This window comes from Streptomyces sp. NPDC054961, assembly GCF_053609145.1.
Genome location: NZ_JBSGWY010000001.1, coordinates 285,296 through 342,966, shown reverse-complemented (window position 1 = coordinate 342,966; position 57,671 = coordinate 285,296). Strand labels below are relative to the sequence as shown.

General features: G+C 73.5%; 42 protein-coding genes and 1 pseudogene (1 of these 43 cut by a window edge). 21 read left to right on the top strand and 22 right to left on the bottom strand.

Annotated features, from left to right (window positions below):
* Positions 1–623 carry the 3' portion of a hypothetical protein gene (locus ACWF9Z_RS01460; protein WP_453596249.1) on the top strand. 484 nt of this gene lie to the left of the window's left edge, so 623 of the gene's 1,107 nt are visible here — the last part of the coding sequence; the start codon falls outside the window, past its left edge; it ends in the stop codon at positions 621–623.
* 89 nt (positions 624–712) lie between these two features.
* Positions 713–1,522, top strand: coding sequence for a glycosyltransferase family 2 protein (locus tag ACWF9Z_RS01455; protein ID WP_453596247.1), 810 nt, complete (start codon positions 713–715; stop codon positions 1,520–1,522).
* Positions 1,523–1,634: 112 nt separating this feature from the next.
* On the opposite strand, the pseudogene ACWF9Z_RS01450 reads toward ACWF9Z_RS01455, so the two are convergent.
* From ACWF9Z_RS01450 to ACWF9Z_RS01440, 3 genes and pseudogenes are all read right to left on the bottom strand, one after another.
* Positions 1,635–2,472 (bottom strand): annotated as a pseudogene (locus ACWF9Z_RS01450) (MerR family transcriptional regulator); the annotation flags it as partial.
* A gap of 63 nt (positions 2,473–2,535) precedes the next feature.
* Positions 2,536–3,453, bottom strand: coding sequence for a glycosyltransferase (locus tag ACWF9Z_RS01445; RefSeq protein WP_453596245.1), 918 nt, complete (start codon positions 3,451–3,453; stop codon positions 2,536–2,538).
* A gap of 8 nt (positions 3,454–3,461) precedes the next feature.
* Positions 3,462–5,534, bottom strand: a complete 2,073-nt coding sequence (locus ACWF9Z_RS01440; RefSeq protein WP_453596243.1) for an O-antigen ligase family protein — start codon at positions 5,532–5,534, stop codon at positions 3,462–3,464.
* A gap of 44 nt (positions 5,535–5,578) precedes the next feature.
* On the opposite strand from ACWF9Z_RS01440, the gene ACWF9Z_RS01435 reads away from it, so the two are divergent.
* Entirely contained in the window at positions 5,579–6,463 is an 885-nt protein-coding gene (locus ACWF9Z_RS01435; protein ID WP_453596241.1) for a hypothetical protein, read from the top strand.
* 2 nt (positions 6,464–6,465) lie between these two features.
* Here ACWF9Z_RS01435 and ACWF9Z_RS01430 read toward each other — a convergent pair whose 3' ends face one another.
* The 7 genes from ACWF9Z_RS01430 to ACWF9Z_RS01400 form a co-directional block, all read right to left on the bottom strand.
* Positions 6,466–7,512 (bottom strand): glycosyltransferase family 2 protein, encoded by a 1,047-nt coding sequence (locus ACWF9Z_RS01430; protein WP_453596239.1) that lies wholly within the window; start codon positions 7,510–7,512, stop codon positions 6,466–6,468.
* The gene (locus tag ACWF9Z_RS01425) at positions 7,509–10,808 is read right to left on the bottom strand and encodes a DUF4082 domain-containing protein (protein WP_453596237.1); all 3,300 of its coding nucleotides are present in this window, start codon (positions 10,806–10,808) and stop codon (positions 7,509–7,511) included. Before ACWF9Z_RS01425 ends, ACWF9Z_RS01430 begins: the two co-directional genes overlap by 4 nt.
* Before the next feature lie 26 nt (positions 10,809–10,834).
* The gene (locus tag ACWF9Z_RS01420) at positions 10,835–11,950 is read right to left on the bottom strand and encodes a DegT/DnrJ/EryC1/StrS family aminotransferase (RefSeq protein ID WP_453596235.1); all 1,116 of its coding nucleotides are present in this window, start codon (positions 11,948–11,950) and stop codon (positions 10,835–10,837) included.
* Positions 11,947–12,720, bottom strand: coding sequence for an acetyltransferase (locus ACWF9Z_RS01415; protein ID WP_453596233.1), 774 nt, complete (start codon positions 12,718–12,720; stop codon positions 11,947–11,949). Before ACWF9Z_RS01415 ends, ACWF9Z_RS01420 begins: the two co-directional genes overlap by 4 nt.
* Positions 12,717–13,907 (bottom strand): DegT/DnrJ/EryC1/StrS family aminotransferase, encoded by a 1,191-nt coding sequence (locus tag ACWF9Z_RS01410; protein ID WP_453596231.1) that lies wholly within the window; start codon positions 13,905–13,907, stop codon positions 12,717–12,719. The genes ACWF9Z_RS01415 and ACWF9Z_RS01410 overlap by 4 nt, the downstream gene beginning before the upstream one ends.
* Entirely contained in the window at positions 13,904–14,935 is a 1,032-nt protein-coding gene (locus tag ACWF9Z_RS01405) for an NAD-dependent epimerase/dehydratase family protein (protein ID WP_453596229.1), read from the bottom strand. Before ACWF9Z_RS01405 ends, ACWF9Z_RS01410 begins: the two co-directional genes overlap by 4 nt.
* Before the next feature lie 91 nt (positions 14,936–15,026).
* A complete protein-coding gene (locus tag ACWF9Z_RS01400) occupies positions 15,027–16,127 on the bottom strand; it encodes a Gfo/Idh/MocA family protein (protein WP_453596227.1) in 1,101 nt (366 codons plus the stop codon).
* 407 nt (positions 16,128–16,534) lie between these two features.
* Between ACWF9Z_RS01400 and ACWF9Z_RS01395 the strand changes: the two genes are divergently transcribed.
* From ACWF9Z_RS01395 to ACWF9Z_RS01375, 5 genes are all read left to right on the top strand, one after another.
* A complete protein-coding gene (locus ACWF9Z_RS01395) occupies positions 16,535–17,494 on the top strand; it encodes a glycosyltransferase (RefSeq protein WP_453596225.1) in 960 nt (319 codons plus the stop codon).
* Between the two features lie 175 nt (positions 17,495–17,669).
* Positions 17,670–19,157: an MFS transporter gene (locus tag ACWF9Z_RS01390; protein ID WP_453596533.1), complete on the top strand. Its 1,488-nt coding sequence runs from the start codon at positions 17,670–17,672 to the stop codon at positions 19,155–19,157.
* On the top strand, positions 19,154–20,167 hold the full coding sequence (locus ACWF9Z_RS01385) for a TolB-like translocation protein (protein ID WP_453596223.1): 1,014 nt from the start codon (positions 19,154–19,156) through the stop codon (positions 20,165–20,167). Before ACWF9Z_RS01390 ends, ACWF9Z_RS01385 begins: the two co-directional genes overlap by 4 nt.
* Positions 20,168–20,301: 134 nt before the next feature.
* Positions 20,302–20,640, top strand: coding sequence for a hypothetical protein (locus tag ACWF9Z_RS01380; RefSeq protein WP_453596222.1), 339 nt, complete (start codon positions 20,302–20,304; stop codon positions 20,638–20,640).
* An 823-nt stretch (positions 20,641–21,463) separates the two neighbouring features.
* Entirely contained in the window at positions 21,464–22,300 is an 837-nt protein-coding gene (locus ACWF9Z_RS01375) for a class I SAM-dependent methyltransferase (RefSeq protein WP_453596220.1), read from the top strand.
* 69 nt (positions 22,301–22,369) lie between these two features.
* Here the strand turns inward: ACWF9Z_RS01375 and ACWF9Z_RS01370 are convergent, their stop codons facing one another.
* On the bottom strand, positions 22,370–23,860 hold the full coding sequence (locus ACWF9Z_RS01370; protein WP_453596218.1) for an MFS transporter: 1,491 nt from the start codon (positions 23,858–23,860) through the stop codon (positions 22,370–22,372).
* Between the two features lie 167 nt (positions 23,861–24,027).
* Between ACWF9Z_RS01370 and ACWF9Z_RS01365 the strand changes: the two genes are divergently transcribed.
* Together ACWF9Z_RS01365 and ACWF9Z_RS01360 are read left to right on the top strand one after the other, a co-directional pair.
* Positions 24,028–24,933 (top strand): helix-turn-helix domain-containing protein, encoded by a 906-nt coding sequence (locus ACWF9Z_RS01365; protein ID WP_453596217.1) that lies wholly within the window; start codon positions 24,028–24,030, stop codon positions 24,931–24,933.
* A 108-nt stretch (positions 24,934–25,041) separates the two neighbouring features.
* Positions 25,042–27,384 (top strand): family 20 glycosylhydrolase, encoded by a 2,343-nt coding sequence (locus ACWF9Z_RS01360; RefSeq protein WP_453596215.1) that lies wholly within the window; start codon positions 25,042–25,044, stop codon positions 27,382–27,384.
* 230 nt (positions 27,385–27,614) lie between these two features.
* On the opposite strand, the gene ACWF9Z_RS01355 is transcribed toward ACWF9Z_RS01360, so the two are convergent.
* Positions 27,615–28,352 (bottom strand): ribonuclease H family protein, encoded by a 738-nt coding sequence (locus tag ACWF9Z_RS01355; protein WP_453596213.1) that lies wholly within the window; start codon positions 28,350–28,352, stop codon positions 27,615–27,617.
* 14 nt (positions 28,353–28,366) lie between these two features.
* Positions 28,367–30,637 carry an MMPL family transporter gene (locus ACWF9Z_RS01350; protein WP_453596211.1) on the bottom strand — a complete coding sequence of 757 codons (2,271 nt, stop codon included), beginning with the start codon at positions 30,635–30,637 and terminating at the stop codon, positions 28,367–28,369.
* A 130-nt stretch (positions 30,638–30,767) separates the two neighbouring features.
* Here ACWF9Z_RS01350 and ACWF9Z_RS01345 point away from each other — a divergent pair, with 130 nt between their 5' ends.
* The 3 genes from ACWF9Z_RS01345 to ACWF9Z_RS01335 all read left to right on the top strand — a co-directional run bounded on the left by ACWF9Z_RS01345 (position 30,768) and on the right by ACWF9Z_RS01335 (position 33,224).
* Positions 30,768–31,448: a TetR/AcrR family transcriptional regulator gene (locus ACWF9Z_RS01345; protein ID WP_453596209.1), complete on the top strand. Its 681-nt coding sequence runs from the start codon at positions 30,768–30,770 to the stop codon at positions 31,446–31,448.
* Positions 31,445–32,197, top strand: coding sequence for an LmeA family phospholipid-binding protein (locus ACWF9Z_RS01340; RefSeq protein WP_453596207.1), 753 nt, complete (start codon positions 31,445–31,447; stop codon positions 32,195–32,197). The genes ACWF9Z_RS01345 and ACWF9Z_RS01340 overlap by 4 nt, the downstream gene beginning before the upstream one ends.
* A 97-nt stretch (positions 32,198–32,294) precedes the next feature.
* Positions 32,295–33,224, top strand: coding sequence for an ADP-ribosylglycohydrolase family protein (locus tag ACWF9Z_RS01335; RefSeq protein ID WP_453596206.1), 930 nt, complete (start codon positions 32,295–32,297; stop codon positions 33,222–33,224).
* 45 nt (positions 33,225–33,269) lie between these two features.
* Here the strand turns inward: ACWF9Z_RS01335 and ACWF9Z_RS01330 are convergent, their stop codons facing one another.
* On the bottom strand, positions 33,270–35,159 hold the full coding sequence (locus ACWF9Z_RS01330) for a D-alanyl-D-alanine carboxypeptidase (RefSeq protein WP_453596205.1): 1,890 nt from the start codon (positions 35,157–35,159) through the stop codon (positions 33,270–33,272).
* Positions 35,160–35,356: 197 nt separating this feature from the next.
* Between ACWF9Z_RS01330 and ACWF9Z_RS01325 the strand changes: the two genes are divergently transcribed.
* Positions 35,357–36,046: a peptidoglycan recognition protein family protein gene (locus tag ACWF9Z_RS01325; protein WP_453596203.1), complete on the top strand. Its 690-nt coding sequence runs from the start codon at positions 35,357–35,359 to the stop codon at positions 36,044–36,046.
* Between the two features lie 518 nt (positions 36,047–36,564).
* Here ACWF9Z_RS01325 and ACWF9Z_RS01320 read toward each other — a convergent pair.
* The 3 genes from ACWF9Z_RS01320 to ACWF9Z_RS01310 all read right to left on the bottom strand — a co-directional run bounded on the left by ACWF9Z_RS01320 (position 36,565) and on the right by ACWF9Z_RS01310 (position 42,167).
* The gene (locus ACWF9Z_RS01320; protein ID WP_453596201.1) at positions 36,565–38,292 is read right to left on the bottom strand and encodes a chloride channel protein; all 1,728 of its coding nucleotides are present in this window, start codon (positions 38,290–38,292) and stop codon (positions 36,565–36,567) included.
* 159 nt (positions 38,293–38,451) lie between these two features.
* Positions 38,452–39,561 carry an alpha/beta hydrolase gene (locus tag ACWF9Z_RS01315; RefSeq protein WP_453596199.1) on the bottom strand — a complete coding sequence of 370 codons (1,110 nt, stop codon included), beginning with the start codon at positions 39,559–39,561 and terminating at the stop codon, positions 38,452–38,454.
* Between the two features lie 125 nt (positions 39,562–39,686).
* Entirely contained in the window at positions 39,687–42,167 is a 2,481-nt protein-coding gene (locus ACWF9Z_RS01310; RefSeq protein ID WP_453596197.1) for a YfhO family protein, read from the bottom strand.
* A gap of 376 nt (positions 42,168–42,543) precedes the next feature.
* Here ACWF9Z_RS01310 and ACWF9Z_RS01305 point away from each other — a divergent pair, with 376 nt between their 5' ends.
* Positions 42,544–43,164 (top strand): L-threonylcarbamoyladenylate synthase, encoded by a 621-nt coding sequence (locus ACWF9Z_RS01305; RefSeq protein ID WP_453596195.1) that lies wholly within the window; start codon positions 42,544–42,546, stop codon positions 43,162–43,164.
* Between the two features lie 124 nt (positions 43,165–43,288).
* On the opposite strand, the gene ACWF9Z_RS01300 is transcribed toward ACWF9Z_RS01305, so the two are convergent.
* The 4 genes from ACWF9Z_RS01300 to ACWF9Z_RS01285 all read right to left on the bottom strand — a co-directional run bounded on the left by ACWF9Z_RS01300 (position 43,289) and on the right by ACWF9Z_RS01285 (position 46,984).
* Positions 43,289–43,555, bottom strand: coding sequence for a hypothetical protein (locus tag ACWF9Z_RS01300; RefSeq protein ID WP_453596193.1), 267 nt, complete (start codon positions 43,553–43,555; stop codon positions 43,289–43,291).
* A complete protein-coding gene (locus tag ACWF9Z_RS01295) occupies positions 43,552–44,256 on the bottom strand; it encodes a TetR/AcrR family transcriptional regulator (RefSeq protein ID WP_453596191.1) in 705 nt (234 codons plus the stop codon). The genes ACWF9Z_RS01300 and ACWF9Z_RS01295 overlap by 4 nt, the downstream gene beginning before the upstream one ends.
* Entirely contained in the window at positions 44,253–45,761 is a 1,509-nt protein-coding gene (locus ACWF9Z_RS01290) for an MFS transporter (protein WP_453596190.1), read from the bottom strand. The genes ACWF9Z_RS01295 and ACWF9Z_RS01290 overlap by 4 nt, the downstream gene beginning before the upstream one ends.
* Positions 45,762–46,099: 338 nt before the next feature.
* A complete protein-coding gene (locus ACWF9Z_RS01285; RefSeq protein ID WP_453596188.1) occupies positions 46,100–46,984 on the bottom strand; it encodes a hypothetical protein in 885 nt (294 codons plus the stop codon).
* A gap of 143 nt (positions 46,985–47,127) precedes the next feature.
* Between ACWF9Z_RS01285 and ACWF9Z_RS01280 the strand changes: the two genes are divergently transcribed.
* On the top strand, positions 47,128–48,030 hold the full coding sequence (locus ACWF9Z_RS01280) for an ATP-grasp domain-containing protein (protein ID WP_453596186.1): 903 nt from the start codon (positions 47,128–47,130) through the stop codon (positions 48,028–48,030).
* Positions 48,031–48,190: 160 nt separating this feature from the next.
* Here ACWF9Z_RS01280 and ACWF9Z_RS01275 read toward each other — a convergent pair whose 3' ends face one another.
* The gene (locus ACWF9Z_RS01275; protein WP_453596184.1) at positions 48,191–49,342 is read right to left on the bottom strand and encodes an AI-2E family transporter; all 1,152 of its coding nucleotides are present in this window, start codon (positions 49,340–49,342) and stop codon (positions 48,191–48,193) included.
* A 281-nt stretch (positions 49,343–49,623) separates the two neighbouring features.
* Between ACWF9Z_RS01275 and ACWF9Z_RS01270 the strand changes: the two genes are divergently transcribed.
* The 5 genes from ACWF9Z_RS01270 (at position 49,624) to ACWF9Z_RS01250 (ending at position 57,548) form a co-directional block, all read left to right on the top strand.
* A complete protein-coding gene (locus tag ACWF9Z_RS01270; RefSeq protein WP_453596182.1) occupies positions 49,624–49,986 on the top strand; it encodes a hypothetical protein in 363 nt (120 codons plus the stop codon).
* 187 nt (positions 49,987–50,173) lie between these two features.
* Positions 50,174–54,211: an nSTAND1 domain-containing NTPase gene (locus ACWF9Z_RS01265; protein ID WP_453596180.1), complete on the top strand. Its 4,038-nt coding sequence runs from the start codon at positions 50,174–50,176 to the stop codon at positions 54,209–54,211.
* Between the two features lie 235 nt (positions 54,212–54,446).
* The gene (locus ACWF9Z_RS01260) at positions 54,447–55,301 is read left to right on the top strand and encodes an NlpC/P60 family protein (protein WP_453596178.1); all 855 of its coding nucleotides are present in this window, start codon (positions 54,447–54,449) and stop codon (positions 55,299–55,301) included.
* A gap of 70 nt (positions 55,302–55,371) precedes the next feature.
* Positions 55,372–56,631: a serine hydrolase domain-containing protein gene (locus ACWF9Z_RS01255; RefSeq protein WP_453596176.1), complete on the top strand. Its 1,260-nt coding sequence runs from the start codon at positions 55,372–55,374 to the stop codon at positions 56,629–56,631.
* 116 nt (positions 56,632–56,747) lie between these two features.
* On the top strand, positions 56,748–57,548 hold the full coding sequence (locus ACWF9Z_RS01250) for an NPP1 family protein (RefSeq protein WP_453596174.1): 801 nt from the start codon (positions 56,748–56,750) through the stop codon (positions 57,546–57,548).
* Positions 57,549–57,671 lie beyond the last annotated feature (123 nt).

Below are 57,671 nucleotides of genomic sequence, written 5' to 3'. Positions count from 1 at the left end.
GGTGGGGGATCAACCTGCGCCCCGGCTTCAAGGGCCTGCGGGTGCTGCACACCACCATCACCGCCCTGCCGGGCAAGGGCCCCGACAACGGAGGCGTCGACTACGCGGTCTCCAACATGGGCGAGAGCTCGGTCGAGGTCGGGTGGTGCGACGTCTCGGTGTTCGGCAACGCCCTGTCCATGGGCCAGGGCAATCTGCACGACAACTACGTGCACGACATCGCCGCCTTCCGCAATCAGGGCGGCGAGTGGCAGCACACCGACGCCGTCATCAGCGGGGGCGGCAACAAGGGCCGGCTGACCGTCCGCCACAACACGCTGCTGAACGCCGTCCCCGTGGACCGGGGCGCCTCCGCGGCCCTCGGGCTCTTCGCCGACACCGGCGTGGTCTCCTCCGTGACCGTCGACTCCAACTGGCTGGCCGGCGGGGCGTACGCGTTCTACGGCGGCGGCCCCGGCGCCACGGGCATCGAGGTCACGGACAACGTGTTCTCCACCCAGTACCACCCGGGCAGCGGGGTCTACGGTCCGGTCGCCGCCTGGAACTCGGGCGGCGCCGGGAACGTGTGGCGGGGCAACCGCATGAGCGACGGCCGGCCCGTGGTGCCCGAGCCCTCTCCCTGAGAGCCGAAGACCCGGGACGGGTCCGGAGAACCGTCCCGGGACCCGCCCCGTAGAACCGTCCGCGGAACCCGTCCGAGGACCGAGAGGACATGATGCACCGCATCGCCCGCGCCCCCTGGGAGCTGCTCAAGCGGTCCTTCGGCTGGCTGGTGCTCTTCGAAGCCAGGAACAAGGTGCTGCTCGCCCCCTCCGCCGTGCGGCTGCGCCGCTTCGAGCGCGCCGAGACCACCCGGCTCGGCGCCCTGCCCGGCCGGCCGCCGGCCGCCCTGGTCGCCACCGTGATCGCCACCCACCGGCGCCCCGAGGCCCTGCGCGCGGCGGTCCGCTCGGCCTTGTCGCAGACCGTGACGGATCAGGTGGTGATCGTCGTGGACGACGGCGCCGGGCTGCCCGAACTGCCCGCGGACCCACGGCTGTTCGCGGTGTCCCTGATCCGGAACACGGCCACCGCCGGGGTCGTGCGCAACGTCGGGATCCGGCTGACCCGCTCGCGTTACGTGGCCTTCCTGGACGACGACAACCTGTGGGAGCCGGACCACCTGGAGCAGGCCCTGGCGGTACTGGAAGCGCCGGGCGGACCGGACGCCGTGTACACCGCGCTGCGCAGGATGCTCCCCGACGGCACCGAGCGGGACGTGCTGTCGGTGCCCTTCGACCGCCGCCGCTCCGCCCACGAGGCCTTCCTCGACACCAACGCCTTCGTCGCCCGCCGCACCCGGTCCCTGTACTTCAGCCGGCTGCGGCGGACCCCCGAGGTGCTGCCCCGCGAGGACTGGGAGCTCGTGCGCCGCTACAGCCGCCGCCACGAGGTCCGCCACCTGCCCCGCCCGACCGTCCGCTACCTGGTCAATCCGGAGAGCTTCTACACCGCGTGGGACGGGCGGACGCCCTCCGGATGACCAACACCGTGCGCCCGTTCCCGTTCCCGTTCCCGTCCCCGTCCCCGCCCGCGGACGGTACCGACACCGCACGGCGGACGTGCTCCTCCAGATACGCCTCCGGGCGGCGTCAGTACGCCTCGAACAGGCCGTCGGCGCAGTCCCACGGGACGGGCACCGGCTCGGCGCGGGCGCCGATCGCGTCGGCCGTCCCCGCGAGTGAGGGAAATCCCGCGAGGACGGTGGCGAACTCGGGCAGGTAGTCGCGGGTGAGCCAGAACCGGTCCTGCCATCCGGGCTCGTCGGTGTCGAACGTGAGCACCACCGTGCGGCGGGCCACGCGCCGCATCTCGCGCAGCCCCGCGATCGGGTCACCCCAGTGGTGAACGGTGGAGACGGCCATCGCGACGTCGAAGGAGTGGTCCTCGAACGGCAGGCGTTCCGCGGCGGCGGCCACGCACGGCGCCGAGCCGGCGGGCCGCTGGCGCCGCATGACCTCCGACGGCTCCACCGCGGTCACCTCGCGATCGGCCGGCTCGTAGGAGCCGGTGCCGGCTCCGACGTTCAACACCGTCCGCGCGTCCCCGAGCGCGTCCAGGATCTGCGCCGCGATCCGCGGCTCGGTACGCCGCGTCGCCGTGTAAGCGCCGCCGATCGCGTCGTACAGCCGTGCACCGAGCATCTCCAGTTGCTCCTCCGGTGTCACTTCAGTCCCTTCGCCCGTGCCTCGAGTTCCCTGTCGATGGACGCCACCATGGCGTCGGCGCGATCACGCCGCTCCAGCAGCAGGCCACGCAGTCGGCGCATGTGCGCGACCGCGTCGGTGGACGAGTCGCCCACCCATTCCGCGACTTCCCGCAACCCGAAGCCCAGCCGCCGGTAGGCCAGCACTTCCCTCACCGCTCGACGTCACCCGCCGAGGAGGCCCGGTACCCACCCGCGGTCCGTGCCGACGGACGCACGAGCCCGATCTCGTCCTAGTGATGCAGCGTGCGGACGCTCACGCCGGCAAGCCCGGCCGCCGACATCCCGGTTCAGGGCCCCGGCGTGGCGCGCAGTGCGGACGGGCTGGCCAGGGCCAGAGCCGCCGCCCGGCTCGCGGGCCGGCCGAGTGCGGCCCGCAGGGTCTCCCGCAGCAGGACGGCCGCGCGGAAGGCGGCCGTCGAGGCCGCCCCGTTCCGGCGTCCGTAGAGCCGTACGCGGTTGAGGGTGAGCAGGGTCCACAGGCGCGGGGACACCTGCGATTCCCCGCCGAGGTGGACGGCCGAGGCCGCGGGTTCGAGGCGGGTGGCGAAGCCCCGGTCGCCGGCCCGCAGGCAGTACTCGGTCTCCTCCGAATACAGGAAGAACGATTCGTCCCAGGTCCCGCAGGTATCCAGGCACTCCCGGGACAGGGCCATCAGGGCGCCCGTCGCCCAGTCCGCGACCGTCGCCCGCGCGTACGCGGACGGGTCGGTGACCAGCTCGCTCCACAGCGGGAAGCGGCCCGCCCGCCGGTTGCCGATCACCGCTTCGCCCAGGGCCCGCGTCACGCGCGACTCGCGGCGCAGCGAGTACTGCAGCGCCCCGTCCTCCTCGTACAGCAGCGGGACGCTGATCCCGACCCGGCCACCGCCCTCCAGGGGCGAGCCGAGGGCGTCGACGAGGAGTTCTGCGCAGCCCCGACGCATCCGGATGTCCGGGTTGCACACCAGGGCGGCGCGGAAGCCCCCCTCCCAGCCGGCGGCGGCCTCCAGGGCGGCGTTGACCCCGGCCGCGTACCCGGCGTTGCGGCCGGTCTGGACGACGGTCGTGTCCGGGGCGAGCGACCGGATCAGGTCCACGGTGTCGTCGGCGGAATCGTTGTCGGCGACGACGAGGCGCCAGTCGAGCCCCGCCATGCCCTCGGGCAGGGCGGCGAGGAACTCGGGTATCACCCGGGCGCTGTTCCAGGTGACGACGACCACGGCCACGGGACCGGTTACGGGACCGGCTGGGTCCGGCCGGTCCTGCGCGGCCGGCTGACGGGGGACGGATCCATCGAAGGGCAAGGTGACTCCACGGTTCGGGGCTTCGGCGCGGCGCGCCGGATGAAGCCGAGGTAACTGCCTCCGGCGGCGATCGTCAGGAAGAACATCCCGGCGAACATCGGGAAGCTGAGGGCGTCGAAGGTGGCGGCGCTGACCAGGGCGACGAGGGCGGACGCGAAGAACGCCTGCCCGAGCTCCCGGTCGGACTCGTCCGCGGCGAGGCGGCGGATGGCTCCGCCCTGGTGGATCCCCGTCAGGAACAGCGCGAAGAGTGCGACCAGGCCCAGCAGGCCCATCTCGGCCAGGGTCAGCATGTACTGGTTGTCGGTGAAGAAGTAGAGGTCCGGCGTGAAGGTCCCCAGGCCCCGCCCGAACAGCGGACGCTCCTCCACGTAGGGCACGATCGCGCTGTACTTGACGGTACGGGCCTGGGTGCTGCTGTCGGAGTTCGACAGGAAGGACCCGAAGAGGGTCGTGATGGTGCCGATCAGCCCGGGTACGAGGACCTTGAAGACGGCCACCGAGCCCATCAGCAGGCCGAAGGTCGTCCAGCGGCGCTGCGGCTTCCAGCGCGGCACCATCACGAGGACCACGATGAGCGCCCCGATGATGGAGGTCCGCGACACCGTCAGCGGCAGGGCGCCGCCCATCAGGGCCACCGGCGCCCAGCGGCGCCAGCGGCTCAGGTGCGCGCGTACGGGGTCGAAGGCCTGCTGCACGGCGAAGGGCAGCAGCAGGGCGAGCATGCCGCCGAACTCCAGCGGCTGCGCGGTGGTGGAACGCGGCCTGGTGAACGCCCCGCGGTCCAGGGTGGTGATCTGCGCGACGCTGGACTGGAGCCCCGGGATGCTGATCTTCTCGGCGATGTTCGTCGCCGTGAAGAAGTCGTAGTAGCCGATGGCGGCCACCACGGCTCCCATCACCACCGTCCGCCGCAGCAGTACGTCGAGGCGGGCCCGGTCCTGGACGCCGGCCGAGACCAGCACGACCAGCGACACCCAGACGAGCAGCCCGATCAGGCCCCGGTCCGCGCCCAGCACCTCCTTGTGGGTGCTGCCCCGGGAGGCGTTCGCGAGGTAGGAGGCCAGCACGGAGACGGCCAGCAGCCACATCACGAGCCGGGGCAGCCGGGTGCGCGGGGCCGCCCGGATCCGGCCGCTCAGCCAGGTGGCCAGGTACCAGAACAGGGCCAGGAGCGCGAACACGTTGGCGGGGGTGCCCACCCCGCCCAGACCCGGCAGGGTCAGGTTCGAGGGGATGAAGAAGGCCAGCCCCAGATAGCCGGTGAGCAGGGCCGTGGCGTCCAGTTCGCGGGCCCGTGTCCGTCTGCGGACGCGGGGCCCCGTCCGGGCTCCCCCGGCGGCGGCCTCCCGCCTGCGACGGCGGGCCGCCAGCAGGCTCTCCGCCATGAAGGAGGCGGTGAAGCCCGCGACCACGGCGGCGATGACCACGGCCAGCACCTGCTGGTAGCGGGTCTTGAGCTGGGGTTTCGGGGTCTGCGGCAGGACGACGGGAGCCGTCTGGACGAAGTAGGCGGGCTGTACCTTGGCCGCCGTCTGGAGCGCGTTGAGCTGTTCCCCGGCGAAGGCGGTGAGCGTGCTGGTCTCCTTCAGCACCTTCTCCCGGTCGGTGCCCGTGACGGTCAGCGTGAGCATCGGGCCCGAGGTGTTCGCGGCGAAGCCGACCGTATAGGGATCGGTCACCCCGAGCACGTGCAGGTCCCGGGCCGCGTCGGCCCCCGACATGGTCCTGATCAGCACGTCGGCGGTCACGACCAGCGAACCCCCCGCGTTCGCGATGGGGTTGCCGAAGGCGGGGGCCAGTTCGGCCACCGCCGTGGAGTCGAGCAGGGCCACCGAGCTCTGCGACTGGTAGGCCACCGGCACCGACTCGTACAGGTGCAGACCCGAGAGGAGGCCGAGCATCGTCAAGGGTGCCATCACGTACCAGCGGCGCCGCAGCACCGCGCCTATCTCACCGAGGTTCACGAGCGCCCCCCGCGAGCTGCCGGAACCGATGGCCATCCGACCGGCGTCCTGGGAAGATCGATGAATACGGAAGGAATCCTGTGTCGCCTGGTGAGTTGTTCCGCACGCTGCGCCGCCGCTGGTACGTCCTGGTCCTGGCGGCGGGGCTCGCGGCCGCCGGCGCCCTGCAGGTGCTGCGACCCGAGCAGACCTACGTGAGCTCGGCGATCGTGGTGCTCAAGCCTCCGGTGACGGGCAACCAGCCCAACCAGCTCGCCAATCTGCAGCCGCCGCTCGCCGCCGTCTCCTACGCGGCCGTCCAGCAGCTCGAATCCACGGCCGGCCAGGACGAGTTGCGCACCGCCGGGGTGTCGGGCACCTACCGCCTGACCCCCCGCAACAGCGGTACCAGCGTCACCCCCCGCTACCTGATCCCCTCGCTCCAGATCCAGGCGGAGCACACGGATCCCGCCGCGGCCGACCGGTCCGTGCTGAGCATCGTCGAGGCCTACCGCAAACACCTCTCGGACCTGCAGGCCGAGCAGCAGATACCGGCCGCGGCCCGGATGAGCGTGACCCTGCTCGTCCCTCCGGCGGCCGCCCCGCAGATCCCGTCCAAGAGCCGCGGCCTGGCCGGGACGGCGCTGCTGGCCGGGGTCGCCGGAGTGGCCTGCGCGCTGTGGTCGGACCAGCTCCTGGCACGCCTGAACCGGCGCCGGCGCGAGAGCGCCCGCGCGGGGGGCGAGGACCCCGCCGGGGGCCGGGGGGCGATTGGCGGCGGGGGGGGCCGGGCCAACCCGCGCCCGCCGGCGGCCGGCGCCCCCCCCCCCCCCGCGGGCCGGCGGCCGCGCCGCGGGCGGGGGGCGCGCGCCCGCGGGGGCGGCGGGGGGCCCCGGCCCCGCGGCCCCCCCCCCCCCGGGGGGCCCCCCGGGCCGAGGGCGCCCCGCAAACGGGGCGATGGTGCTGGTGGTTCATCGAATCCCTAGCACTAGATTCCCCGGCGCTTCCACGACCGCCACCAGAGCCACTCGCGGCCCCGGTCGGCGACCGCCGAGAGCACCAGCGGCTGGAGGTACGGCATGGCCCGGGACCCGATCCGCCGGCGCCTGCGCAGCGCCCCGTACTCGGCGAGCGAGGTGTAGTCCGGCAGGCACTCGGCGGCGAACGCCTCCAGTTCCTCGACCGGTACCACCCCGGTGCGGCCGCGGTCGTAGGCGCGGTAGGCGCGCCGGAGCGCGTACCGGGCCAGCCGGGTCCGCGCCGCCAGCGACAGCCGTCCGGCTTCCGGGAGGAGACCGGAGCATTTCTCCAGGACCGAGTCGAAGGCCACGAGGCGCTGGCGCAGGTCGTCCAGCTGCCCGCCGAAGTCCGTGGTGGACATGTTGTTGCCGTGCACCCGGTAGAAGGCCTGGTCGGCCCCGCGGACGTAGCCCACGTCGGCATGGGCCGCGAGCCGCATCCACATCTCGATGTCCCCGGCGTGCGGGAGCTCCGGATCGTAGCCCCCGACCTTGCGCTGCAGGCTGGTGCGGACGACCACCTCGGGCGAGGTGATGCACCCGGTGCCCTCCCGGAAGCGCCGCTCCAGCCACCACCGCCCGGGATAGACCACCGATCCGGTGCTGCGGGTACGGGCGGTGGGCAGCGGACCGCCGTGCTGGAACCGCAGCGGCCTGCCGTAGGCGAAGCCGGCCTCCGGGTGGGCGTCGAGCAGGGCCGCGGCGCGCACCAGGGCCCCCGGGACGAGCCGGTCGTCGGCGGACAGCAGGGCCACGTAGTCCCCGTCGGCCCATTCCAGCAGGCCTTCGTTGTAGGTGGCGATGTGGCCCCGGTTGCGTTCGTGGACCCGTACCTCGATGCGTGGATCAGCGGCCGCGAGGGCGCGCGCGACCTCCGCCGAGTCGTCGGGCGAGGCGTCGTCGATGATCAGTACGCGTACGTCGACGCCCTCCTGCTCGTCCAGCACGCTCTTGACGCAGTCGGCCAGGAAGTGGCCGTACTTGTAGCAGGGGATCACCACGCTGACGGTGCTCACTGGCCGGACACCTCCGTCGATCCCTCCGGCGCGAGGCCGGAGGGCACCGTGGTGGTGAACACCGGGCCGACCCAGTAGTTCACGGAGCCGAAGGTGTTGGTGGGGAAGACCGAGGACGCCCCGTACCGGTAGAGGCCGTTGGCGCCGCCGCTGCCGTCGGCCGGGGCGACCAGCGGATAGGAGCGGTGCGCGGCCGTGAAGTAGCCGCCGTCCACCGCGTACTTGCCGTTCGGCGCGTGGTACGAGGCCACGTACGCGGTGTTCGCCGTGATGGCCACCGGGGTGGTGAAGTGCAGCTGCTGCCAGCCGGACAGGGTCTCGCTGCCGAAGGTGCCGGTGGCCAGGAGCGTGCCGTCGGCGGACCACAGGCTGCCGGTGTGGGTGCCGGTGTTCCCGGGGCCCTTGTAGAAGGTGACGCCGGTGATGTAGCCGGCGACCGTGGACTGGAAGCGGGTGCCCAGTTCGACGGAGTTGGTGTCGTCCGCGACGTTGGCGGTGGTCGGCTCGGCGGTGGGGCCCCACAGGGTGCAGGGGCAGTTCACCGCGGGCGGGCTCGCGCTGGTGGTGAAGGTCCAGGTGACGGGCGCCGCCATGGTGTTGCCCCACAGGTCGGCCGTCTGCACCGACGCCGTGTAGGTGGTGTTCAGGGCGAGTTCGGTGGACGGGGTGAAGGTGGCGCTGTTGGCGGAGTCGAGGACCTTGCTGCCCGGGACGGTGGCTCCGCCCGGGTCCTTCACGGTGAACACCAGGGTGTCCGCGTCCACGGCCTCGCTGAAGGTGGCCTTGGCCGTAGCCGTGATGGCGGTGCCGGTCGCCGCGGACTGCGGCGTGGTCGAGGTGACGGTGGGGGGCACGGTGCTCGCGGTGGCGGTGTCCAGGACCGCGTCCACCCAGTAGTTGCTGCCCGAGGACGCGGTGGCCGGGAACCCGCCGGTGGCGCTGTAGCGGTAGACGCCGTTGCCGCCGTCGGTGCCGCTGCGCAGCGCCGTCAGCGGGGCCAGTCCCGCGTCGGAGGCGGCGAAGGTGTTGTCGAAGGAGTACCCGCCGTTGGGGGCGAAGTAGGAGGCGACGTAGGTGGTGTTGGCCTTGACCGGGACCGGTGAGGGGAAGTTCAGCTGCTGCCAGCCGGACGCCGTCTCGTTGGTGAAGGTGCCGGTGGCCAGGCGCTGGCCCGTGCTGCTCCACAAGCTGCCCGTGTGGGTGCCGGTGTTGGCGGGGGACTTGTAGAAGCGGATCCCGGTGATCGATCCGGGAGCCGAGGAGCGGATCTTGACGCCGAGCTCGACGGCGCTGCCGTCACCGGCGTTGACGGTGCCCGGCACGGCCGCGGCGGGCCAGACGGTGCAGGGGCACTGCTGCGGCCCCACGGTGAGCGGCACGGTGGTGGTCGCGCCGATGTTGACGCTGTCGTCGACCGCCCGGACCTTGATCTGTGCGGCGCCGGGGGTGGTCGGGGTCCACTTGTAGCTCCAGGACCCGATGCCCGTGGTGGCCTTCCAGGTGGTGCCGCCGTCGGTGGAGACCTCCACCCGGGCCACCACTCCGCCACCGCTGTCGGCCGAGGTGCCGGTGATGGTCACCGGCCGCAGCGCGGGCACGGTGGCGTTGGCCGCGGGGCTGGTCACGGTGATGGCCGGGCCCGTGGTGTCCGTGGACTGCGCCGCCGCGACCAGGTCGCTCTGCAGGGACTTGGGCTGGACGCCCATGTCGGCGAACACGTTGACCGTCGCCTGCTGCATCCGCTTGTCGGCGGTGACCACCGTGTTGTCGGGGTCGCCCGTGGGCATGTTGGTCAGGCCCCAGGACCACTGGACGGTGCCCGCGCCGAAGACCAGGGCGTGGGAGGTCTGGTCCCGGAAGGCGACCAGGCTGTGGGTGGCCGTTCCGTTCCCGTAGGTGTTCCCGTAGTCGAGCCGGAGCTTGCCGTCGTTGATGTCCACCGTGGTGGACGACAGCTGGATCTGGCCCGGGGGCCGCGCCGCGTCCTCCACGTCGCTGTCCCACTCGTAGCCGAGGGTGCCGACCGGGAAGGTGGCCGTCTGGGAGGGGGTCAGGCTCGCGACGGTCGTGTTGCGCCACATCCGCATCTTGGCGAACGCGCCGGGCACGGTGATCGCGTCGCTGCGGTAGCCGTTGACGCTGAAGAGGGAACCGGTCACCTGGTTCTGCGGCTGGAAGGGCCGCCCGTTCGTGGCGCTGGCCGGGTCCATGAAGGTTCCCGTCCAGGTCCCGCTCGGGTCCGGGACGCCGTTGGGCTGGGGGAAGGAGAGCTTGGTCTCCTTGTAGCAGACCAGCGTCCGGTTGGCCGTGTTGGCGCCGTCGATACTGGGGGCGAGGCGGGTCTTCCAGAAGACCTCGTTCCCGCTGAAGTAGGTCTGGTTGACGCCGGCGCGGCGGGCGTTCAGGGCGTTGGTGAACTGGTCCTGGGTCCAGTACTCGTCGTGCCCGGAGGACATGAAGACCTTGTGGTTCTGCAGCTGGGTCGCGCCTCGGGTCGACATGTCGATTCCGGACATGTAGCTCACGTCGTACCCGTTGCGCTCCAGCCAGGAGATCATCTGGAACTCGGACCCGTAGATCCCGTTCTCGCCGCCGATGTCCATCGGGCGGTTGTAGCTGACCTCGTAGGCCCGGCCGTCCGGCGCGGGCCCCGCGCCGTCGTACAGGTCCTGGCCGCCGTAGTTGTTGTACGCCTGCCAGGTCTGGTCGCTGGTCTGCACGACGATGTCGGAGTGGCTGGAGTCGTTGCGCACGACGAAGGGGTAGGGCATCACCCCGTTGCCGTCCGCCTGGTCGAAGTTGGCGATGTACAGGCCCGATACGGCGTCGAACGGGACCGTCCACGTCGCGGTGACGGGCCAGTTGCCGCAGTCGACCAGCCCGGTGGCGGGTTTGGTGGCGCAGCTCTGCGGGTTGCCGCCCGGCGCGACGTTCGCCGGGCGGACCTGGGCCGCCTGGGCCGCGGTCGACATCAGCCGGGCCCCGTCACCCCCGTAGTGGCCGAGCCGGTAGACCGACACCTTGTACGGGGTCGGCGACTGGATCTTGAACTGCACGGTGTCGCCCGACTGGACGCTCGTCTGGGCGCTGAAGCCCTTGATGTCCCCGTAGGCGCTGGGCGCGAACCACTCGGACATCGGCGTGCCCGTCTTGGAGTTCTCGCACACGATCGCGTTCGTGCCGGAACCGCAGGGGTCCACCGCGACCGCCACCGCCGACGGCGGTAAGACCGAGGCCATCAGAGCGGCGACGGCCGTGAAGAGTCCGTACCGGAGCAGCCTTGTCCGTCTGTTCATCCGTTCCTCCTTGTGCCGCTTCTGCGTCAGAGCAGGGCGTCGGTGAGCGCGTCCACGACCCGCTGCTGTTGGGCGGCGGTGATCTGTGGGAAGAGCGGGAGGGAGAGCATCCGGTCGGCGGCCTGTTCGGCGTGCGGGAACTCCCCTCGTCCGTGGCCGAGGTGGCCGAAGGCAGGGGTGAGGTGCACCGGGGCCGGGTAGTGGACGCCGGCGCCGATGCCCTCCGCGTTGAGCTTGCCCACGAGCGCGTCGCGGTCGGCGTCGCGGACCCGGACGACGTACAGGTGCCAGACGTGGACGTTGCCCCCGGCCGTGGCCGGCGGGGTCAGGCGTCCGGCGGCCACCAGGCCGGCGAGCAGTTCGTCGTAGCGGGCGGCGGCGGCGCGGCGGGCCGCGTTCCCCTCCGCCAGCCGGGCCAGCTTCGCCCGCAGCACCACGGCCTGCAGCCCGTCCAGGCGGCTGTTGAACCCGGCGACGTCGTGCCGGTACTTGGCGACGCCCCCGTGGTTGGCCAGCGCCCGCACCAGGTCGGCGGTCTCCTCGTCATCGGTGACCACCGCGCCCGCGTCACCGTACGCGCCCAGGTTCTTGCCCGGGTAGAAGCTGGTCGCGGCGATGCCGCCGCTGCCGGGGCTGCGCCCGGCGCGGCTGGCGCCCTGGCTCTGCGCGGCGTCCTCGACGACCCTGACGTGCGACGGCAGCCGCGCGGCCAGTTCTCCGGCGTCGGCGCACTGCCCGTACAGGTGTACGGGGACCACCGCGCGCGTGGCCGTGCCGACGGCCTTCAGCGCGGCCTCGGGGTCCATCAGCAGGGTGTCCGGGAGGCAGTCCACCAGCACCGGCCGGGCGCCGATCCGGGCGACGGCCCCGGCGGTGGCGATGAACGTGTTGGCGGGCAGCACCACCTCGTCGCCGACGCCCACCCCGCTGGCCCGCAGGGCCAGTTCCAGGGCGTCGGTGCCGTTGGCCACGCCGACGCAGTGCGCGGTGCCCGCGAAGGCGGCGTACTCCCGCTCGAAGGCGCGGACCTCCTCGCCGCCGATGAAGGCGGTGTCCGCCAGCACGCGGTCGAATCCCGCGCGTATCTCCTCGGCGACCTCGGCGTGGGCCGCCTTCAGGTCGACCAGCGGTATCTGGTTCATCGGGTTGTGCTCCCCATCCGTGTCTCCGGCCTTCGGCCGGTCTCCAGGACCTCGGCCCGCAGCTCCTCGAGCGCCGGGCCCCCCGCCTCGCGCAGCCGGCGGGCCGGGCTTCCGGCCCAGACCTCTCCGGGCGGCACATCGGCCAGGACCGTGCTTCCCATGCCGGTCAGCGACCAGGCGCCGACCGTGGTGTACTCGCGGACCAGTGCTCCCGCGCCCACGTAGGCCCCCCGGCCCAGCCGCACCCCGCCGCCGAGGCGGACCCCGGAGGCGAGGGTCGCGAAGTCCCCGACCCGGTCGTCGTGGGTGAGGACCGCGTGGGGCATGACCGCCACGTGGGACCCCAGCCGGACGGCCGCCGTCAGCACGCAGTGCGCGAGGAGCACCGAGCCCGCGCCGAGCACCGAGGAGCGGGAGACCACCGCCGTGGGATGGACCACGGTGGCGTACCGGCTCTCGGGCAGGCCCAGGCGCCGCACCAGACGGGCCCGTACCGCGTAGTCGCGCGGACTGCCGACGCAGACCACCACGCGGGTGCCGGGACGGCTGTGCACCAGGTCGCAGCCGCCCAGCACCTCCACCCCGTCCAGGTCGCGGCCCTGCAGCGCCGGATCGTCGTCCAGGTGCCCGGCGAGCCGCCACCGCGGGGTGCGGCCGGCCGCCAGGTCGGCGGCGACCGTGTCCCGTACGGCCTGGGCCGCCTCCCGGGCGAATCCGCCGGCGCCCACGATCAGCAGGTCCTCGGTGGCCGGCCCGCTCGTGCGCGTCATCCGCCGACCCGTCCGTCCTGTCCTCCCGCGGCCCGTTCCCGCAGGACGGCCACCACCCGGTCCTGCTGCTCGTGCGTCATCGCGTGGTAGAGCGGAAGGATCAGCGAGTCGCGGCTGATCCGCTCGGTCGCCGGCAGCGCCGCCGCCCCGTGCCCCGCGTACGCCGGCTCCAGGTGCGAGGCCATGATCCCGCGCCGAGCCGAGATCCCGGCCTCGGACAGCACGTCGAGCAGCTCGTCCCGGCCGACCGGGAACTCCTCGGTCAGCAGCACCCAGTACGACTGGAAGTTGCCCTCGCCGTAGGCGGGATCGGCGACCGGCCGCAGGCCCGGGATCCCGGCGAGCCGCCGCGCGTACCGGGCCGCCAGCTCCCGCCGGCGGCTCACGATCTCGTCCAGCTTGCCGAGCTGCACCAGGCCGACCGCGGCCTGGATGTCGGTCATCCGGTAGTTGTAGCCCACTTCGAGGTAGCTCTCCGCGATCGGTTTGCTGCTCGCGTGACGCTGCGCGGCGGACACGTTCATGCCGTGTTCGCGCAACCGGCGCAGCCGCTCGGCCCACTGGGCGTCGTCCGTGGTCACCATGCCGCCCTCGCCGGTGGTGATCACCTTGCGGGGGTGGAAGGACCAGGCGGCCAGCAGCGCGCCCTGGCCGACCGACTTGCCGCCCACGGTGGCCCCGATGCCGCAGGCGGCGTCCTCCACCAGCGGGACGTCCCAGGCGGCGCAGGCCGCGCGCAGGGCGTGCACGTCGGCCGGCACCCCGCCCTGGTGAACGGCGAGCACCGCCCGCGTGCGCGGGGTGCGCACCGCGTCCACCGTGGCCGGCGTCAGGTTCCCGGTGGCTTCCTCCACGTCCGCGAACACGGGGTGCGCCCCCACGTAGCGGACGGCGTTGGCCGTGGCGATGAACGACAGCGAGGGGACGATCACCTCGTCGCCCGGACCGAGCTCCAGCGCGATCAGCGCCAGGTGCAGGGCGGTGGTGCACGAGCTCACGGCGATGCCGTGCTCGGCGCCCACCCGCGCGGCGAAGGCCCGCTCGAACTCCGCGACGCGGGGGCCCTGGGCGACCCAGCCGGAGAGGACCGCGTCGGCGGCGGCCCGCGCCTCCTCCTCGCCGAGCCACGGGACCATGACCGGGATGCGGGCCGGTGCGGCCTGGGCGGGCGCCGCCGGGGTGCTCATCGGCCCGCCCCGGCGCTCTCGCCGCCGGCGGCGGAGGCGGGGGCCGGGGCGGCGGTCCCGTCCGCCGCACGCTCGGCGCGCCACCAGTCCACCAGGTCCCGCAGCCCCGTGGCCAGGTCGATCTCGGCCGTGAAGCCGAGCCGCCCCGTGGCGCCGGAGGTGTCCGCGAGACGCCGGGTCACCCCGTTCACGGCGCGGGCCGGCCCGTGCTCCGGCACCATCCCCCGCGCGTCCATGGCCTCCAGCAGGCCGTTCGCGAGGTCGAGCAAGCTGGTCTCGGAGCCGCTCGCGACGTTGAACACCTCGTCGGTCAGGTCCGATTCGGCGGCCAGCAGGTTGGCCCGCGCGATGTCCCTGACGTGGACGAAGTCCATCGTCTGGGTGCCGTCGCCGAGGATCAGCGGCGGCTCGCCCGCGGCGATCCGCTCCATCCAGCGGATGAGCACCTCGGTGTACAGCCCGTGGATGTCCATCCGGGGGCCGTACACGTTGAAGTAGCGCAGCGCGACGTAGTCCAGCCCGTACATGGAGTGGAAGCTGCGCAGGACGCCCTCGTTGAAGGCCTTCGCGGCTCCGTAGAAGGTGTCGTTGTGGTACGGGTGGTGGCGCTCGGTGGTCGGGAAGGACTCCGCCATTCCGTAGACGGAGGCCGAGGAAGAGGCGATGACCTTGCCCACCCCGGCCGCGGCGGCGGCCTCCAGCACGTTGAAGGTGCCGTCGACCATCACCTCGTTCGCGAGCCGCGGCTCCTCGGCGCACTGGGTGATGCGGATCGCCGCCAGGTGGAAGACCAGGTCGGCGCCCTCGGTCGCCTTGCGCACGGCGGTGACGTCGCGGATGTCGCCCTCGACCAGGTCCACCACGCCGCTCGGCAGCGCGCGGGCCAGATTGGCCGTCCGTCCGCGGACGAAGTTGTCGAGCACCACGATCTCGCGCGCCCCGTTGTCCACCAGCAGGTCCACCAGGTGCGAGCCGATCGTGCCCGCTCCGCCGGTGACCAGAATCCTCTTGCCTCGTACGCTGCTCAACGCCCTGCCCCTACTGAGTCGGTCGTGGTGTTCCCTGCTGCGCCCGTGAACGCGGTGTGCCCGGCCCGGGGCGCGAGGGCCGGCTGAACGGTCAACGCCCGGTGCGCAGTCCGACGACCGCGCCCTTGAACTCCAGGCTCCGGGAAGCCGCTTCGAGGATGTCGAGCACCTGCAGGCCGGCCCGGCCGTCGGTGAGCGCCGGCCGCCGCGTCCGGATCGCCGCGGCGAATTCCTCGACCATGCTGCGCAGGGCCTCCTTCTCGCCGAGCGCGGGCGCGACCATGTCGCCGGTCCGGTAGGAGACGAGCATGTCGCGGCGCTCGTCCGCGCCGATCTCCTGGGGGGCCGTCAGGTCCACCCCCCGGTCGAAGACCGCGACCCGCTGGGTGGGGTTGAGGTCGTCCCAGACCAGGGTCCGCTTGGAACCGCCGACCATGGTGGTGCGGACCTTCACCGGGGACAGCCAGTTGACGTGCACGTGGGCGATGGCGCCGGTGTTGAGCTGGAGCGTCAGATAGGCCACGCAGGACTGGCCGGCGCCGATCGGGTCGGCCCCGTGCGCGGCGACGGCGACCGGCCGGACGTTCTCGGGGAGGATGAAGTCGAGCACGGACAGGTCGTGGGGGGCCAGGTCCCACAGGACGTCGATGTCCTTCTGGACCAGCCCGAGGTTGATCCTGACCGAGTCCACGAACTGGATCTCGCCGAGTTCCCCGGAGCGGACCATGTCACGGATGCGGGCGACCGCCGGGGTGTAGCAGTAGGTGTGGTCGCACATGAGGGTGAGGCCGCGTTCCTCGGCCTCGTTCACCAGCCGCAGGCCGTCCTCGTACGTGGCGGCGAGGGGCTTCTCGACGAGGACGTGCTTGCCGGCGCGCAGGGCGGCCAGGGCCACGTCGAGGTGGGTGCCGGCCGGGGTGGCCACGGCGACCGCTTCGACGGCCGGGTCGGCGAGGACCGCCGCGTAGTCCGAGGTCGCCTGGACGGTGGAGTAGCCGCCGAGCACCTGGCGGGCCCGGTCTACGTTCAGGTCGCAGAGCCAGCGGAGCCGGAACTCCGGGCTGGACTGGAAATTGCGGACGAGATTGGGGCCCCAGTACCCGGCTCCGACGACGGCGACGCCTAATGGCCCCCCCGGGCCCGCACTTGCGGCTCCGGCGTCCCGGCCGGCGTCCTTCGCGGTGTCCTTCACAGCGTTCCCTTCCTTACCGCGCACGCCCGTGGGCGTGTCGCGACCCAGGGCCGGGGCGCGTGCGAAGGAAGGGGGTGCCGTCGGAGGCGGGCCGGGCGCCTGCGCGACCCGTGCGTGACCCGCCCGACGGTGATGGCCCCCACGACCGATGCCGTACGTGTTCCACGTACTTTCCGCCCCCCGGCCGTCCGGCACCCCTCGCGCCGGTCCAGCCCATGGGCGGGCGGCCCGTTCCCCCAGGCCATCCCACCCGTACCTGCCGCAACTTCCGTACTCCGGACGGAATATGGCGTCGCCGAAGCGCGCCGGATCCGGTCGGCTGGGTTCAATCTAGACCACCGTGCCCACCCCCGGGGAGAGTTGGAGGAAACGGTCGGTACGGGCGTTCGGGCGTGCATACTTCCGGGGTGACCAGCATCGTGATCCCGGCCCACAACGAGGGCCGGGTCATCGGCCGGCTCCTCGACGCGCTCCTCGCCGGCGCCCCGGAATCCGGACAGCCCGACATCGTCGTGGTCTGCAACGGGTGCACCGACGACACCGCCGCCGTGGCGGGCGCGCGCGGCTCCCGCGTACGCGTGGTGGAGATCGCCACTCCCTCCAAGCACACGGCGCTCCGCGTCGGCGACGAGCACGCGCGGGGCTTCCCCCGGCTGTACGTGGACGCCGACGTGGTGGTCGGAGCGGCCGACGTACGAGCCCTGACGGGCGCCCTCGCGGACGGTCCGGGGCTCCTCGCGGCGGCCCCCGGCCGCGACATCCCGCTGGCCGGATGCGTCTGGCCGGTCAGGGCGTACTACCGGGTCTGGCAGCTGCTGCCGGCCGTCCGCGAAGGACTGTTCGGGCGGGGGGTCATCGCGGTGACCGAACCGGGGCACGCCCGGATCGCCGCGCTGCCCCCGCTGATGGCCGACGACCTCGCCGCGTCCCTGGCCTTCGCCCCCGGGGAACGGCGCGTGGTCGAGGCGGCCCGGGTGGTGGTGCATCCGCCGCGCACCTGGGGCGACTTGATCAGGCGGCGCGTACGCGCGGCGACCTCCTCCGCCGAACTGGAGCGCTTCCAGGCGCAGCAGGCGCACGCGCCCGCGCAGGCTCCGCCCGGCCGACCGGTGACCGCCGCCCCGTCCGCGCCCGCCGTCCCGCCCGCGCCCACCGCCACCCACGCGCCCGCCGCCCCACCCTCTGCCCCGTCCGCGCGTACCGGCGCGGGCGATCTGCGCGCCCTGCTCCGGGCCCAACCGCGCCTGTTGCCCGGGGTCGTGGTCTTCGTCGTGGCGGCCCTGGCCGCCCGCCGGGGATCCCGCAGGGCCATCCGGTCCGGGGACTTCTCCACGTGGCTGCGCGACGAGAGCAGCCGGCGGGGCTGAGGTCCGGGCCGGCGGGCGAGCCGGGCCGCCCGCGCACAGGACGCCGAATCGGGCCGTACGCCGCCCAGTTGGCCCGTACAAGCACTAGGGTTTCGCTCGTGCGTCCGCGGATACCCCGTACGTACGCGTGACGCAGACGACCCAGACCGCCGGCACCCACCGGGAGCTCGAGAGCATGTACCTCGCGGACCGCTCCGCACCCGCCGGCGCGAAGACCGCGGCGGACGGGAGACCCGTCCGGGCCCCGGCCGTCGCCTCGGCGGTCCTCGCCCTGGGCGCGGTCAGCCTGATCACCGATGTCTCCTCCGAGATGGTCACCGCCGTCCTGCCGCTGTACCTCGTCGCCGGGCTGGGCCTGAGCCCGCTCGGCTTCGGCGCGCTCGACGGCGTCTACAACGGGGTCAGCGCGCTGGTGCAGCTGACCGGCGGCCACCTCGCCGACCGGATCCGCAACCACAAGCTGATCGCCGGCATCGGTTACGGCCTGTCGGCCCTGTGCAAGCCACTGCTGCTGCTCGCGCACAGCCTCGGCCCGGTCGGCGTGGTCCTCGCGCTGGAGCGCACCGGCAAGGGTCTGCGCACCGCTCCGCGCGACGCCCTCATCTCCCTCTCCACCCCTGACGCGTTACAGGGCCGCGCCTTCGGCGTGCACCGGGCCATGGACACCACCGGGGCCCTGCTCGGCCCGCTGGCCGCCTTCTTCATCCTGAGTCTGACGGTGGACGGGTACGACGCGGTCTTCGGCGTCAGCGCCTGCGTCGCCGTCCTGGGCGTCGTGGTGCTCGTGCTCTTCGTCCCGTCCGGAGCCGGCCTCGGCCCGGCCGCGGTCCCGCCCGCGGTCCCGCCCGCGCGGCGCCCCTCTTCCCGCGGCCCGTCCGCGACCGACGGCGCCTCGCCGGAGGCCGGATCCCAGGACCCGGCCGCCCGGGACCCCGAAGCCCGAGACCTCTCCGCCCGGGACCCCGCCTCCCCGAAGCCCGGCACCCCGAAGCCCGCCGCCCCGAAGCCCGGCACGGTCAGCCTGCGCGAGGCGGTGGGCCTGCTGCGCCTGCCCCGGCTCCGCGCCCTGGCGGCCTGCGCCGCGCTGCTGGGCCTCACCACCGTCAGCGACGCCTTCCTCTACCTCCTGCTCCAGGACCGCACCGGGATCGGCGAGCAGTGGTTCCCGCTGCTCCCCCTGGGCACCGCCGGCGTGTTCCTGCTGCTCGCCGTGCCGGCCGGCGCCCTCGCCGACCGGATCGGGCGCCGCACCGTGTTCCTCACCGGGCACGCCCTCCTCCTCGCCGGGTACGGGCTGCTGCTGTGGGCCCCCGGCCTGTCGGCCCTCCCCTACCTCCTCCTCGCACTGCACGGCATGTTCTACGCGGCCACCGACGGGGTCCTCCCGGCCGCCGTCGCGGCGACCGTCCCGGCCGGGCTGCGGGCCACCGGGATCGCCCTCGTCGGCACCGGCCAGGCCCTGGCCCGGTTCGGCTGCTCCCTCGCCCTCGGCGCCGCGTGGACGGTCTGGGGCTCCGGCCCGGCGCTCGCCGCCGCCGCGACGGGCCTGTGCTGCTGCGCCGCCGTCGCGGGCTTCGTACTCCGCCCCACGGCCCCGGAGGGCGACGGCCCCGACGCCTCCGGCACCCCCCGACGCCCCCGAGGAACCCGAGGAACCCGATGACGCGCTCCCGCCGGCTGCTCGTACTCGTGCTGGCCGTGCTGCTCCTCGGGGCTCTCGCCGCCGTCCTGGTGCTGCGCGCCGCCGCCCGCGGCGAGCAGACCCGGGAGGGCGATCCCACGGTCGCCCGCGGCGAGGTCGCCCTCGGCCGGACGGACGCCCTGGCCTTCCTCAACGGCGCTCAGGGCCCGCACCGCGGAGCGCTCGTCTCGGTACCGGCCGCAACGCCCCGGGCGGAGCGCACCGCCTCCGACCTGAACTGCCTGCGCTTCCACGCGGCCGCGGGCACCGGCGTCTGCCTCAGCTCCACCCCGGGAGCCCTGTCCCAGGAGAACCGGGCCCTGATCGTCGATTCCGGCCTGCGCACCCTGCGCGGCTTCCCGCTCGCGGGCACCCCCTCCCGGGCCCGGGTCTCCCCCAGCGGGCATTTCGCCGCCTGGACCGTCTTCGTCTCCGGGGAGTCCTACGGCTCCGCGTTCTTCTCCACCCGCACCTCGATCGTGGACACCCGGACCGGGGCGCTCGAACCGGACCTGGAGAAGTTCTCCGTCCAGCTGGACGGGAAGCCGTACAGCGCGGGCGACGTGAACGTCTGGGGCGTGACCTTCTCCAAGGACGACGACACCTTCTACGCGACCCTCTCGACGGGGGGCCAGACCTACCTGGTGAAGGGCTCGCTCGGGCAGCGCAGCCTCGTCGCCCTCGCCCAGAACGTCGAGTGCCCGTCCCTGTCCCCCGACGAGACCCGGGTCGCGTACAAGAAGCGCGTGCTGCGCGGTGCTTCCCTGTGGCGCGAACACGTACTGGACCTGCGCACGCTGCGGGAGCAGCCGCTCGCGGAGAAGCGCAGCGTGGACGACCAGGCCGTCTGGCTCGACGACCGCACCGTGGCCTACGCCCTGCCCACCGAGGGGGCCGTGGACACCACGGACCTCTGGACGGTCCCGGCGGACGGCACCGGAGCCCCCCGCGTCCTGGCACCGTCGGCCTCCTCTCCGGCCCGCCTCGGCTGACGGACGGCCGGAGGACGGCTGAACGGCTGAACGGCAGCTGAACGACGGCTGCCGAACGGTGGCCGGACACCGGACGGATGTCGGCCGTCGCCCCCAGGGCGTGCCCGAGGGCAGGCAGAATCGTTGGGGCAGGCATGGGCACTACACACGCGACCGGCTCGCCCTCCGTGGCGCGGCACCGGGCACCCGAACGCGGTCCCGCCGTGCCGGTGCGGGGGATCCCCCGGCAGCAGCCGGGCGGTACCACCGCCGCCGGCGGGGGCGCCGGGCCGGCCCTTTTCGACCAGCTCGTGCGCGAATGGGAAGCGCGCGGGGCCACGGTACCCGGCCTGCCCGACCCCTTGTGGGACCGGCTGATCACCTACGAGCACTTCGAGCGGGAGACGGACGCCACGCTGCGCAGCCTGCGCCTCGACCGCGCCGACCCGCCACCGGATCCGGCCGTGCCGGGCCCCCGCTGGCGACGGGCCTGAGCCGGCGGCGGCAGCCCCGTTCCCCCGTCCCCTGTTCCCGCGATCCCTCAGTCCCTCAGTCCCTCACCGGCACCGCCGCGGCGAGCCGCCCGCCCGCGGGAAAGTGCAGCCGGTCCAGCCGGGCCCCGTACGGCCACTCCGGCGCCCGGTGGAAACAGAGGTCGCTCGGGACGGGCGCCTCGCGGAGGTCGGCCGCGTGCGTGCCGTCCGGCAGCCCGGCGGCCGCGGCCGCGGTTCCCCGGTGTCCGGGTCGATCCGGGCCTGCGCGAGCGCGTGGCCGCGACCGTACGGGACGCGGGCCAGCGGCCCGTACGTCCCGACGCCGCCCGGCATGCGGTGCGGTAGCGGATCCACGGCGCGTTCGGACGGCCACGGCAGCAGGTCCAGCGGGGGCAGTCCGGTGACGGTGACCCCGCCGATCTCGCGGAGCACGACGCGCACGTCTCCTCCGGGACCGCGACGGGCCAGGCGTCCAGGTCGGAGTCGGCGCGGCCGGCCGCGAGGACGACGAATCCGGCGTGGCGGGCGGCCAGTTCGCGCAGTTCGGCCACCGCACGGTGCGGGGGGTGTCCTCGGGCAGCGCGTGGCGGCGTACGGGACGGGGCCAGGAAGTCCCCGCTCACGCGGGAGCGCAGCAGCAGGGCCCGGCCTCCGGCGCGGGCCAGCCCTCACTGGATCTCGCTGCCGCCGCCCCCGCCTCTCGCCCTCTCGTCCCCGCGCGGCCGGCCCTCGGACCGGGGCCGCCGCGCCGTTGCCCCGGCACCGTACAGCGCCGCCGTGTCGTAGGACGCCGCCCGGCCCGTCGGGGACCGATAGTGGAGCGGTGAGCGACTCGGCAGCGGGAACCGGACACGGCGGTGCGAGCGGCGAGGGCCGTGACGGCGAGGAGGAGCGCGTCGCGGGGGAGGAAGGGCGCGTCGCGTGGTCCGGGCCGGAGGGCGCTCGGGCCTTCGCGGCCGTGGAGGCGGCCACGGACTGGCTCCTCGGGTATCCCTTCGTCTTCCGGGCCCTGGCGGGGCGCATCGACAGCCGCCACGTCCTGGTGGACTACGGATGCGGGCCGGGCCACGTGGCCGACCGCGCGGCCCGGCGGCTCGGATCGCGGGTCCTGGGCGTGGACACCTCCCCCGAGATGCTGGACCTGGCCCGCCGCTCCGGGACGGCGGTGGCCGAATACCACCTGGTCGCGGACAACCGCACCGTCTGCCTGGCGGACGGCAGTGCCGACGCGGTGATGTGCAACCACGTACTGGCCTCGCTGCCGACGCGGGAGACGGTGCTCGCGGTGTTCCGGGAGGTCCGCCGGCTGCTGCGTCCCGGGGCCCCGTTCGTCCTGCTGGCCACCGATCCCGCCTGCAGCGGTACGGAGTACGCCTCGCTGCGCATCGGTGAGCCGGGCGAGCGGTACGGTCCGGGCGACCCGCTGACCGTACGGCTGCGGCGCACGGACGGGAGCTGGCAGGAGATGCCCAACCACGCCTGGCCCGTGGACGTCTACCCGCCGCTGCTCGAACGCGCCGGGTTCCGGGACGTCGTACAGCACCGGCCGACCGTGGACGAGGCGCTCGGCCTCGTCGACGCGGAGTTCGCCGCGGCCCGCACCTGGTCGGCGGAGCGGGCGAGACCACCCCTCGTGATCACCACGGCGCTCGCGGTCTAGCCGTCTGCTTCGGCCCGCGCCGGGGCCCCGGGTCGAGAGGCCTGTCTGCCCCCGCCCGCCGCCGGGTGGTCAAGCGGCGGCCCGCTCCCGGCCGAGGAACAGGACGGTGGTGAGGGTTCCGGCCAGCACGATCGCCGTGTTGACGACGATCGCGGCCGTGATGCCGGAGTGGATGTCGGTGTGGGCCGCCGCGATCGCGCTCATGACCGGGGTGCCCATCGTGATGCCGATCTGCTGGGTCATGGTGGCGAGGCCGGTGGCCATGCCCTGCTCGTGGTCCGGGAGCCCGGTGGTGGCGGTGACCATGAAGCCGACGATGACCAGCATGTTGCCGATGCCGCCGGCGAAGGTGGCGGCCAGCAGGAGCCACAGGCCGGTGGAGGACGTCCCGAGGGCGACCAGGCTCAACGTGGCGGCGGCCTGGAGGAGTCCGCCGGTGATCAGGGTCGTACGGGTGGACGTGGCCCCGATGACGCGGGACGCGAGGGAGCCGCCGATGACGGTGCCGAGGCCCAGGACTCCGAAGGAGAGGCCGGCCGCCAGCGGGGAGAAGTCGAGGACCTCCTGCAGGTGGAGCGTCATGAGGAAGACCAGGCTCGTCTCCGTCAGGAAGGCGATCAGTCCCGCGGTGTTGCCCCAGGCGACCGTGCGCTTCTTCAGCACGGCGACGGGCACGAGCGGGCTGACGGTCCTGGACTCGACGGCGTAGAAGGCGATCAGCAGGAGCACGCCCGCCGCGAGCCAGATCAGCGCCGTCGCCGAGTCCCAGCCGTGCTCGCCCGCCCGCGTCAGTCCGTAGATCAGGGCCAGGAGACCCAGGGTGACGGTGGCGGCGCCGGGCAGGTCGAGCTTCGGGCGGGTCACAGGGCGGGACTCCTTGATGACCGTCGGGGCGATCGCCAGGACCGCCAGGGCGACGGGCACGTTGACGAAGAACGCCCAGCGCCAGGAGAGCAGGTCCGTCAGGACGCCGCCCAGGACGGCGCCCGCCGTGAACCCGGCCGACATCAGCGCACCGTTGAGGCCCAGTGCCTTCTGGCGCAGCGGTCCCTGGGGGAAGGAGGTCGTCAGGAGCGACAGGCCCGCCGGGGTGACCGCGGCCGTCGCCAGCCCTTGGAACACCCGTGCGGTCAGGAGCATTTCGGGGCTGGTGGCCAGGCCTCCGGCCAGGGAGGACAGGCCCAGGACGGCGAGGCCCGCCAGGAAGACCCGGCGGCGGCCGAAGAGGTCCGCGATCCGTCCGAAGAGCAGGGTGAATCCGGCGGCGCTGAGCGCGAACGACGTCGCGATCCACTGGAGGCCGGAGAGCGAGAAGCCGAGCCCCTCGCCGATCACCGGCAGCGCCACGTTCAGGATCGAGAAGTCGACAGCCAGCATGAACTGGGCGACCAGCAGGACCCCCAGGACGAGCCGCAGGCGGCCGTCGAGCCGGGCCCCTTCGGGCTCCCGCTCCCGCTGCCGTTTCCCCTTCGTCTCCTCCCGCTCCCGCCCCCTCTCCTCCCGGCTCCCCTTCTCCTCGGCCGTGTCCACGTCCCCGCGCACGTTCCCGGTAACCGGCATCGCCGTACTTCCCTTCCCTCGTCCGTCACGTCGTTCCGGAAAGCGACTCTGGCCCTCTCGAGGGGAGTTACCCAGCCCCCTGGCTCTGCTGGCGCCGGGGAAGCTAGCACTGGCAGGGCCACCCTCGGCGGGCCCGCTCCCCGGGCCCGCGCGGCACACTGGAACCCATGGACACACCCACTGCCCTGGGCGAATTCCTTCGCAACCGCCGTGCCCGGCTCCAGCCGGAGGACGTCGGGCTGCCGGCGCACGGCACCCGCCGGCGCGTGCCCGGACTGCGCCGCGAGGAGCTGGCGCTGCTCGCCGGAGTGAGCATCACGTACTACACACACCTGGAGCAGGGGCAGAGCACGAACGCCTCGGACAGCGTCCTCGACGCGCTCGCCCGCGCCCTGCGCCTGACCCCGGACGAGCACGCGCACCTACGGGATCTCGCCCGGCCGCCCAAGGCCAAGCGGGCCCGGTCCCCGCGTCCCGAGCACGCGCGCCCCACCACGCGCCGGCTGATCGCAGCGATGCCGCAGATCCCCGCCGTCGTCCTGGACGGGCGCAACAACGTGCTCGCCTGGAATCCGCTGGGGCACGCCCTGCTCGCCGGGCACCTCGCCCCGGAGAGCCCGGACGACCCGGCCGCCCGCCCCAATCTGACGCGCATGCTCTTCCTCGACCCCCACACCCGGGAGCTGTACGCCGACTGGAAGAACGAGGCACGCGTCGCCCTGGCGGCGCTGCGGCTGGTCGCCGGGCGCAATCCCGAGGACCGCGCGCTCGCCGAGCTGATCGGTTCGCTGATGCTGCAGAGCCCCGATTTCGCGGCGCTCTGGTCCCAGCAGCCGGTACGGGACTGCACGGTGGGGACCAAGGCCCTGCGCCACCCGGCCGTGGGTCCGCTGACCCTCGACTTCGAGAACCTCCACGTGGCCGACGGGACCGGCCACCGCATGCTGCTCTTCAGCGCTCCCGAGGGATCCCCGTCCGACGCGGCGCTGCGGCTGCTGTCCGGTCTGGTCGCCGATTCCGAGGCGCTTCTGCTCGATGATGCTTGTTCGGACGGAGTTTCGAGCATCTCTTGACATAGATGGGCTCCTGCGCTGCACTTTGGCCACTCCCTCCGGCCGTCACGGCCGGAGGGGGACGCACCCCCGCACTCCCCCGACTCCCACCACACCTGGGGACTGGCCATGCGCCTGCTCAGATTCCTGACCGCCGCCGCCTTAGCCTTGGCCGCGCTCTCCCTGCCGGGCGCCACCACCGCCTCGGCTTCCGCCGCCGCCGCGGCCCCCGCCGCGGCCCCCGCCGCTGCCGCCGCCGGGGCGCCGCAGACCGTACCCGCGTTGCGCCAGTGGACGGCCGGCAGCGGCACGTACAGCTTCACGAGCACCAGCAGGATCGTCGTGGATCCCGCGTACACCGCCCAGCTCTCGGACGAGGCAGCCACGTTCGCGGAGGACCTGGGTGCGCTGGCCGGGCGCCCGGTGACCGTCGCCACCGGGACCGCCTCCCCCGGCGACATCGGCCTGAGCCTCGGCGACGGTGCGCTGCCCGCCGAGGGGTACCGGATGACCGTGGGGCAGAGCGTCGCCATCCAGGCGGCGACCGATGCCGGCGCGTTCTACGGCACCCGCACCGTGCTGCAACTGCTCCACCAGTCCGCTTCGGTGGCGGCGGGCACGGCGGTGGACTGGCCAGCGAAGGCCGAACGCGGGCTCATGATCGACCAGGGCCGGAAGTTCTTCACCGTCGCCTGGGTCGCCCAGCACATCAAGGAACTGGCGTACCTCAAGCTCAACTACTTCCACTTCCACGTGTCGGACACCTTCGGCTTCCGGCTGGAGAGCACGACCCACCCCGAGATCGTCTCCACCGACCACTACTCCAAGCAGGACATCGCCGATCTGGTCGCGCTCGGGCAGAAGTACCACGTCACGATCGTTCCGGAGATCGACACCCCGGGGCACATGAACCAGATCCTGGCCGCCCACCCGGAGCTCAAGCTCAAGGACAGCTCGGGCACGGCGAGCGCCGATTTCATCGACCTCTCGCTCCCCGCCTCGTACACGCTGATCAAGGACCTGATCAACGAGTACCTGCCGCTGTTCCCCGCGGCGTACTGGCACATCGGCGCGGACGAGTACGTCACGGACTACAACAGGTATCCGCAGCTGCTCAGTTACGCCCGCGCCCACTACGGCGCGAACGCCACCGCCAAGGACACCTACTACGGGTACGTGAACTGGGCGGACGCGCTGGTCCGGGCGGCCGGCAAGACCACCCGGATGTGGAACGACGGCATCAAGGCCGGCGACGGCACCGTCACCCCGAACGCCGCGATCCTCGTGGAGTACTGGTACAGCTACGGGCTCACCCCGCAGCAGCTGGTCGCCGCCGGGCACAAGGTCGCCAACCAGTCGTGGACGCCGACCTATTACGTGCTCGGGGGTGCGAAGCCCGACACCAAGTGGATGTACGAGAACTGGACCCCGGACACGTTCGAGGGCGGCAACGTGCTCGCGGACGGGACGAAGAACCCCGGTTCGCTGCTCCACGTGTGGTGCGACAACCCGAACGCCGAGACGGAGACCCAGGTCGCCGCCGGCGTCATGTACCCGCTGCGCGCGCTCGCCCAGCAGACCTGGGGCTCGCCGAAGCCGGTGAGCACCTACGCCGCCTTCACCCCGATCGTGGCCGCGATCGGCCACCACCCCGCCTGGCCCGGCAGCTCCCAGCCGGGCAACCTCGCCCTCAACCGCCCCACCACCGCCTCCAGTACCGAGACCGCCGCCTTCCCCGCCGCCCTGGCGACGGACGGCGACCCGGGCACCCGCTGGTCGAGCGCGTACGCCGACCCGCAGTGGCTGGAGGTCGACCTCGGGTCCAGCCAGGCCGTCAACCGGGTGATCCTGCGCTGGGAGGCCGCGTACGGCACGTCCTTCCAGATCCAGCTCTCCGACGACAGGGCCACCTGGCGCACCGCCTACTCCACGACGACCGGGACGGGCGGGGTCCAGGACCTGACCGGGCTGACCGGGTCGGGCCGCTACATCCGCGTGTACGCGACCCGGCGCGGCACCACGTACGGCTACTCGCTCTACGACTTCGAGGTGTACGGGGGCCAGTTGAGCGGGCCGCGGACCCTCACGGCCGCCGGGAAGGCGCTCGACGACCCGGGGAGCTCCCCGGCGTCCGGGACCCAGCTGATCACGTGGACTCCGCACGGGGGACCCAACCAGCAGTGGCGGCTGGCCCTCAACGGCGACGGCAGTTACACCATGGCCAACGGCTCGTCCGGCCTCTGCGCGGACGTCTCCGGCGGCTCCACGGGCGCCGGAGCGGCCGTGATCCAGGCCACCTGTGGCGGCGGCGACAGCCAGCGCTGGCTGGTCACGGCGCTCGGCGGGGGTGAGTACGCGGTCACCAACAAGAAGAGCTCGCTGCGGCTGACCACCGCTTCCGGCGCGGAGGGGGCCCTGGTCACCCAGCAGCCGAGCGGCACTTCGGTGTACCAGCGCTGGCAGATCGGCTGACGGCGGGCACCACACGCTCAGGGGCGGCCCCGGACCTCGGGGCCGCCCTCGCGCGTCTGCGCTCTCGTGCGTCTGCGCTCTCGTGCGTCGCTGCCCTCGTGCGTCGCTGCCCTCGTGCGTGTGTACCGGGCCCGCGCTCACCTGGTCTCCCCTGCGCACCCGGTCTGCCCTGCTCAGCCTTCGGGTTCAGGCCGAGTGGCCGAGCGCCCCGGGTCCGGCCCACCGCCCGCTCATGCGGCGTCGGCGCCGCCGCAGTCCGGGTGCCCCCAGCGCGAACCGAGCTTGGTGATCTTCTCGCCGGCGGCGTACTGCTGGCCGCACGGGCAGGTGCCGGGGAACTTCGCCTTGATGGTCACGCCTCCGCGCACGGCCGTCGCCTTCCCGGCGGCCGCGGCGCCGGTCCCGGTACCCGGCGCACTCCTGCGGGCCGAGGCGCCGCGCGAGGAGGAGCTCCGGGCGGGCGTGCTGCGCGCGGGCGCCGGGACCGGCATGGCCTCGTGGCCCAGCGCCGTGCCGGCCGGTTCCTGGCTGACGGCCGCGTCGCTGGCCGCCTGGTCAGCGATCGCGTTCAGGTGGTCGCCGTCCTCACGGTGCGCGGGGACGTAGCGGAACTCCACGTCCCGGTCGGTCAGCAGCGCGTCGATGCTCTCGACGAGCTCCCGGTTCGCCACCGGCTTTCCCGCCGCGGTCTTCCAGCCGTTGCGCTTCCAGGCCGGCAGCCACTGGGTGACGGCCTTCATGGCGTACTGGGAGTCCATCCGTACCTGTACGGCGGTCCCCGGCGCCACGGCCTCCAGCAGCCGTTGCAGGGCGGTGAGTTCACCCACGTTGTTGGTGGCCCGGCCGAGCGGCCCGGCCTCCCAGCGTTCGGGGCGCCCGTGCGCGTCGGCGATGACCCAGGCCCATGCGGCAGGCCCGGGGTTTCCCTTGGCCGCGCCGTCACAGGCGGCGATGATGCGATCAGACATCCCCCGATCATGCCTCACCCGCGCCCCTCCCCGTGCACGGCGGCGGACGGCGCCCCACGGCGCGCGTCGGGGAGCGGGTCCGCGCACGGGTCCGGGTGCGGCTGCGACTGCGCCCGCGGGTCCGGATGCGGATGCGTCAGCGGCAGGAGCCGGTCCAGGAAGGGCGGGAGCCACCAGTTGGCGCGGCCCATCAGGAACATGGCCGCCGGGACGAGCACCAGCCGGACCACGGTCGCGTCCAGGACCACGCTGACGGCCAGGCCCAGCGCGAGCATCTTGACGACGACCGTGGGCGAGGCGGCGAAGGACAGGAAGACCGCGGTCATGATGAGCGCCGCACTCGAGATGACACGCCCGGTGGCCGCCAGGCCCGTGCCGACGGCGAGGGTGTTGTCCCGGGTGCGGTGCCAGGTCCCGGCGATGGCGGAGAGCAGGAAGATCTCGTAGTCCATCGACAGGCCGAAGACGATCGCGAACATCATCATCGGGACGAAGGACTCGATGGGCACGGGTTCCGACAGCCCGACGAGGCCGCTCCCCCAGCCCCACTGGAACACCGCGACGAGTACCCCGTAGGACGCGGCGGTGGTGAACAGGTTGAGGACGACCGCCTTGAGCGGGACCACCACGCTGCGGAACACGACGGTCAGCAGCGCGAGGGCGGCGGCCAGCACGATGCCGATGATGAGCGGCAGCCGGTCCTTGACGGTGTCGCGGAAGTCCAGTTGCCCGGCGGTCGAGCCGGTGAGGTGGCCCTCGGCGCCGGTGCCCTTCAGCGCGGTGGGCAGCGTGGTCCCGGTGAGCTCCGTGAACAGGCTTCCCGTGGCCGCGCTCTGCGGCCCCTCGACCGGGGTGAGCGTGGAGATGAGCAGCTTTCCGTCGGGGCTCGGCGCGAGGGGGGTGAACCGGGCGATCCCGGCCGTGTCCCGCAGGGCGGCGGTGACCTCGGCGCTGATCCGGTCGGCCGGGACGGTGGCGTGGCGGAGGTCCGTCACCAGGACGAAGGGACCGTTGGCGCCGGGGCCGAAGCCGGGCCCTTCGCCCTCGGCGATCCAGTCGTAGGCGTTGCGGGTGGTGCTGCCCGGGCGGTCGGCGCCGTCGTCGACGTGGCCCAGGCGCAGGGAGAACAGCGGTACGGCGCACAGGGCGAGCAGCAGCGTGCCCGCGGTCAGGAACGTCCACGGACGCCGGGCCACCAGGGCGGCGTAGCGGTGCCAGCGGTCGTGGCCGCCGGTGGTCTCGGCGACCGGGCGGCGCAGGGCGAAGCGGTCGATCCGGCGCCCCATCAGGCCCAGGGCGGCCGGTACGAGGGTCAGCGCGGCCGCACCCGTGACGATCACGACGAGGGTGGCGGCGAGCCCCATCCGTCCGATGAAGCTGAGTCCGCACGCGTACAGGCTCAGCATCGCCACCGCGACGGTGACCGCGGCCACCACGACCGCGCGTCCGCTGGAAGCGGCGGTGCGGCCGGCCGCGTCGACCGGATCGTGCCCGTCGATGAGGTCCTGCCGGAAGCGGGTGGTGAGGAAGAGGGCGTAGTCGATGCCGACTCCGAGGCCGATCATCGTGGCGAGGGTGGGGGCGGCGGTCGCGAAGGTGAGGGCGCCGGCCACGATGCCGACGACGCCCATGCCCACGCCGACGCTGATCAGGGCCGTGACCAGGGGCATCAGCGCCGCGGCGACGCTGCCGAAGGCGAGTACGAGGATCAGCAGGGCCACGACGACGCCCACCGCCTCGCCGGCCTTGTCGTCGGCCGGCGGCCGCACGACCTGGTTCAGGTCCCCGCCGTACGCGACCCGCACCCCCGAGGCACGGGCCGGTTCGGTGGCCGCGTCGAGCGTGTCCGCATAGGCGTGCCCGAGCGTCTTGACCTGCCGGTCGAAGGACACCGTCGTGTAGAGCGTCCGGCCGTCCGTGCTGGTCACGGCCGGGGACGCGGCGGTGACGTGGGGCATCTCCGCGAGGTCGGCGATGCTCTCGTCGACGGCCTGCCGGTATCCGGCCGGCGAGCCCCCGTCGACGTGGAAGACCACGCGCCCGCTGGGGTCGCCGACCCCCGGGGCGGAGGCGGCCAGCAGGTCCGCGCCGGTACGGGACTGCGTGCTGGGCAGGGTGATCTGGTCGCTGTAGACCGGGGCGGCCAGCTGGCGGCCGAGCACCGCGCCGCCCAGCAGGAGGAGCCAGGCCGCGATGACCCAGACGGGGCGGCGGGCGCAGAAGGATCCGAGGCGGCTCAGGCGCGAGGCCCGCGCCGGGGGGTCGGACGGCTGGGGGGAGTACACGACGCCTCCGGAAAGTGTCGGGCAGGAAGGTGTCAGGACCGGCACGCAGCACCTTAGGCAGAAAATGGCAGGACTGACAATTGGCATGAGTGACAATTGACAGAGGTGACGTCATTGCTAGGCTTCGGCCATGAGCCACGATCCGGCCGGCGTCGGCGCCGGCTCCCGCACGGGGGCCGACCCCGGCTCCGACCCCGAGTCCGGCCTGCGCGAACGCAAGAAGGAGCGGACCCGCAAGCTGCTGCGCGAGGGCGCCGCCGCGCTCTTCGCCGAGCGCGGCTTCGCGGGCACCACGGTCGCGGACATCGCCGCCTGCGCGAACGTCTCGGAGCGGACCTTCTTCCGCTACTTCGAGAGCAAAGAGGCCCTGCTGCTGCCCGACAGCATCGACGTCTTCGGCTACGTGGAAGCCGAACTCGCCCGGCGCCCCCCGGAGGAGGATCCGCTCGACGCGGTGTGCAACGCCCTGATCTCCGCCGTGGCGCCGTTCGCCGCTTCCAGCCTCACCGCCCTGACCCACTCCATCTCCGTGGCGGGCGGCGAGCACGCGGTGGCCGCCCAGCTCGTCCAGATCTTCGCCGAGTTCGAGAACCGCCTCACGCTCATGGTCCTGGACCGGCTCCCCGCCGGCACGCCCGACGCCGACCTGCGCGCCGGAGTGATCGCGGGCGCCGCCCTGTCCGCCGTACGCGCCGTCCTGCGCACCCAACGCCGACGGCGCGAGAACGGCACCGTCACCGACACCCCGCCCTCCCACCTCCTGCGCGAGGCCCTGGAGATGCTGAAGCAGATCGGATCCGTCCCGCAATGAAGCTCCGCCGCACCCCCGTCCTCGTCACCGCCGGCATCGCCACCGCGCTCGCCGTGGCGCTGTGCACGACCGACGTGGTGGTCGCCCACTCCGCCCAGGACCGCATAGCACGGGCGGCCGGCTGCCGCCTCCAGGCCGATGGACCCGTCAGCGCCGAACTCACCGGCACCTTCGCCGGACTTCGCGCACTGACGGGCGAAGTGGGCTCCCTCCATCTCGCGGCGCAGGGCGTGCGCCGCGCCGACACCGAGATGAGCGTCGAGGCCGACCTCCACGACGTCACGCGCGACGGAGCCGTGGGCGGCGGCCGGGCGACGGCGACCATCCCCTACGGCTCCCTGCAGAAACACTTGGCCGACTCCGCACCGGCCGGTGACGCGGACGCCGCGGCCGACATGAAGGTGGGCGGCGACGCGAAGGGACTCACCCTCACCGGGACCGTGGGCCGCCTCGGGCTGCCCGTCACCGTCCGCGCGAGCACCAGCACCACGGCGAACAGCCTCACCATCACGCCGACGACGGTGACCGTGCTGGGCCGCGAGCTGCCCATCGCCTCCCTCAGCGGGCTCCCGGGCGCCGCCGACCTGGCCGAGCGGCTCGCACCCCGGACCGTGGACGTCGGCGACCTCCCCGACGGGGTCCGGCTCACCGGCTCCCGTCCCACCAGCGCCGGGCTGAGCCTGGACGTCTCCGTCGCTCCCTCCTCGTCGGCGGCCGACGCCGAGGGGAAGCGCTGCGCCTCGGCGTAGCCCGCGTCGGGCGTCGGGCCGCTCCGAATCGGCTCGCGCCCGCGACCGCCGAGCGGCGAGGATGGCACGACCACCCCGCCGTCCGGAAGGAACTCCGATGAACAGCCCGTCCCAGGCCCCCGCACACGCCGCCCTGGACGGCCTGGTCACGGGCGACGCCTTCGGCGACAGCTGGTTCACGCTCTCCCACGAGAACGTCGAAGAGCAATGGGCGGCACGGCAGTTGCGCCCCGTTCCCTGGGGGTGGACGGACGACTCCGCCATGGCCTTCGTGCTCTTCGCCCATCTGCGGACCCACGGCGAGGTCCGGCCGGGCCGGCTGGCCCGGGAGTTCGCCGCGGAGTACGCGCGGGACGACGGACGCAAGTACGGGCCCTCCATGCACGGCGTGCTGCGCAGGATCGGCGAGGGCGAGGACTGGAGGAGCGTCACCTCCGAGCAGTTCGAGGGACAGGGCTCCTACGGCAACGGCGCCGCGATGCGGGTCGCGCCGCTCGGGGCCTGGTTCCGTGACGACCCGAAGGCCGCCGCCGAGCAGGCCCGGCTCTCCGCGCTGGCCACGCACACCCACCCGGAGGCCGTCGCGGGCGCCGTGGCCGTGGCCGTCGCCGCCGCGCTCGCGGCGGCGGGCGCGGGCCGAGCCGCGCCGTCGCGCGCCGAGTTCCTCCGGGAAGTCGCCGCGTACGTACCGCGCAGCGACGTCGGCTCCGGACTGCGGGTGGCCGCGGGCTTCCCGGCGCGCACCTCGGTGCGCCATGCGGCGTCGGTGCTGGGCTCGGGGTGGCGCGTCTCGGCGCCGGACACCGTGCCGTTCGCCCTGTGGTCCGCCGCGGGGCACCTGGACGACCTGCCCGAGGCGCTGTGGCAGACGGTGGCCGGATGGGGCGACCGCGACACCACCTGCGCCATCGCGGGTGGCGTCGTCGCGGCCCGCACGGGAACCGCCGCCGTCCCGCCCGCCTGGCGCGCGGCACGCGAGCCCATCCCCGCATGGAGCCGCTGGACTCCCCCGCAGCCGGTGGCCTAGCGGTGCTGTGGCCGGGGAAGGATCGCCGGCCACAGCACGGGCTCGTCAGAGGAGGCGCATCAGCTTGTCGCCGAGGGAAGGTGCGGACAGGTCCGCCCCGAGAGCCGCCGGGACCTTCACCGCACCGGCTCCGGTCCCGATGGTCAGCACTCCGATCTCCGTGCCCGCCCGCGCCTCGCGCGGGAGGCCCTTCTCCCCGATTTCCACGGTCAGTTCGAGCCTCTGCCCCGGCACGGCGACGACGGCCGCGTCCTGGGTGGCCACCACCGGGGTGCGGGTCCCGAGCCCGTCGTCGACGTGGCCGAGGACCTGGCCCTTCGTGACCGCTCGGGACTCGGTCAGTGCCGCGCGGACGGCTTCGATGACCTTCTTGCTGTTGTCCTTGACCAGGACCAGGCTGTTGCCGCCGTTCGGGTCGGGCCCCGTGACGTGCTGGTCGAGCATCGTGCCGAGGATCAACGGGGTCTTGTCGCCGACCGACTTGTAGGCCGCCCACATCAGCGCGCCGCCGGCCGGTGAACTGGAGCCGGTCTTGATGCCCTTGATGCTGAGGGGCGACAGGAGCAGGTCGCCGTTGTTGTTGAGGATCGCCTTCGGAACACCCGGGATCGTGGCACTGGGCAGCTGGACGATCGCCCGGAAGGCGTCGAACCGCATGACCGCCTCGGCCAGCTTCAGCTGATCGACCGCCGTGCTCACCGTCTTCGCGTCGAGCCCGCTCGGGTCGGTGTACGTGGTCGAGGTCATGCCGAGCGCCTTGGCCTCGGCGTTCATCTTCTCCACGAAGGCGGTTTCGGAATCGCTGCCCGTATCCCAACGGGCCAGCAGGCGGGCGATGTTGTTGCCCGAGGGGATCATCAGCATCTTCAGCATGTCCTGCTGCGTGAACCGCGTTCCGGTCGTCAGCCCCTCGACGCGCGACTCGTTCTCCGAGGTGCCGTCCGCCACGGCCTTGTCGTCGACCGTGATCGACGGGCCCGCCTCGTCCTTCTTGAGCGGGTGGCCCTTGAGGACCACGTAGGCCGTCATCACCTTGGCCACGCTCGCCGTGGGCACGGGCTCCTGCGCCCCGAACGTCCCGACGTCGCCCGCGCCGACCACCCGTACCGCTGCCTGCCCCTTCTCCGGCCAGGGCACGTCGAAACGGCCGTCGAGGGTGACGGAGTCCGGTGCGTCCCCGTCGGCGAAGACGAGGGCGGGCAGCGGCCGCAGGGCCTGCGCGAGGGCGAGTACGCCGACCAGAACGAGGAACAGCGGCACCCAGATCTTGAACCGGCGGGCCACGCTCCGGGCCGTCGTCTCGGGCGGCGGCGGGGTGTTCGTGAGCTGGGCGAGCAGGTCGAGCGGGGGCAGCGGCTGCTCGGCGGTCCCCTCCGGAGCGGGTGCCGACAGGGCCGTGGGCCCGGACGCGGCGACGGGGGCGGGTGCGGGCACGGGTCCGGAGGCGGGCGCGGGAGCGAACCCGGAGGCGGGCGCCGGGACGGGCGGGGAGACGCGAGCGGCCTGCTGCGGGGCCGCGTCAAGGGGCTTGAGCGCGATGAACGTACTCGTCACCTCCCCCTCCGACTCCGGCTGCGGCTGCGGCTGCGGCTGCGGCTCCGGCTTCGGCTGCGGCTGCGGCTGCGGCTGCGGGTCGGACGACGAAGCGGCCTCAGCGCGCGTACCGGCCCGCGGCCGCGACTCCGCTACCGGCTCGGGGTCCGGCTCGGACTCCCGCTTCGGCTCGGACGCCCTCTCCGGCTCCGGCTCGGATTCGGATCCGGCCTCCGTCGCGGACTCCGGAGCTGCCGTCGGCTCCGGCACTTCGGCGGCCCCGGCGGGCCCGGCGGCGCGTGCCGTCCCGGCCGGGCCCTCGTCCCCGTCCTCCGCCGCCGCCGCGTGGAGGCCTTCGCCCTTCACCGGTACCGCCGTCATGCCGTACACCGCCTTGCTCATGCAGTTCTCGATCACTCGGACGCCAGTCTCCGCGTCCCATATGCGCGGATCATGCGCACAAGATGACCAATTTGTCACAACCCGGTGGTCTCACACTGTCATCAAACGATCATGTGGCCATCACGGCTCCGTCATGAGGAATCCGAAGAATCACTTCTCCCCCACGCGAGGCGCCTTCAGGAAGTCGGACACCGTTCATGAACCACAGGAACCCCGACCCCTCCACACCCGGCAGGCGACGCCTGCTGGCCGGCGGCGGAGCCCTGCTCCTCGCCCTGACCGCCGGCCCCCTACTGGCCACCAGGTCCGGCGAGCCCGTCCCGCGGGACGACGGCCGCGACCCGTCCGGAGCGCCCCGCACCCCCGCCTCCCCCTCCCCGGCCTCCGGCTGGATGCCCGGCGTGGTCAGACGGCCGCTGGAGCGCAACTTCGTCGCAGGGGAGCGCGACGCCCAGCGCGGGCTCGTCCTCCATGTCCAGGAAGGCGAGGGCTCGCTGTACGAGCGCTTCAACAGCCCCGGGATCAAGGCCTCCTCCCACTTCTGGGTCTCGCAGAGCGGGGAGACGGAGCAGTACGTCTCCGTCCTCGACCGGGCCTGGGCCCAAGTGGACGGCAACGGCTCGTGGGCCTCGGTCGAAACCTCCGGCTTCGATACCCGGGCGCTCACCGAAGCGCAGGTCGACGCCGTGTCCCGCATCTACGCGTGGGGCTGCGGCACGCACGGCTGGCCGCCCTCGATCAGCGACTCCCCCGACCAACCGGGCCTGGGCACCCACGCCATGGGCGGCGCCCCGTGGGGCGCCCACGCGTGCCCCGGTACCCTCCGGTCCGGGCAGCGCGCCGAAATCCTCCGCCGGGTGAAGGAACGACTTCCCCCCGCCGGATAGCGCCGGATGGGACCGGACGGCCCTGCGGGGACGGACGGCATCACCGGGGAAGCCTCGGGGCCGGTGAGGTCGTAGCGGACGTACCGCCCGACGTCCTCGTTCCCGTACGGACCGAGCGCGGGGTGGCCGCGGAAGGGGTCCACCTACGCCTCCTCGTGCGGGTGGGTCAGCGCCAGCCGGCCGCCCCCGAACCGCTCGGCCAGCGCGCACAGATCGGCGGCGTGCGCGTCGATGCCGTAGGGCCCCCGGGTGGGTGTCGCTGTGACCGCGGCCCCGCAGGTCGAGTGCGAACAGGCTCCATTCGGAGGCGAGTTCGCGGGCGAGGGCTCCGAAGACCATCGCCGAAGAGCTCGCGCCGTGGCTCCGACCGGGTCATCGCGGATCGCCTCCCTCGGATGGACGGGCGGAGCCTACGCGCGGCCGCGGTGCCGGCGCGAGACGGCCTCGGTCCACCCGCGGGCCCGTGCGCCCGTGCGCCGCGCGTGCGCCCGTGCCCTCGTGCTCCCACGGGGGTGCGCTCAGGTCTGCGGGTGCAGGGCCAGGAGCGCGGAGCGGTGGGAGACCCAGCCCAGGAGGTGGCGCCGTTCCTCGTCGAGGACCGGGAGTCCGTCGCCCTCGTGCGCCGCGAGCAGCGGCATGGCCTCTTCCAGGGACTGGCCCTCGAGCAGTGCGGGCGGGTACTCCCGTACCGCCTCGACCGAGGTGTCGTCCGGCAGGCCCTCGCCCAGTGCCCGCGAGAGGGCGAGCGCGCCGACCGCCCCCTCGTACCGGCCCCGGGCGTCGACGACCGGGAGGCGGCGGGCGTCCGCCGCGATCATCGCCGCGGCCGCGTCGCGCAGCCCGGTCGCGGGTGCCAGAGGGGCCGGCGGCGGTCTCATCGCCGCGCGGACCTCGATCGCGGCCGGACCCGTGAGGTCGAGGTCGACGCCCCGGCGCCGGAGCTTGGTCGTGTAGACGGTGTCGCGGCTGAGCGCGTGGCCGACGCCGGTGGCGACGGCGATGGCGGCCATCAGCGGCAGGATGATGCCGTACTCGCCCGTGAGTTCGTAGATGATGACCACGGCGGTGACCGGCGCGCGGGCCGCCCCGGCGAAGACCGCTCCCATCCCGATGACGGAGTAGGTCGTGGCCGAGCCGGCCACGGCGGGCACGAGGTGGTCGAGCGTCTGGCCGAAGGAGCTGCCGAGCATCGCGCCGACGAAGAGGCAGGGGGCGAAGACACCGCCCGAGCCGCCGATGCCGATGGTGACGCTGCACGCGACGATCTTGCCGACGAGCAGGACCAGCAGGAATCCGACCGTGTAGCCGCCCAGCGCGGCCTTGCCGAGGACCGGGTAGCCGACCCCGTACAACTCGGGCAGCGCGAGCAGGATCGCGCCCAGCAGGATCCCGCCGGCCGCCGGGCGCAGCCATTCGGGGCCGTGCCAGACCGCGTCGCAGAGGTCCTCCACCCCGTAGAGGACCTTGCTGAAGAGCACCCCGACGGCCCCGGCGACCGCGCCGAGCAGCACGTAGAGGGGGTACGAGGCCACGTGGCCCACGTCCAGGGAGGGGGTCAGGTGCAGGAAGGGCTCTCCGCCCAGTACGGCCCGGCCGATCACGCTGGCGGTGACCGAGGAGACGACGACCACGCCGAAGCTCCCGGCCGTGAAGTCGCGCAGGATCAGTTCCGCGGCGAAGAAGACGCCGGCGAGCGGGGCGTTGAAGGTGGCCGCGATGCCGCCGGCCGCACCGCAGGCGACCAGCAGCCGCATGCGTTCCTCGCCCATCCGCAGGATCGATCCGCCGGTGGATCCGAGAGCGGCGCCGATCTGCACGATCGGGCCCTCGCGGCCCACCGAACCGCCGCCGCCGATGCACAGGGCGGACGCGACCGCTTTCACCAGGGCGACCCGGGGCGGGATCCGGCCGCCCTGGCGGGCGACGGCGTACATCACCTCGGGGACACCGTGGCCGCGTGCCTCCCTGGCGTAGCGGTGGACGAGCGGTCCGTAGACCGCCCCCGCGACGACGGGCGCGAAGAGCACGAAGTACGGTCCGAGCCAGGGGACGTAGGGGTTGTCGGCGTGGCCCGCCAAGGAGTACTCGTCGTGCCCCGACAGCACCCGGGTGACCGCCTCGGTCAGCCACCGGAAGCCCACCGCCCCCAGTCCCGCACCGGCGCCCACCAGGAGCGCGGGCAGCAGCAGTCCGGCCTGGGTCCGGCGCAGTGCGGCCGCCGCCCCCTCCGCCGAAAACGGTCTCATCTCACTCCTCGGACACCGGCGCTCTCCCGATCGCGCGCCCCGTCCCCCTGACCGCGATCCCCCGGACCACCCCATCCAACGGTCCGTCCCCGGTCACGGTCCGCAGGCGGGCCGGGTGGTTCGCCCGTTCGGCTGAGCGCCGGGCGCCGCCGGCCCCGCTCACTCGGCGGCGAGGCGCCCGCTGAGCCATTCCAGCGACGGCGGGATCTCCCGCTTCCACGTGTTGAAGCTGTGGCCGCCGTGGTCGAGGGTGATGGACCAGACGTGGGCGGGGGCCTTCACCTTCTCGATGAACTTCTGCGTCGCCTGGTAGTTGTCCTCGCCCTGGAGCGAGGTGGTGACGAGGAAGGAGCTGTTCCCCTGCGGCAAGTGGTCCAGGCTCCACAGCAGGTCGGCGCGCTTCTGTTCGTCGGTGTTCCCGTGGAAGAGGTCGCCGGCGCCGTAGCTCTCGGGCTCGTAGTCCGCGGACAGCCCCACGCCGGCCGCGTAGGTCTCGGGGTGCTCCAGTGCGATCTTCAGGGCGCAGTAGCCGCCGGTGGAGTCGCCCATCATCCCGAGGTACCGGGGCGAGGCGCCGATGCGGTAGGCGCCCGAGAGGGCCTTGGGGAGGTCGGTCCCGAAGAAGGTCTCGGTTTGCGGTCCGCCCGGGATGTCGATGCACTGGGTGTTGCGCGGCGGGGAGACCGTGGGCCGCATCAGCACCAGGATCATCGGATGCGCCTTCTTCTCCCGGGCCAGCGTCCACGCGGTCCTCGGGTAGGGCAGCGGCTTCAGCAGGTTCTCCGCCGTGCCCGGGTAGCCGGTGAGGACGACGGCCGCGGGGAAGACCCGGTGTTCGTTGCCCTTCTGGAAGTACTCCGGCGGCAGGTACACGTAGGCCGGGGTCGCGATCTTGGACCGCTCGCCCTGGATCATGACCTTCTCGATCTCGCCGACCACCTTCTTCGTCCCGCCGCCGGGCACGTCCGGCTTCTGCCGGCCGGTCACCTTCACGGACGAGGTGCCGGCGCCGTCCTGCCCGCTGACGGTGGCCGCCTTCTCCTGTCCGGCCAGCTCCGTCCAGGAGCCGTAGATCAGGAAGCTGCGGTTCGCCGCGAGACCGACGGCGGACAGCACCAGCACCTGAACGGCGAGGACCAGGCCGACCCGTCCGAGGAGCCGCCGCCACCCCGCCCCCGCGAAGCGCGGCCACCACCGCACGGCGGCCGCGAACATCAGTGCCGTGGCGAACAGGACGACCACGAAGAGCGTGTTGCTGGTCAGACTCACGAAACGGGAGACCTTCTGGGACGGTTCCGCTGGGAACGGGCTTCGGCCGTGCGCCGTGTCGAGGCGCACATGGAACTAGACAGCCGCGGGACCCGATCCGTTGCCTCGTCAGGGCACCTTGTTGATCACGGCCTCGTGGTCCGGCCGCGCCACCGGGTGCGCACGAGGACGGCTCCGAGGAGCAGGGCGCCCGCTCCGGTACCGGCCAGGCCTGCGCTCAGCCCCTCGGGGAGGTACGAGCAGGACAGCCGGTCGGCGCCGCCGCTGCCCAACGGAACGCCGAGCAGGCCCTGGTAGGAGACCGGGGCGCGGGCCGGACCGCCGTCGACCGAGCAGGTCCAGCCGGGGGACGCGGTGGTGGCGACCACCGCCGTGCCGGTGGAGCCCTGGGGGAGCCGGGCCTCGAGGGTGTGGCCGCCCGCCGTGATCCCGGTGGCTCCGGTGGCCTTCAGCCTGCTCACGGCCGCGTCGAAGGCGGCCTGGTCCAGGCACCCGAGCGCGTCGGACGGGAGGATCTGGCCGTCCTGCGGCGCGTGGACGGAGAAGGTGAACCGGCCGTCGGTCCCGGCGGTACCCAGCTCCTTGAGCGGTGCGCTGACCGCGGGCGGCTTGCCGTAGAAGTTTTCGCGGCGGCCGGTGTCCTCGGCCTGGGCGGTCGCGTACAGGTCGGGGGCGTACAGGAAGGCCCGTTCGCCGGGGGCGCAGCGTGCCGTGAACGCGGTCCAGTGCTCGGCGCCGTCGCCTGCGGCCCGGGGCAGGGCGAAGCCCCGCGCGGACGCGGGCGCGGGCGGGCCGCCGGAGTGGGAGAGCGTGGGCACGGTGTAGATCCGGGCGCCGAGCGCGGCCTGGCGGCGGGCCCAGACCGAGCCCTCGGGCGCGCCGTGGGCCTGGTCGCTGCCGGGCGCGTGGACGGTGACCAGCGGCGGGGCGGCCATGGAGCGGACGGTGACCGCGTCCTCGCCGGCCGGCTCCAGGACGGTGCCGACGCCGAGCAGGGCGCGCAGGACGGGGTCGGAGGCGGGCCACAGGTGGCGGCCGCCCATGGCCTGGCCGAGGCCCAGGCCGCGCAGCCCTCGTGCCGTCTCCACGCTCACGTAGCTGCTGTAGTAGGCGCCGCCCTGGCCGCCGACGAGCATCGCGTCGTTGTTGGTGACGAACACGTCGGGTCCGGCGTCGGCGCGGGTGGCGGGCCAGTTCTCGCGCGCGCGCAGGACCTGGCGCGCGTCGGTGCCCAGCGTGGTCATGGTCTGGGGGCGGGCGGGGCCGCGCCGGCGGGGGTCGTCGACGACCGCGTTGCCGTAGACGGCGTAGGCGGTGCTGGTGAAGACCGAGACGGCCAGCAGCACCATGACGCCGATGCGGGCGGGCCGGCGCAGTCCGCGCGCGTAGAACAGCAGCAGGACGAGGGTGGCGGCGCCGGCCGCCACGACTCCGTTGAGGGCGTACCGGTTGACGGGCGGCAGGTCGTACGTGGCCGTGACGAGCAGGACCAGCAGGGACCCGCCGCCGAGCAGGGCCCGGGGCCGGGGCATGTGGGCGAGGCAGATCCAGGCGGCCATCGCCAGCATGCCGCTGAGGACGAAGGACTCGCGGAAGGGGGCGCCGTGCGGGAGGGCCCCGCCCTGCCAGAGCTCGGCGGTGGGAGTGACGACGAAGGAGACCGCGGTGAGCAGGAGGAGCCCGCACCAGGCGGCGCGTTCGCGCACGCGGACCTTCGACTGGAAGGGCAGGGTCAGCACGAGGAGCAGGACGAGCACCCCGGCGTAGATGTTGGGCGCGGGAGGCCGGGGATGGGTGCCCGGTATGAGCATCGACAGGTAGGACAGCGGGTCGGTGCGCACGCTGACGACGTACAGCTCGGTGGGCTGGGCCCGCTGGTTGGCCAGCGCGCACACCAGGATGGCGGGAGCCGCGAGGAGCAGTCCGGTGGCGGTCATGGTGCCGGCCCGCCACAGGGCGCGGCCGCGGGTGCGCCAGTCGGTGTCGGCGAGCAGCAGCCGTACGAGGAGGACGAGCGCGGTGGCGAGGGTGGCCATGGCGGCCGTGTAGAAGTTGGCGAACCAGCACAGGGCGACGAGGAGGCTGCCGAGGACCCAGCGGCGGCCGGTCAGACACCAGTCGGCGGCCAGGCCGAGCATCGGTATCGCGACCAGGCCCCAGGTCCACATCGGGACCACGGTGCCCTCGGCGACTCCCCAGCCGCAGACGGCGTACCCGACGGAGAGCAGGGCACGCAGCCAGGGCGAGCCGGGGCGCAGACGGCCGAGGTAGACGGTCATCAGGGCGGCGGCGAGGCCGATGCTGAAAAGGCTGACGAGGTAGACGGAGAACTCGGCGTGGTGGCGGGGCAGGGCGCCGGTCAGCCAGGAGAACGGGTTCGTGAGATAGGTGAAGAAGTCCCCGAGGAAACCCACTCCGTAGCCGCTCTGCCAGTTGAAGAGCAGGTCACCCTGGGCCATTCCGTGCTGGAGGTCCCAGAGGTGGGTGTGGAACGGTACGTACTGATGGCGCAGGTCATTGTCGGCGCGCGGGATCGGCCCGAAGGGATACGTCCCACGGACGGCGAGACCGGTGGCGTACGCGGCCATCGACAGGAATGCGGCCACGAGAGCGGAAAGGAATTGTATATTCCGCTTCACCCCGCCGACCTGGCCTTCCGCCTCCCTGCGGCGCCCTGCGGAGAGGGGGCTTTCGGCAGGCGGAATCGAGGTGGCGGTCATCTTTGGCAAACCCCTGTGCGCGACTTATCGGCCACGGGCAGGCCGCCTATTGACCGCACCCTATGTACCGCGTCGAAAGAATTATGCACCGCCCCCGGCGAATATGATCGCAATCACGACCACATAGAGAACAAATACAGACATAAAGTGAACAATCACCAGCTCATCGCGCGCTGATCGCGCGGCCGGCACGGGGCCGTCGGCCGGTCCGCACCCCGGCCCGTCCGAGTCCCGGAACCCCCGGATCCCGTAGGCTCGGCGGATGGCTAAGTACTTCGACGTACACCCCGAGAACCCCCAGTCCCGCACGATCGGCAGCATCGCCGACAGCATCCGCTCCGGCGGGCTCGTCGCGTATCCGACGGACTCCTGCTACGCGCTGGGCTGCAAGATGGGCAACCGTGAGGGCGTCGACCGCATCCGGACGATCCGGCGGCTCGACGACCGCCACCACTTCACCCTGGTGTGCGAGAACTTCGCGCAGCTCGGCCAGTTCGTGATCATCGACAACGACGTCTTCCGCGCGATCAAGGCGTCCACCCCGGGCAGCTACACCTTCATCCTCCCGGCGACGAAGGAAGTTCCGCGCCAGCTCCAGCACCCGAAGAAGAAGACGGTCGGGGTTCGCATCCCCGACCACGTCGTGGCGCAGGCCCTGCTCGCCGAACTCGGCGAGCCGCTGCTGTCCAGCACCCTGCTCCTGCCGGACGAGACCGAGCCGATGACCCAGGGCTGGGAGATCAAGGACCGCCTCGACCACGTCGTGGACATGGTGGTGGACTCGGGCGAGTGCGGGACGATGCCGACCACCGTCATCGACTTCTCCAGCGGTGAGGCCGAGATCGTCCGCCGCGGCGCCGGGGACACCACCCGCTTCGAGTAGGCGGGCGGGGCCGCCGACGGGCCGGGCCGGACCGTCGGGCGGCGTCCGGAGAACCGTCAGGAGTCCGGCCGCGGGCCGCCGGACGGCCGCGGCGCCGGAGGCCGCGGCGTCAGGAACCGCGGTGTCAGGAGGCCGCGGTGTCAGGAGGCCCGTACAGGACGGGCTTGAGGCCGTAGTCGAGCTCGGCCCCGTCCACGAGGAGCGCTTCGACCGTCCGGGTGGCCGGATCGATGTCGGCCACCATCCCGTCCCCGGAGTAGCGGGGGTAACCCGAGGCGCCGTTCGTGCCGGTCGGGGCGACGACGGCGGATCGGACGGCGTGCTCCTTGGACCCCTCGGCCACGTGCTCGGGCACCAGCAGGATCTCGAAGTTCTGCGATTCGCTGCTCATCCCCCGACGCTAACCGGCCCCTCGGCATCACGCCGTCCGGCGTCGCCGTCGATGAGCCCCTGGAGACCGGGCGCGTACAGCCGCGCCAGCCGCTCCGGAGTCGTACGGGCCCCCACGCCGTCGGGTCGGTGCAGACTCAGCGTCGCCCCCAGACCCAGCAGCTGGCCCGCGATCAGCTCGGCGCGCAGCTCCCGGTCCCGCCCCGTGAGGGAGGCGGCGAGCCGGGCGGTGACCTGCTCGCGGAAGCGTGCGCGCAGCAGGGTGCGCTCGTCGTCGATGCCGAGCGAGAAGACGACCCGCAGGAGCGGATCCCCGCGGAGCTCGTCGCGCAGCCGGAGCATGGTCAGCACCAGGTGCCGGCCCAGCTCGGCCGGTTCCGCCGCGAACAGGGCCTCGGCCGCCGGCTCGAAGTCCGCGACCGTGTTGAACAGCCGCTCCTTGTTGCCGAACCGCTTCACGATGAGCGACGGGCTGACTCCCGCGTCGGCGGCGATCCCGCGCAGGGTGACCTCGGCGTACGGGCGCAGCGTGAAGGCGCGGCGGGCCGCGCGGACGATGGCGTCCCGGCCGGTACCGGTGGCCGTGCCGGCGTCGATGCCGGTGGCCGTGCCTGCGTCGATGCCGGTGTCCGTGCCGGCGTCGGCGTCGGCGTCCGTGCCGGTGCCGATGTCCGTTCCTGTGTCGGTGTCCGTGTCGGTCATGTGCTCTCCCGGGCGGCGTGCTCGGACGTCGTCACCGCGACCGTACCGGCCGGCGCGAGCGGCCCGGTGGCGGACGACGCCGGCCCGGCGGCCCGCGCGGACCGGCGCGACGGCAGGCAGAGGGCCGCCGCCAGCGCCGCGAGGGAGGCAGCGGCCGCGATGAGGAAGACCAGCAGGTACGCGTGCAGCGTGGGGGCGGTGCGCCCGCCCGCCAGGAACGTGACGTGGGCGAGCACGGCCGCGACGACGGCGCTGCAACAGGCCTGCCCCACCGAGCGCATGAGGGTGTTCAGGCCGTTCGCCGCGCCCGTCTCGCTCACGGGCACGGCCCGCATGACGAGCGCCGGGAGCGCCGAGTAGGCGAGGGCGGTTCCACAGGAGACCACCGTGGCACCGGACACGATCAGCCAGAGGGCGTGACTGGTGAAGAAGCGCAGGGCGTAACCGCACGTCATGACGGCCGCGCCGAGCGCGAGGGCGGTCCTGGGCCCGTACGCCGCGGAGAGCCGCGCCGAGACCGGGGACAGCACGACCATGGCCAGCCCGCCGGGCAACAGGCACAGGCCGCTCACCACGATGGAGGCACCGAGCCCGTACCCCGTACTCGTCGGCTCCTGCACCATCTGCGCGGTGACCAGGGAGTTCGCGTAGAAGGAGAAGCCGATGAGTAGCGCGGCGAGGTTGGTGAGCAGCACGGCGGGACGGGCCGAGACCCGCAGGTCGACCATCGGCGAGCCGGTCCGCAGCTCGTAGCGGCCCCAGAGCGTTCCGGCGACCAGGGCGGTCGCGAGCAGGGCGAGCGTCCGGAGGGAGGTCCAGCCCCAGTCCGCGCCCTGGGTGATGGCGAGGAGCAGCGCCACGAGGGTCACCGCGAGGCCGAGGGTGCCGGTTACGTCGAAGCGGCCCGCGGTGCGCAGCGGCGACTCGGGGACGATCCACAGCACGAGGAGGAAGTCGAGCAGCCCGAGGCCGGCGGAGGCCCAGAACATCGCGTGCCAGTCGAAGTTCTCGACCACCAGGGCGGCCACCGGGAGCCCGATCGCGGCGCCGATCCCGAGGGTGGAACTCATCAGGCCGACGGCGGGGAGGACGCGTTCGGGCGGGAGCTCGTCGCGGATGATGCTGATGCCGAGCGGAATGACGGCGAGCGCGGTTCCCTGGAGGCCGCGGCCGCCGATCAGCCAGCCGATGTCGGAGGTGGCCGCGCACATCACGGATCCCGCGGTGAGCACCCCGAGCGAGGCGAGCAGCACGCGGCGCTTGCCGTACATGTCGCCGGCCCGGCCGAGCACCGGGGTGAAGACCGCGCCGGTGAGCAGGGTGACCGTGACGAGCCAGCCAGCAGCGGCCGGGCTGCTTCCCGTCAGGCCCGGCACGTGCGGCAGCAGGGGGACGACCAGGGTCTGCATGACGGCGACCACGGCGCCGCAGAACGCGAGGACGGGAACGATCAGCCGGGGGTGGGCTCCGGCCGCGGGTGCCTCGGCGGGTATCTCGGCGGGCATGCTGCTCCCAACGCTGGCCCGAAAGGGGGTGTACGAGCGTTCACCCCCAGAGTAAACGCGTGTGCACCCCCTGTCTGCCGGTCCGCGGTGCTTCTTCTCAGCCGTTTTGCGTCGTCCGAGAACCGGTGGAGACCGCCGTCGCGTCGTGGGGGGGGCACGTACGTCAGCACCGGGGAAGGTACCGATCATGTTCGCGTTCCCGGTCGCGCGCACCTCGCGCACCGCTCTTCTCGCGCTCGGGCCGCCGGGGGGGGGGACGAGCGGGACCGTCTGCGCTCGGCGAGCTGACGGCGAACGGGCCACGGCGCGGCCCTCCCCCGTACGCCGGGGGAAGCGCTTCAGGCGCGGCGTGCTCCCCCGTCCTGTCCGGGCTCGTCGCGCGGGGCCGAAGGAGGACGCAGCAAGCCGCGGGCCCAGCGTTCGTTGAGGCCGGCCAGGAAGCCGATGGCGCCCCAGAAGAACCACGCCTTGACCACGGCCTCGTGTCCGGCGGCGGAGAGCGGGCCGGGGCCGCACAGTCCGGGCGGGGAGGCCGGCGGGGTGATGACCGTGAGGACGCCCCCGCTGACGAGCAGGAACAGGGCGGTGGCCAGGAACCATCCCACCACCACGCGGTACCAGCCCTCCTGTCGCAGGCTCTGCGCCAACTGGACCGGATCGGCGGCCGGGTCCCCGCGCCCGGCCCGGGTCCGGAGCAGCTTCGCCGGATCGCGCAGCCGCATGATCACGCTGAACACCGCGCCCATCGCGCCGCCCGCGAAGCACACCATCGCGTGGACGAGCGCCTGCCGCTCCTGGCAGCCGAAGTCGACGCCGAACAGTCCGGGCACCCACTCCCCCAGGGCGAGGGTCACCAGCAGTATCACCGGGCTGACCACGATCCCGCAGGTCAGCCCGACGTTCAGACCGCGCGCGGCGGCGGTGGCCGTATCGTCCTCGAGCCGGGCCTCGGCGAGGGCGACCGCCGTGTCCAGCCGGGCCACGTCCGCGCCCCGGGCCACGGCGCGCAGGGCGCGCAGCAGGTCCTCGGCGACCGCGGCGCGCGTACGGCGTTCGAAGGCGCGTTGCGAAGCCGCGTAGAGCCGGTCGAGGCGGAGCATCAGTTCCGGTTCCGCGCACCACAGCTCGCGCAGCCGCTCCAGGTCGGTGCCGGGCACTTCTTCCAGTGCCCGTATCTCCCCGTCGGCCGCGCCCAGGAACCACTCGATCATTCCCCGCCGCATCCCAGCCCCCTCTTCGCAGAGCAGTTGTACCACCCGGGGCCGGACCCCAGGGCCGGACCCCGGCTCCACCACCTCGTCGGGGCCGCCGCCCGGGGTCCCCGTAGCCTTGGGGGAGCGGGCTACGGGCTACGGGAGGACGGCACATGGCGGGGACCGGGACCGGGACGACAGTGCGGCGGCGCCGGGTGGTGCTGGCCACCGACCGGGTCGGCCGGTCCATGGACCCGGACCTGCCGGCGCTGGTCGCGGCGCTGCGGGAACGCGGGACGGACGCGGTGGCGGCCGACTGGGACGACCCGGGGCATCCGTGGTCCGCCGCGGACGCCGTGGTCGTCCGGTCGACGTGGGGCTATACGCACCGGCTGGCGGAGTTCCTCGCCTGGACCGAGCGGGTCGCCGCGGTGACGGCGCTGCACAACCCGGCCGAGGTGGTGCGCTGGAACAGCGACAAGAGGTACCTGGAGGAGCTCGTGGCGCACGGTGTGCCCACGGTGCCGACGCGGTTCATCGCGCCCGGCGACCCGGTCTCGCTCCCTTCGAGCGGCGGCTTCGTCGTCAAACCGTCGGTGTCGGCCGGGGCCCGCGACAGCGCCCGGTACACCCAGGAGCAGCGGCCCGCGGCCGAGGCCCACGTACGGAACCTCCAGGACGGCGGGCAGAGCGCGATGGTCCAGCCGTACATGGAACGCATCGTCGAGGGCGAGCGCGCGCTGGTGTTCCTGGGCGGAGAGTTCAGCCATGGCGTGCGCAAGGGGCCCGTGCTCACCGACACCGGCCGGGTCGACAACAGCCGCACACCCCACCCGGACCCGGTGGAGCACGTCCCCGACGCGGCCGAGCTCTCCGTCGCCCGGGCCGCGCTGTCCGCGGCGTCCGGGGCCTCCGGCGCCGCGGGCGCTCCCCTGCTGTACGCGCGGGTGGACCTGGCGCTGGACACGGGCGGCTCGCCGGTGGTGATGGAGCTCGAGCTCATCGAGCCCAACCTCTTCCTCACCCGGACCGAGGGCGGCCTGCGCCGCTTCGCCGACGCCGCCGGCCGCCTCTGAGGGCGCGGGCGCGAACGGGTACGCCTGCGCGGGCGGCCTCGGAGACCGGTGCGGGTGGCCTCGGAGGCCCGCGCGGCCGGTCCTCGCGCATCAGCCCGGCCGCCTCCGTACGCCCGCGCGGCCGGTCCGTCGTACGTCAGCCCGCCCGGTCCGTCGTACATCAGCCCGGCCGCCCCCGTACGTCCGCGCGCCCGTCCTCGTGCGTCCGGTCGGGCGGGCGCAGGGACTGGCGGACCGACCAGATCACCGAGACCAGTGGCACCGCCACCACGGCCCCCACGATCCCGGCGGCGACGGCTCCCGCGACCACCGACAGGGCCACCACCATGGGGTGCAGGCGTACGGCCCAGCTCATCACCAGGGGATGGAGCACGTGCCCCTCGATCTGGCCGATGACCACGATGAGCACGATCACCAGGCCGGCCACGAGCGGCCCCTGAGCGGCGAGCGCGACGACGGCGGCCACGGCGAGGGCCACCGGGGAGCCGATGAGCGGGATGAACGCCGCGAAGAACTCCAGCAGCGCGAGCGGGACCGCCAGCGGGACGCCCAGGACGAACAGCGCGACGCCCACCAGGATGGCGTTGGTCGCCGCCACGAGCACGATGCCGCGGGTGTATCCCGTGAAGGTCCGCCACGCCGCCTTCCCGGCCCTTCCCACCCGCTCCCGTGGGCCCCGCGGCAGCTGTTCGCAGAACCAGCCCCACTGCCGGTCGCCGGAGTGGATGAAGAAGACCGAGCAGAACAGCCCGAGGGCCGCGACGGTGAGCACCTCCACGACCCGTCCCGCCCCGCTGACCGCCGTGTTCAGCAGGGTCGAACGGTGGCTGGAGAGGTACGTGCCGATCTTGGACTGGAGATCGCTCAGCACGTGCGCGTCCAGCCGGAAGGGCGGCCCGGCGAGCCAGGCCTGGATCCGGTCCAGTCCCTGCCTGAACTCCCGCACCAGTGAGGGCCACTCGTTCGCCACCGACTGACCGACCAGGGCGAGGACGCCGAGCACGAGGATCGCGCTGACGACCAGGACGAGGGCCACCGCGAGCGGTCTGGGGACGATCCGGTCCAGCCGGTCGGCGGCCGGGCGCAGCATCGCGGCCGCCACGAGGCCGAGGAAGAGGGCCAACCCGATCTCGTGGAACTTGCCCAGGGCCGCGAACACCGCGTAGGCCACGGCGCCCACGACCAGGATCCGCCAGGCGTACGCGGCGGCCGTCCGCAGGATCGGGGACACCGGCGCGTCCGCGCCGGGCCGCCGCCCGCGGCGCGGGCCGGGCGGGCGCCGGGCCGGCCGCGTCACGAGTCGCCTGGTCATGTGCGGCCGCACCTCCGAGGTGTGTTGGTCACCACGGGCTATCACCCCGGCGGCGCCCGCTCCGCGCGCCGCGCAGCGCGTTCGCCCGAAGGCCTCATCCGCGCTGGGCCGAAGGAGCCTCCCGGGCCGTTGCCCGCGCCGCGAAGACCTCCCTGGTCACAGGGGGTTTCCCGGGGCGGGCGGACGACCGGCAACGGGAAACCCGTCGATCTCCGGGTCCGCCCGGGACAGGCTGAAGACGTCAGCACGTCAGCACGGAGCAAGACCCACAAGGGGACATCATGCGCAAGTTGATCCGCGGCGCCGCCGCGTTCGCCACCGCCACGGCCGCCGTCGTGGCACTGAGCGGCGCCGCCGGCGCCCAGCCGGCCAGCCCGTGGGCGGGCTGCCCCGACGGAGCGGTCTGCATCTACCCGCAGAACCAGAACCCCGCCGTGAAGCCGAGCCATGTGTTCTACAGCTACGGGGCCCACAACCTGAGCAACCAGTTCGGCAACCACTGGGTGCTCAACAACCAGACCGGCGGGGCCAGCGCCCGCCTGTGCACCGGTTCCAACGGGGTCAACTGCGGCAACTCCATCGCCCAGGGCACCGGCGTCTACGCCGACCTCGGACCGATCAACTCGATCACCCTCAACCGCTGACCGGTCTCCCCGGAACCGCTCAGCGGCCGAGCGCGCGTTCGCTCGCCCGCACGGACGTTCCGGAGCCGGCCGCCCGGCCCGCTCCGGAACCTCCTCCTTTCCCGCCACGCCCACGCATGACCGGTCGGCCACCCCACCCCCGCGCTAACCTGGGCCTCTGCCTCTCACTGCCTGGGCGCGCTTCGCCATGGGGGACGTCTTGGGGGAACCACACCACGGACGCGCCACCGGCCGGCCGTACACGCCGGACGGCACACCGGACGGCCCGTCGGACGGCCCGTCGGACGACTCCGCCGACGGCGCCGCGCCGCACTTTCCCGCCCAACTGCGGCGGCTGCGGCGGCAACGCGGCCTGTCGCTCTCCGACCTGGCCCGCCGGACGCACTACAGCAAGGGCTACCTGAGCAAGATCGAGACCGGCGCGAAACCGGCCACCGTCGACGTGGCGCGCAGCTGCGACCGGGCCCTGGACGCGGGGGGCGGACTCCTGCGCCTGCTCCCGGAGAGCACGGAGTCCGATCCGCTGCCCGGGGCCCGTTCCGCGGACCGTTCCACGGGCCGCTCCACGGGCCGCTCCGCGGCTCCGCCCGGCACCCGGCCGGACGGAGCGGGGCCGCACGGCCCCCCGTCGGACGGCGCGTGCCCCTACCGCGGCCTGGCCTCGTTCACCCCTCGGGAGGCGGGGTGGTTCTTCGGCAGGGAGCGGGCCACCGCCGCCCTCGTCGAGCGGGTCCACGAACGCCTCGGCCACGGGCCCCTGTTGCTCGCCGCCCGATCGGGCGCCGGCAAGTCCTCCCTGCTCAGCGCCGGTCTGGTGCCGGCCCTCGGGCGCGGCCGCTTCCCGGTCGCGGGCGCCGACGGCTGGCCGGTGGTCAGGTTCACCCCCACCGCGCACCCGCTGCGCGAGCTGGCCGACGCCACCGCCCGGGCCCTGGGCGCAGCCATCGGCCACACCCCCGGGGAACTGAGCGCCCGGCCCGCGCTGTTGCTCGAAGCCGTGCACCGGCTGTCGCACGCTGCCGGGGCGGTTCCCGCGCAGGCGGGCGGCCGCCCTCTCCCGACCGTGCGGCCCGTGTTGCTGGTCGACCAGTTCGAGGAGCTGTTCACCCTCTGCCCGGACGAGGACGAGCGCCGCGCCTTCGTCCGGCTGCTCTGCTCCGTGGCCCGGTCCCGGCCCGCGTCGACCGGGTACGACCCCGCCGTCGTCGTACTCGGCGTGCGGGCCGATTTCTCCGGGAACTGCCTGGAACTTCCCGAGCTGGCCGCCGTCTTCACCGAAGGGCTGTTCGTCCTGCCGCCCATGTCCGTGGCGGAGTTGCGGGAGTCGATCACGCGCCCGGCGGAGCTCGTCGGTCTCACCCTCGAACCGGGGCTGGTCCCGCTGCTGCTGCGGGACGCCGGCGTACGCGAGGGAGCGGACGGGACCGGGCGGGCCGGCCGCCCCGGCCCGGCGGAGGCCGGCCGGGAGGACGGCCCGCAGGACGGCTCGGAGGGCGGACCGGAGAGCAGGCCGGGAGACGTGCCCTGTGGCGCCCTGCCCCTGATGTCCCACGCGCTGATGGCCACCTGGCAGCGGCGCGAGGGGTCCACCCTCACCGTCGCCGGATACGAGTACGCCGGTGGCATCCAGGGCGCCGTCGCGCAGAGCGCCGAGCAGGTCTTCGCCCGCCTCTATCCCGCCGAACAGCGGACCGTCCGGCGGCTCCTCGTACGGCTGGTCCACATCGCCGACGGCGCCGGGCCGTCCCGGCGCCGGGTGAGCCGGACCGACCTGCTGGAAGGGCAGGGCGACGCCGGCCGGGCGGCGGCCGCACTCGACGCGTTCGTCCGGGCCCGGCTGATCACCACGGACAGCGACACCGTCGAGATCACCCACGAAGCCCTGCTGCACGCCTGGCCCCGGCTGCGCGGCTGGATCCATGCCGACCGGGCCGGGCTGCTGGTCCACCAGCAGCTGTCCCAGGCCGCCGACGAATGGGCGCGCGAGGGCCACGACCCGTCCGTCCTCTACCGCGGTACCCGCCTCGCCACCGCCCGGGCCTGGGCCGAGGAGCTCGACGGCGGCAGCACGCTCGGCGCCCGTGAGGCGGCCTTCCTCCGGGCCGGCCTGGCCGCGCAGGAGCACCGCCGGCGACAGGCCGGACGGCACGTCCGGCTGCAGCAGCGGATGCTGGCCACCCTCCTGGTCCTGCTCGTACTGGCGCTGGGCGCGGGCGGCGTGGCGTACCAGCAGCGCTCCGGGGCGCTCGGCCAGGAGCGGACCGCCCGTTCGCAGGCGCTCGCCGTACGGTCGCTCTCGCTGGCCGCCGGACAGCCCGAGGCCTCGATGCTGCTCGCGGAGGAGGCGTACCGCACCGAGGCGACGAGCGAGGCGCGCGGCGCCCTGCTCAGCACCCAGTCCCAGCCGTTCCTGGCCCGGCTCGGCGAGCACGGCGGACCGGTCAACGCGTTGGCCTTCGCCCCGGGCGGGGGCCTGCTGGCGACGGCCGGATCCGACGGGAAGGTCCTGCTGCGCCGGGTGGCCGACCGTCGGACGGTCGCGGCCTTCACGGTGCCCGGCCGGGTCCGTACGGTCGCCTTCAGCCCGGACGGGCGGATCCTGGCGGCCGGTTCCACCGACGGTCCGGTCCGGCTCTGGCCCACCTCCGGGTCCGGGCCTGCGGTCCTGCTGCCCCCGAGCACGGCGGGCGCCAGGGCGATCGCCTTCGCCCCGGACGGGCGCACCCTCGCCGTCGCGGCCGCCGACGGGACGGTACAGCTGTGGGATCCGGCCGGCGACCACCGCGAGTACGCCGCCCTGACCGGACACGTCGGAAGGGTCGACGCCCTGGCCTACGCGCCGGACGGCCGCTCCCTGGTCTCGGCCGGCGCCGACCAGACCGTACGCCTGTGGGACACGGCGCGGGCCCGTCCGGTCGCCGTGATGGAAGGTCACACCGGAGAGGTGCTGGGCGCGGCCTTCGCCCCGGACGGGCGGACCGTGGCCACCGGCGGGGTCGACCGGACCGTGCGGGTGTGGGACGTCGCCGGACACCACACGGTCGCCACGCTGACGGGGCACAGCGACGACGTGAACGCGGTCGCCTACACCCCGGACGGCACCACCGTCGTCAGCGGGAGCGGCGACGGCACCACCCGGCTCTGGGACGTCGGCAGCGGCCGGCTCACCGCGACGCTGGCCGGGCACACCGACTACGTGCTGGCGGTCGCCGTGGATCCGGCGGGCGCCGTACTGGCGACCGCCGCCTTCGACCAGTCCGTCGTGCTGTGGGACCTGCGGGGTCCCGTACTGACGGCCCGTCCGTTCACCGAGGTCTGGCACGCCGCGTACAGCCCCGACGGAAAACTGCTGGCCGCGGCCGGCGCCGATCACGCGGTGGCCTTGTGGGACGTACCCGGGCGCCGGGTCCTGGCCGCGCTCGCGGGGCACACCGAGACCGTGTTCTCGGTGGCGTTCGCCCCGGACGGCCGCACCCTCGCCTCGGCCGGCGCCGACGGCACCGTACGCCTCTGGGACACCGCCACCCGCACCGCCCTCGCCACCCTCACCGGGCACGACGGCACCGTGTTCTCGGTGGCGTTCGCCCCGGACGGGCGCACCCTCGCGTCGGCCGGCGCCGACGGCACCGTACGCCTCTGGGACACCGCCACCCGCACCGCCCTCACGACCCTCACCGGGCACACGGACTTCGTCAACGACGTCGCCTTCTCCCCCGACGGGCGGACGCTGGCCAGCGCCGGGGACGATCTGACCGTGCGGCTGTGGGACGTGGCCGGGCGCCGTCCGTCGGCCGAACTCACCGGGCACGCGGGGGCGGTACGGGCCGTCGCGTTCAGCCCGGACGGAAAGGCGCTGGCCAGCAGCGGCAACGACGGCACGGTCCGGCTGTGGGACACCGGGCGCCGCCGGGTCACCACCGTGCTGACCGGGCACACGGGCTCCGCGCGGGGCGTCGCCTTCTCGCCCGACGGCCGGACGCTGGCCAGCAGCGGCAACGACCGTACGGTGCGGCTGTGGGACCTCCCCCACCGCCGGCTCCGGGCCGCCCTGTCCGGTCATACCAACGCGGTGTGGGGCGTCGTCTTCTCCCCCGACGGGCGGACGGTGGCGAGCAGCAGCAACGACGGCACCGTACGCCTGTGGAATCCGGACCCGGGGGCGCGGCTGGCGGACATCTGCCGGATGGCCCTGCGACCGGAGCGCTCCGCACACGCGTGCGCCTAGTGCCGCGTCGGGTGGTTTCCTCCCGGGGTTTCCCGTTGCCCGTCCGGGTAGGGCCACGTCCGGCCGTGGACGGGGCGCCGAGGCGGCCGTCAGGCTGGTCCCGGACGCGGCGCCCGTCAAGTGGCGCGCGGACGGACGTGCTTCGGCGCGCGGCGACGCCCTCCCACGGCGGGGCGTACCGAGCCGCCGAGCACGAAGCACCGAGCGGCACGCACCAGGAACGAGGTCTCCCGCCATGCCCAACCGATCAGGTTTCCGCCGAACCGGTCTCGTCAGTACCCTCCTTGCCCTCCTGGCCCTCCTCCTCTGGCCGTCGCCCGCCCCGGCGGCCGCCGAAGGCGCCTGCCGCGTCCTGGCCCCGGGAGCCTCGGCCGCGGCCGAGCGTGCCGTGGGCGCCGCCTGCGAACAGGTGGGCCAGGACGTCTGGTACACGTGGGGCGGCGGTCACGGTCAGCAGCCCGGTGCCACGTACGGGGAGGTGGACCCCACCGATCCGGCCAGCGAACACGATCCCGAACGGCTCGGATTCGACTGCTCGGGACTCGTCCGCTACGCCTATGCCCGGGCCGCGGGGGCGGACGTCCTGGACGGGGTGGCCAGTCAGCAGTACTACACGCACCGGGCCGCCGGGCGCTTCACGGCCGCGCAGGGCCTCGCGCCGCTGCTCCCCGGCGATCTGCTCGTGTGGGGCACCTCGCAGCACCTGCACCACATCGCCCTCTACCTCGGCGCGGGCAGGATGGCGGAGGCCAAGCAGTCGGGCACCAAGCTGATGGTCAGTGACGTCCGGCTGACCGGCGACTACTTCGGCGCGGTCCGCGTCGACACGGGCCCGGTCGAGGGCCGCGTCCTGCGCACCTGGGGCACCGGCGTCTGGACCAAGGACCGGCCGTCGACGGCGGCCGCGCGCGTCTACGCCCTCCCGGGACCGACGACGATCCGCGTGGGGTGCCAGAAGCACGCGGAGGTGGTGACCTCCGACGGTTACACCAACGACGCCTGGTCCTATCTCCCGGACTACGGGGCCTGGATGACGAACATCTATATCCAGGGCCCCGATTGGCTGGAAAACGTACCTGTCTGCCACTGATCGTTTGTAGGCTCTCAAATGGCCCCACCGGGCCCGACTTCACCCCTAACCGACCAAGTAGAGGACAAAAGTGCGCCTTCCGTCCCATCACCGACGCCTTGCCGCCGGTGCCGCCCTGCTCGCCGTGATCGCCGGCGGCGTGCTGCCGGCCACCGCCGCGCACGCCGCCACGCCCGCCGCCCCGTCCCTGCCGCTGACCGCGCCCGGACAGGTGGCGCCCGATCTGGACGCGCTGACCCAGGCGCTGCGCAACACCACGGCGGCCGGAGCGCCCGGCGCGATGGCCCGCTTCACCGGTCCGGACGGCGTCTCGACCCGGGTGGAGGGCGTCCGCGACCGGACCACGGGCGCGGCCATGGACCCCGCGGCCCGCTTCCGGATCGGCAGCGTCACCAAGACGTTCTCCACCGTCGTCCTGCTGCAGCTGGTGGACGAGGGGAAGATCGAGCTGGACAAGCCGGTCAACCACTACCTGCCGGGGCTGCTGCCCGACGACCGGATCACGGTGCGCCACCTGCTGACCCACCGCAGCGGACTGGCGGACTACACCAACGCGATGTTCGAACACACCGTGCCCGGCTTCGAGTCCGTCCGGAACAAGGTGTTCACCTACCGCGAGCTCGTCGGCCTCTCGCTCGCCGAGCCGAGGACCACCGAGCCCGGGGTCGCGTACAAGTACTCGAACACGAACATGGTCGTCGTGGGCATGCTGATCGAGAAGGCGACCGGCAGGGGGGTGGCCAAGGAGTACGAGCGGCGCATCATCAAGCCGCTCGGGCTGCGCAACACCTCGTACGTCCACCCCGGCACGGCCATCAAGGGCCTGCACGCCAACGGCTACCTGCACCCGGACGAGGCGGGCGCGCCGCTCGTCGACTCCACCGAGCAGACGGTCTCCTGGGCGCAGTCCGCCGGCGCGATGATCTCCAACGCGGCCGATCTCAGCACCTTCATGTCCGCGCTGGTCCGCGGCAGGCTGCTGCGCCCGGCCACCCTGGACGCCATGCTCACCATGACCCCGACCGACACCACGAACACCCGGTTCTACGGGCTGGGTCTGCGCCGCTACGACCTCTCCTGCGGCGCCCAGGTGTACGGCCACACGGGCACGGTGCAGGGCTTCTACACCTACGCCTTCACCACCCGCGACGGCAAGCGCTCCCTCTCGGCGATGGCGAACACCTCCAACCGGGGCCAGGCCAACACCGCCTTGGGCGGCACCCTGGAGGCCGCCTTCTGCGGCAAGGCGCCCGCGGCCGGCCCGGCCACCGCGCGCGGCTTCGCGTTCGCCCCGGCCGCGGCGGAGGCGGACCTCCCGGAGCGCGGCTGAGGGCGATTCCCTCAGACCGAAGGCTCCCGCCCCTTTGCTTGGGGGCGGGAGCCGGGAATGCTGAACTCCGCAATCACACACGGGTGTTGTCCCGTGTGACCGATGAGGAGGACACGATGGCCGACGCACTGCCCGTGAAGCGTTCCCAGAGGGGGCCGGGCCGGCGGGCCCGCAGGATGCTCGCGGCCACGGCGGGGGCGGCGGCGCTGGTTCTCGCCGTCCCCGCGGTCGCGTACGCGGCGCCGCCCACGGCCCTGCCCGCCCAGGCGGACGGGCTGGACCAGACCTTCCAGCCCGCCTTCGACTACGACCGGGACGGCTGTTACTCGAGCCCCGCCATCGGTCCGGACGGCACCATCGCGCCGGGCCTCAAGCTGGGCGGTGACGTCAACGGCAACTGCCGTGACCTCTCCGACCTGAACAACACCAACGGATACTCCCGTTCGAAGTGCAACAACGGCTGGTGCGCCGTCATGTACGCGCTCTACTTCGAGAAGGACCAGGTGTCGCTCGGCCCGGGCAGTGCCGGACACCGGCACGACTGGGAGCACGTCGTGGTGTGGATCCAGAACAACCAGGTCGCCTACGTCTCCACTTCGGAGCACGGGAACTTCAAGGTCCACGCCGCCTCGCAGATACGTTTCGACGGGACCCACCCGAAGATCGTTTACCACAAGGACGGGATCAGCACTCACTGCTTCCGGGCCGCGAACTCCAACGACGAGCCGCCGGAGAACCACAAGGGGACCTGGCAGTACCCGCCGCTGGTCGGCTGGAACGGGTACCCGGCGGGGCTGCGCGACAAGCTGAGCCAGGCCGATTTCGGCAGCGCCCTCCTCGGGATCAAGGACGGCCAGTTCAACGGCCACCTCACCAAGGCCAAGCCCGCGGGCATCGCCTTCGACCCGAACGCGTGACGGCAGGCTGACGACAGGCTGATGGCAGCGTGACGGCAGGGTGACGGACGTCTCGGGCATCCCGGATGCCCCCCGCCGCCCCGGCGCCCCTCACCAAAATCGGAAGCACGGGCAAAAAAAAGT

Excerpts from the sequence above, each read along its gene's own strand:
- ACWF9Z_RS01455 (WP_453596247.1), top strand. The coding sequence starts at position 713 with ATGATGCACCGCATCGCCCGCGCCCCCTGGGAGCTGCTCAAGCGGTCC.
- ACWF9Z_RS01440 (WP_453596243.1), bottom strand. The coding sequence starts at position 5,534 with ATGGCCATCGGTTCCGGCAGCTCGCGGGGGGCGCTCGTGAACCTCGGT.
- ACWF9Z_RS01425 (WP_453596237.1), bottom strand. The coding sequence starts at position 10,808 with ATGAACAGACGGACAAGGCTGCTCCGGTACGGACTCTTCACGGCCGTC.
- ACWF9Z_RS01420 (WP_453596235.1), bottom strand. The coding sequence starts at position 11,950 with ATGAACCAGATACCGCTGGTCGACCTGAAGGCGGCCCACGCCGAGGTC.
- ACWF9Z_RS01415 (WP_453596233.1), bottom strand. The coding sequence starts at position 12,720 with ATGACGCGCACGAGCGGGCCGGCCACCGAGGACCTGCTGATCGTGGGC.
- ACWF9Z_RS01410 (WP_453596231.1), bottom strand. The coding sequence starts at position 13,907 with ATGAGCACCCCGGCGGCGCCCGCCCAGGCCGCACCGGCCCGCATCCCG.
- ACWF9Z_RS01390 (WP_453596533.1), top strand. The coding sequence starts at position 17,670 with ATGTACCTCGCGGACCGCTCCGCACCCGCCGGCGCGAAGACCGCGGCG.
- ACWF9Z_RS01385 (WP_453596223.1), top strand. The coding sequence starts at position 19,154 with ATGACGCGCTCCCGCCGGCTGCTCGTACTCGTGCTGGCCGTGCTGCTC.
- ACWF9Z_RS01380 (WP_453596222.1), top strand. The coding sequence starts at position 20,302 with ATGGGCACTACACACGCGACCGGCTCGCCCTCCGTGGCGCGGCACCGG.
- ACWF9Z_RS01370 (WP_453596218.1), bottom strand. The coding sequence starts at position 23,860 with ATGCCGGTTACCGGGAACGTGCGCGGGGACGTGGACACGGCCGAGGAG.
- ACWF9Z_RS01365 (WP_453596217.1), top strand. The coding sequence starts at position 24,028 with ATGGACACACCCACTGCCCTGGGCGAATTCCTTCGCAACCGCCGTGCC.
- ACWF9Z_RS01360 (WP_453596215.1), top strand. The coding sequence starts at position 25,042 with ATGCGCCTGCTCAGATTCCTGACCGCCGCCGCCTTAGCCTTGGCCGCG.
- ACWF9Z_RS01355 (WP_453596213.1), bottom strand. The coding sequence starts at position 28,352 with ATGTCTGATCGCATCATCGCCGCCTGTGACGGCGCGGCCAAGGGAAAC.
- ACWF9Z_RS01345 (WP_453596209.1), top strand. The coding sequence starts at position 30,768 with ATGAGCCACGATCCGGCCGGCGTCGGCGCCGGCTCCCGCACGGGGGCC.
- ACWF9Z_RS01340 (WP_453596207.1), top strand. The coding sequence starts at position 31,445 with ATGAAGCTCCGCCGCACCCCCGTCCTCGTCACCGCCGGCATCGCCACC.
- ACWF9Z_RS01335 (WP_453596206.1), top strand. The coding sequence starts at position 32,295 with ATGAACAGCCCGTCCCAGGCCCCCGCACACGCCGCCCTGGACGGCCTG.
- ACWF9Z_RS01330 (WP_453596205.1), bottom strand. The coding sequence starts at position 35,159 with ATGAGCAAGGCGGTGTACGGCATGACGGCGGTACCGGTGAAGGGCGAA.
- ACWF9Z_RS01325 (WP_453596203.1), top strand. The coding sequence starts at position 35,357 with ATGAACCACAGGAACCCCGACCCCTCCACACCCGGCAGGCGACGCCTG.
- ACWF9Z_RS01320 (WP_453596201.1), bottom strand. The coding sequence starts at position 38,292 with ATGAGACCGTTTTCGGCGGAGGGGGCGGCGGCCGCACTGCGCCGGACC.
- ACWF9Z_RS01305 (WP_453596195.1), top strand. The coding sequence starts at position 42,544 with ATGGCTAAGTACTTCGACGTACACCCCGAGAACCCCCAGTCCCGCACG.
- ACWF9Z_RS01300 (WP_453596193.1), bottom strand. The coding sequence starts at position 43,555 with ATGAGCAGCGAATCGCAGAACTTCGAGATCCTGCTGGTGCCCGAGCAC.
- ACWF9Z_RS01295 (WP_453596191.1), bottom strand. The coding sequence starts at position 44,256 with ATGACCGACACGGACACCGACACAGGAACGGACATCGGCACCGGCACG.
- ACWF9Z_RS01290 (WP_453596190.1), bottom strand. The coding sequence starts at position 45,761 with ATGCCCGCCGAGATACCCGCCGAGGCACCCGCGGCCGGAGCCCACCCC.
- ACWF9Z_RS01285 (WP_453596188.1), bottom strand. The coding sequence starts at position 46,984 with ATGCGGCGGGGAATGATCGAGTGGTTCCTGGGCGCGGCCGACGGGGAG.
- ACWF9Z_RS01280 (WP_453596186.1), top strand. The coding sequence starts at position 47,128 with ATGGCGGGGACCGGGACCGGGACGACAGTGCGGCGGCGCCGGGTGGTG.
- ACWF9Z_RS01275 (WP_453596184.1), bottom strand. The coding sequence starts at position 49,342 with ATGACCAGGCGACTCGTGACGCGGCCGGCCCGGCGCCCGCCCGGCCCG.
- ACWF9Z_RS01270 (WP_453596182.1), top strand. The coding sequence starts at position 49,624 with ATGCGCAAGTTGATCCGCGGCGCCGCCGCGTTCGCCACCGCCACGGCC.
- ACWF9Z_RS01265 (WP_453596180.1), top strand. The coding sequence starts at position 50,174 with ATGGGGGACGTCTTGGGGGAACCACACCACGGACGCGCCACCGGCCGG.
- ACWF9Z_RS01260 (WP_453596178.1), top strand. The coding sequence starts at position 54,447 with ATGCCCAACCGATCAGGTTTCCGCCGAACCGGTCTCGTCAGTACCCTC.
- ACWF9Z_RS01250 (WP_453596174.1), top strand. The coding sequence starts at position 56,748 with ATGGCCGACGCACTGCCCGTGAAGCGTTCCCAGAGGGGGCCGGGCCGG.